The sequence below is a fragment of the Leifsonia lichenia genome, assembly GCF_054780215.1.
On record NZ_BAAGWT010000003.1, the window covers coordinates 114,959 to 172,629 of the forward strand.

Sequence of the window (57,671 nt, forward strand, 5' to 3'; positions counted from 1 at the left end):
CGGACTCGGCGTCGACCAGGCGGGTGATCGCCGCATCCACCCTGGTGAGCCCCTGCGCCGACATCTGCACCAGGATGCCGCGGCCGTCGTTGGGGTCGGTTCTGCGCTCCACCAGGCCGCGGGAGACCAGCCTGTCGATGCGGTTGGTCATCGTGCCGCTGGAGACGAGGGTCTGCTGCAGGAGCGACTTCGGACTGAGCTGGTACGGCGAGCCGGCGCGACGGAGGGCGGCGAGGACGTCGAACTCCCACGATTCGAGGTCGGAGCGGTCGAACGCGGTGCGCCGGGCCCTGTCGAGGTGGCGGGAGAGCCTGGCGACCCGGGAGAGCACCTGCAGGGGGGAGAAGTCGAGGTCGGGGCGTTCGCGCAGCCAGGAGTCCACGATGCGGTCGACTTCGTCGCGTGCGTCAGGCATCCCCCCATGCTATTTCGTCGGGCGTCCGCTCGATGGTCTGGCAAACTGTGTTGTGCGCCCGGCGCCGCATTGCACGGCACCGGATGCGGTCCGCCTTGGTGTAATGGCAGCACGACAGCCTTTGGAGCTGTTAGGTCTAGGTTCGAATCCTGGAGGCGGAGCGGAACCGATCGTCCGATCCCTGGAGTGATATGACCGACCAGAACCTCGCCATCGTCGTGCTCGCGGCTGGACAGGGCACGCGGATGAAGTCCGCCACCCCCAAGCTGCTGCATCCACTGGCCGGGATGCCCATCGTCGGGCACGTGCTCGCCACGGCCAAGCAGCTCGACGCGGCACACGTCATCTCCGTCGTGCGGCACGAGCGCGACCGTCTCGTCGAGGTCATCTCGGTCGATCTGCCGGAGAGCGTGATCGTCGACCAGGATGAGGTGCCGGGCACCGGCCGCGCCGTGGAGCTCGCCGTCGCCGCTCTGCCTGCCGGCTTCAGCGGCGAGGTGCTCGTCGTCAACGGCGACGTGCCGCTCCTCGACGCCGACACCCTGCGCGAGCTGATCGAGAAGCACCGTGCGGGGGGAGCGGCCGCGACCATCCTGTCGTCGTTCCCGGCGGACGCCACCGGCTACGGCCGCATCGTGCGCACGGAGAGCGGCCACCTCGACCGCATCGTGGAGCACAAGGACGCCACGGAGGCCGAGCGCGAGATCGGCGAGATCAACGCGGGCATTTACCTGTTCGGGCTGTCGCAGCTCCGCGACCAGCTCGCGGCGCTCACCACCGACAACGCGCAGGGCGAGAAGTACCTCACGGACGTGATCGGCCTGCTGCGCACCGCCGGCTTCGACGTGGATGCGCTGCCCGTCTCCGAATCGTGGCTGGTCGAGGGCATCAACGACCGCGCCCAGCTCAGCGAGGCCGCCGCCAAGCTGAACGCCCTGATCGTGCGCACCTGGCAGCTCGCCGGTGTGACCATCCAGGACCCGGCGACGACGTGGATCGATGTGAAGACCAGGCTCGCGCCCGACGTCACGATCCTCCCCGGCACGCAGTTGCGTGGCGCGACCGTGGTCGAGACCGGCGCCGTCGTCGGCCCGGACACGACCCTCCTCGACTGCGAGATCGGCGAGAACGCAACCGTCAAGCGCTCGGACGGCACGCTCGCCGTGATCGGAGCCGGAGCCACGGTCGGACCGTTCGCCTATCTCCGGCCGGGCACCATCCTCGGCGCCGACGGCAAGATCGGCACCTTCGTCGAGACCAAGAACGCGGTGATCGGCGCCGGCACCAAGCTCGCGCATTTCAACTACGTGGGGGATGCGCAGGTCGGCGAGAAGTCCAACCTCGGCGCCGGTGTCATCACCGCCAACTACGACGGGGTGAACAAGCACCGCACCGAGATCGGCTCGCACGTTCGTGCCAGCACGAACACGGTGTTCGTCGCGCCGGTTAGGATGGGTGACGGAGCGTACACGGGAGCGGGAACCATCGTCCGAAAGGACGTCCCAGCCGGAGCGCTCGCCCTCACGGTCGCTCCGCAACGCAACATCGAAGGTTGGGTCGCGCAGAAGCGGCCGGGCACCGACGCCGCCACTGCAGCGGAAGAGAGCGGAGAGTAAGTGTCAGGGATCACCACCACCGGCCAGAAGCGACTTGTTCTGATTTCTGGGCGGGCGCATCCCCGACTGGCAGAAGAGATCGCAGAGTGCCTGGGCAGCGACCTCATCCCCACGGATGCACGCACCTTCGCCAACGGCGAGATCTACGCGCGCTTCGATGAGAGCGTCCGCGGATCGGATGCGTTCGTCATCCAGTCGCACACCTCGCCGATCAACGAGTGGCTCATGGAGCAGTTGATCATGGTGGATGCGCTCAAGCGGGCCTCCGCCAAGCGCATCACCGTCGTCGCCCCGTTCTACCCGTACGCCCGCCAGGACAAGAAGGGCCGCGGTCGCGAGCCGATCTCGGCACGTCTCGTCGCCGACCTGTTCAAGGCGGCGGGAGCCGACCGCATCATGTCGGTCGATCTGCACGCCGCGCAGATCCAGGGCTTCTTCGACGGTCCCGTCGACCACCTCTTCGCCATGCCGGTGCTGCTGGAGCACATGAAGCGCGAGCTCGATCCGGCCGTCACGACCGTGGTCTCGCCCGACATGGGCCGGGTGCGCGTCGCCGACATCTGGAGCGACAAGCTCGGCGTGCCGCTCGCGATCATCCACAAGCGCCGCGACCCGCTGGTTCCCAACCAGGTCTCCGTGCACGAGATCGTCGGCGAGGTCAACGGCCGTGTCTGCCTGCTGGTCGACGACCTGATCGACACCGGCCGCACCATCGTCAAGGCGGCGGAAGCGCTCAAAGCGGCGGGCGCGATCGGCGTGGTCGTCGCGGCGACGCACGCCGTGTTCAGCGACCCCGCGGTCGAGCTGCTGCAGAGCGATGCGATCGACTCCGTCGTCGTCACCGACACGCTTCCGCTTCCGGAGCACAAGCGCTGGGACAAGCTGACCATCCTGCCGATCGCCCCGCTGCTCGCGAACGCGATCCAGCAGGTCTTCACAGACGGCTCCGTCACCTCGATGTTCGACGGGGCCGCGTAGCAGCAGTTCTCCGCCCTCCGCGAGTGTTTCCTAGGGGAGCGCGTGCGGGGTCGACGGGATCAGGCCGAGGGGCGCCACGAACGTGGCGTCACCCTCGGTGTTGAGCGCGTAGCACTGCCAGCCCGGCCCGGCAGGGGCGAACAGTTCGAAGCGCGCCGACGAGCCCTGCGCATCCGGTGAATAGCGGGTCACGTAGACCGAGCAGGTCTGCGTCGCCGTGGTCGACGCGATGCTGATCGTCACGAGCACGCCGGGCAGCACGAGCGCCACGAGGCCGACGATCACCACGATGCGCGTGGCGATCATCGTGCGACGCCCGCGCAGCGGTCGTTCGTCGCCCGGCTCGTATCCCACCAGCTCCGGATGTTCGTCAAAACTCACCCTCTGAGTCTCAGCCGAATGCTGTCTATCCGCAAGCTCGCCCGCCCGTCCCCAAGCAATCGAGCCGGGACTTGTGTACGCGACACGCCGGGGGCGAGCGTACACAAGTCCCGGCTCGATGGCGCGGGTGGGCGCTGGGGTCAGTGGCTGGAGCCCTCAGTCTCGATCTCGGTGCGGTCGCCGGACCAGAGGGTGTGGAAGGTGCCGTCCTTGTCGACGCGCTTGTAGGTGTGCGCGCCGAAGAAGTCGCGCTGACCCTGGACGAGCGCGGCGGGGAGACGCTTCACGGCGAGCGAGTCGTAGTACGACAGCGCCGCGCCGAAGCCGGGGATCGGGACGCCGGAGAGCGCTGCGGTCGCCACGACACGGCGCCAGGCGGCCTCGCCCTCCGCGACGGCGTCGGCGAAGTACGGCGCCTCCAGCAGCGTGGCGATGTCCGGGTTCTCGTCGTAGGCGTCGGCGATGCGGTTGAGGAACTGGGCGCGGATGATGCAGCCGCCGCGCCAGATCTTCGCGATCTTGTCCTTGTTGATGTTCCAGCCGTACTTCTCCGCGCCGGCGATGATCGCGTCGAAGCCCTGCGCGTACGCGACGACCTTGGATGCGTAGAGCGCCTTGGAGACGTCGTCCGCGAACGAGGAGTCCACCTTCTGAACGTCGGGGCGGCTCTTCACGACCGCCTGCACGGCCTCGCGCTGGGCGGGCTTGGACGACACGGCGCGCGCGAACACGGCCTCCGCGATGCCGCCGACGGGCACGCCGAGGTCGAGCGCGTTCTGCACTGTCCAGACGCCGGTGCCCTTGCTGCCGGCCTGGTCGAGGACGATGTCGACGAACGGGGTGCCGGTCTCCGCATCCACCTGGCGCAGCACCTCGGCGGTGATCTCGATCAGGTAGGACTCGAGGTAGCCCTTGTTCCACTCGGAGAACACGTCCGCGATCGCCGCGGGCTCCAGTCCGCCGACCGTGCGCAGCAGGTCGTACGCCTCGGCGATGAGCTGCATGTCGGCGTACTCGATGCCGTTGTGGATCATCTTCACGAAGTGTCCGGCACCGTCGGTGCCGACGTGGGTCACGCACGGCTCGCCCTCCGCGACAGCGGCGATGGAGGCGAGGATCGGCCCGAGCGTCTTGTACGACTCCTCGGAGCCGCCCGGCATGATCGACGGGCCCTTCAGCGCGCCCTCCTCGCCGCCGGAGATGCCGGTGCCGACGAAGTGGATGCCCGTCGGCGCGATCCGCTGCTCCCGCTCGATGGTGTCGTGGAAGTTGGCGTTGCCGCCGTCGACGATGATGTCGCCAGGCTCGAACCGCTCCACGAGCTGGTCGATCACGGCGTCCGTGCCCTTCCCGGCCTGGACCATTATGATCGCCGTGCGCGGCTTCGCCAGCGACGCCACGAACGCGTCGATGTCCTCCGACGCCACGAACCCGGCCTCGGGATGCGCGGAGATCAGCTCGTCCGTGCGGGCGTACGTGCGGTTGAACACGGCGACCGTGTTCCCCTCCCGCGACGCCAGGTTGCGGGCCAGGTTGGAGCCCATCACCGCCAGACCGACGACACCGATGTTGGCTGTTGCTTCGTTGGACACAGAACGCTCCTTCGGATGCGGCGGACGATCCGCCTGCGTAGAGATGAAGTGGGGACGCGAGATCGCGTGCGGGCCGAAACGTCCAGATCCGGACCGGAGACCATCGTTCGCGCTCCGACCCTCGCTGTTGGCGTGCGTCGAGCAGACTCCCTCAGCCTACCAAGCCATGGTGGCGGGGGAGTCAGTCGCACAGGTCGGAGGAGACGCGATCGTCTCCGCCGACCACGATGGCCGTGACGAATTCGTCTCCGTTGACCACGAAGTCGACGTAGCGGCCGTTTCCGTCACCGAGGGCGTAGGCCCGCTGTCCTCCGGAGACGCTGTTGCTGCGTTCGAGGTCGGGGTACGCCTTCCGCAGCGCATCCAGGGTCGAGCCGAGGCCGATGCCTGCGCTGGTCTTCGGCGTCGGGGACACGGCCTGGCCGAGATCGGAGGCGTCCGCCACCTGGATGCGCACCGCCGTCGTCGCGCTGCCATCCTTCGCGACGGCGGTGACCGTCGGCTGCGCGCCGTCCTGGGTGGTCCCGGTCTGCGCGATCGCGAGTTCGTGGCCGACGCAGCCGTCCTGGTCGATGGTCTTGGCGAATCCCGGGATCGCCGACGTCTGCGCCGTGACGTCCCCGCCGATGGTGAGCGGCCCCATCCCCGCCCAGGTGACGAGCCAGGCTGACACGTTCGCCGGGTCGACGGGAACGGCGCTCGCGGGTCTCTGCGGGGCAGGCCGGGTCGGCGAAGCAGTGGCGGAGGTCTTCGCGGTATCGGCGGAGGGGGTGCATCCGGTGAGCGAGGCGAGGGCGACGGTGGCGAGGGCGACGGCGGCCGCCGCCGTGCTGAGTCCTGTCGCGCGCATCCACATCCCCCTGGTCCCTGCCAAAGCATCAATATCGCATACGAGGGCCCTGTGCCGCCAGCACCGCCGCGATCGGTTAGACTTGCTGATTGAACTTCGGCGAGGGATGCACGCGGTCACGCGCGCAGTCCGTAATCGACGCGGTGGAGCAGGGCTTCGCAGTCTTTCCTCACACGTCTTTCATCAGATCGATGCGTTCGAGTCGAACACAACCAGACACTGCGAGCAGCGCTCGCCCGACAGCCGGGAACGCCCGGCAAGGAGACAATCATGGCTGACGAGTCCAACAAGGTCGTTACCGAGGCACGCGAGAGCTTCGGCAAGGGCGCTGCGCGCAAGATCCGCGCCGCTGGCAAGATCCCCGCCGTCATCTACGGTCACGGCACCGACCCCATCCACGTGACGCTTCCCGCTCACCAGGTCGGCCTCCTGCTCCGCAAGGCGAACGCGGTCCTCGACCTCGACATCGCAGGCAAGAGCCAGCTCGTCCTCGTCAAGGACGTGCAGAAGGACCCGGTGCTGCAGATCATCGAGCACCTCGACCTCATCGTGATCCGCAGCGGCGAGAAGGTCTCCGTGGAGGTTCCCGTGCACGTCGAGGGCGAGACGTACCCCGGCACCATCGCGATGCTCGACGTCCCGACCCTGCGCCTCGAGGTCGAAGCGACCCACATCCCGGAGCGCATCGTCCTCGATGTCACCGGCGCCGAGGAGGGCACCCAGTTCCACGCCAAGGACTTCGTCCTCCCGGCGGGCGCCGCCCTCGCGGAAGACCCCGAGCTGCTCATCCTCAACGTCATCGTGCCTGCCTCGTCGCGCGCGGACGAAGAGGCTGACGCCGCTGTCGCCGAGGCTGCTTCGGCCGCGTCGGCTGCTGCTGCCGCCGAGTCGGACACCGAGTAACCAGCTCGATGGATTCACCCTGGCTCGTAGTCGGGCTCGGTAACCCCGGGCCCGGCTACGCCGCCACGCGTCACAACGTGGGGCAGATGGTGCTCGACGAGCTCGCGGAGCGCGGCCGTCTCAGCTTCAAGACCCACAAGACGAACGCCACGGTCGCCGAGGGGCGCATCGCCCCCGGTGGGCCGCGGTACATCCTGGCCAAGCCGAACACGTTCATGAACGTCTCCGGCGGGCCTGTCGCGCAGTTGCTGCGCTTCTACTCGCTCGAACCGTCGCAGCTCATCGTCGTCCAGGACGAACTCGACATCCCGTTCGACACCCTCAAGCTCAAGTTCGGCGGAGGCCACGGCGGGCACAACGGCGTCCGCGACGTCATCTCCGCGATCGGCACGGGAGACTTCACGCGCGTGCGCGTCGGCGTCGGCCGACCCCCCGGTGCGCAGGGGGCAGCCGACCACGTGCTCAAGGGTTTCAGCAGCACCGAGCGGAAGACACTCCCCATCCTCGTCGCCGATGCGGCGGATGCGGTCGAGCAGATCGCAACAGAGGGCATCACCGCTGCGCAGTTGCGGTTCCACACCGCCCGCTGAAACTAAAATGCAATCATAGTAGTGATCGCGTTTCTCTTGTAACGTTCTGGATGCCGCACTGGGCGACCCAGGTCGACCAACCGCGGCGCCGTGTCGTCCTCCGTAGCGACACGGCTGCCAGAGCCGACACACGCGTCGGTCCTCGCGGTGCGAGCCGCAGGACGCGGCGCCAGCGAGAGACCCGTCATGCGTTCACATCGTCGTTTGCGTTCCGCGTCCCAGAGACACCTCGACGTCCGTACCGCGCGACGGACAGGGCGAGGGATGATCGCCGCCGTCCTCGCTGGAACCCTGGCGTTCTCCGGCCTCGGCGTGCTGATCGGTCCGCCGGCAGCCGCCGACGACACGGACAACGGCTACACGCACACCTTCCTGGTCGACGACGCACGCGATGTCGCGGACGCCGACCCTGGAGACGGCGCGTGCGCGACCCGCTTCACCGAGGGCACCCCCGCCGTGCCGACCTGCACCATGTACGCGGCCGTTCAGGAGGCCAACGCCCTGCCCGCCGGAGACAGCGTCCTCATCGCCGTCGCGCCGTCGATCAGGAACATCGACGGCAGCTTCACGTCCTCCGCCCTCATCCAGCTCAACTGGAACACGACGAACAATCCCGCGCCGCAGGTGCCGAACATGTCGACGAGCATGGCCGCCGACTCCGGAATCGCGGCGACCATCGACAGCGACACCGCCTCGCGGTACTGGGTCAAGCACGACGACGTGACGATCGACCTGCAGGGCAGGCTGGGGTGGACGATCACCACGGACGTCGGACCCAACGTGCTCCTCTTCACGGGCACGAACCAGACCTTGCGCAATTTCACCAACCTCGTCAGCGCGGAGAGCGGCGTGTACGTCGGTTCGACGGCGAAGAACTTCTCGCTCGTCAACGGCAGGCTCGCCAATCCCGCGTCGACCCCCGGGGTGCCGGCCGACCACGCCATCGAGCGCGGCATCGTCATCGTCGAGGGAGCGAAGAACACCACGATCACGAATGTGCACTTCCAGCGCGCGTACTGGGATTCCATCCTCCTCGCGCCCGCGTCGGACGCGTCGCTGATGATCGACGGGCTGACCGTCGATCGGAGCTCGTGGGATCAGCCGGTCAACGGCGGCGCGTATGATCCGGTCTACAACTACTTCGTCCGCAACTGGAGTTCCGCCGTCTCCGGCAGGGACATCGCGATCACCAATAGCGATGTCCGCAACTGGGGCAACGATGGCGGTGCGAGCAACGTGATCTACTTCTCTGGGGGCACCTGGCAGAACGTCTCCATCCTGGGCAACCGGTTCACCGGCACCTCGACGCAGGCGATCAACCCGATCGCGTTCAACGCTCTCGGCCAGACCAGCGTCGTCGTCAGGAACAACGACTTCATCCAGGCGACCGGGACGCGCGGGAGCGCCACCGGTTCGTCCTGGGTGCGCAACAACGGCTCCACTGTGGGCGTCCGCGTGTTCGACAACCGCGTCGAGGGTGGAAACAACAGGGTGCAGTTCGCGAACGTCGCGACGGCGCCGGCCACAGCCGTCCTTCCGGTCTTCCGCAACACGATGTCGGGAGTCGGTTCGACGGTGACCGCGGCGAACGAGAACGTCGTCGGCACCACGAACAACATCTACAACAGTGCCAACGGAACGATCAGGACGGCATACGCGCTTTCCGCCTCCGCGCCGCAGCAGAGTTGCGAGATCGACGTCGAGATCGCGAAGCCGTCGACCACCGGAGGCACGGCCATCCCGACCGACCCTGTCTTCGTGGACGTGTACATCGGCCGGAGCACGGCTGCCGGGGGAGACGGCGCCGGACTCGAGCAGTACCTCGGCAGGGTCGTGACGACGCAGTCCGCGCTCCCGGCGACGTTCCAGCTCCCGTACGCTGGCGCGGGCGACAACAGCGTCGTCCGACTGCAGACGACGGAGATCGCGACAGGGAAGACGTCGCAGTATTCGCGCTCCGTCCCCGCCGTCGGCCCGGACACCTGCGCGCCGCAATCGTGGATCAAGCAGGGCGGCTGGTACAACGACAACGGCACGATCTCGTCCACGCAGCAGGACCCGACGTCGTTCCGAGACGTCCGTTTCCAGATCAGGACGTCGGAACCGCTCGGTGGGGCAGGACTGACCGCCGCGGACATCGCATTCAGCGGGACGGCGCCCGGCCAGCAGGTCGTGTCGCTGACCGCGCTGAGCGACACGAGCTGGGAGCTCATCGCGAAGGCGAACGGCTCAGGGACGGTCGTTCCGAGCATCCCCCAGGGAGCGATCCAGGATGTGGTGGGTCAGCCGTCGCTCGGAGCGTCGAACAGCACGCGTGCGCCCATCGACTTCGCCGGGTCGGAGGACGCCGATCAGACACAGGGTATCGACGGCGCTGACATCGACCACTCCGTGCTCTACAACTCTCCGCTCGCGATCACCGCGCCAGACCCCCTCGCGCTCTCCGTCGGCGAGCCGGGCAGCGAGTCGGCCGGCCTCACGATCTCCAACACCCAGGTGGATGCGGACGGCCGCGTCACCAAGGTCCCGTCGTCGCCCGTCACCTTCACGCAGCAGTGGAGCGGTCTCGTTCCCGACCCCGCCCTGCCCGACCCAGGTCGGAGCGCGGCCGGGATCGCGGTCGCTCTGCCGACGCACACCACCATCGATGACGCGCAGCCGACGATGGACACCATCGACCGTTCCGTGAACGTCCCTGTGCGCGCCATCGACAACCAGGTCGTCGATGGCACCCGCCACGTCACGCTCGGCTTCGCGGTCAGCTCGGACGACCCGGAGTTCGACGGCCTCGAGCTGCCGACGATCCCGGTCACCGTCACCGACGACGATCACCCGTCCGCCGCGTCGTCCACGCTCGCCGTGACGGCGAACGGCGCCATCGCAGACGGCACGACCGCGAACACAGTCACCGTTACGGTGCGGAACGCCGCGGATCAGCCGGTCTCGAACGCGACGGTGCTTCTCGATGTGCCGGACGGCACGACCTGGGTCGGCCCGGACGGCGTGCAGGGAACCGCGGACGATCTCGTCGGCGGCGCCGGCACCACGATCTCCGTGCTGACCGACGATGCGGGGCAGGCGACGCTCGACATCGTCAGCTCCACGGTCGGCTCCTATCAGGTGGCCGCGCTGGTGAACGGCTCGGAGGAGATCTCCGGTTCGCCGCAGACGGTCGACTTCGTCCGGGTGACGGTCGATCCGTCCGCGCCAGGCACTGCGTTCACGGTTTCGCCGGGGGATGTGGTGGCCGACGGCTCGGCGACGCACACGATCACCGTGACCATCGACGACGTCTCTGGAAATCCGGCCACCGGTTGGGAATCCGCCATCGCCGCCACGGCGGCCCCGGCGAGCGGGGTCGTGATCGGCGCGTTCGCCCCGACGGGCACGGCGGGTGAGTACGCGGCGACGGTCACCGCGACCACTGCCGGAACCAAGACGATCGCGGTGACAGTGGACGACGGCGGCACGGCGCATCCACTTGCTGTCGCGACGGGAGGCAGGGCGGACGCCGTGTTCGTCGCCGGTCCTCCCGCGGTCGGTGCCGGGCACTCGACCGTGTCGATCGACGACGACAGCGACAGGGTCGCGGACGGAAGCGCGTTCCACCAGCTCACGGTCGTCCTGGTCGACGCCAACGGCAATCCGGTGACGGGAGCCGCAGCTCAGGTGCACTCGACTGTCGCGGGGGTCGCCACCGGCGCCGTGGCCGTGACCGGCTTCACGGAGAGTTCGACACCGGGAACGTACGAGGCCCTGGTTCGGTCGACAGCGGCGGGCGCGCACGATGTCACGGTGACGTTCGGTGCGGCGCAGGTCATCGGCACGGTCGCCGCGAACTTCGCGGCGGGCGGCGTCGACCTCGGCGACACCGGCAGCTCGTTCAGCGTGAGCAGCGGCGACGCGCTGGTCGGCAGCGGCCACCACACCGTCACCGTCACCCTGGCGGACACCAACGGAAACCCCGTGAGCGGCCAGGCCGCGGTGCTTTCGGCGACCACTCACGCGACGCTCGGCACGGGCTCGATCACCGGCTTCGCCGAGACCGCGACGCCGGGAACATACCAGGCGACCGTCACGTCCACCGTCGCGGGCGACCGGGCGATCGACGTGCGCCTCTCCGGTGACGCCGTCACGGTGGCGGGCAACGGCACGGCGTCGTTCGTCGCCGGGGATGTGGACCTTGCCGACTCCGGTTCGCGGTTCACGGTGTCCGAGGGCGAGGTGGCCGTCGGCACACGCTCACACGGCATCACGGTGACGCTCGCCGATCAGTACGGCAACCCTGTCTCCGGACGGGCCGGTCTGCTCCTCGCGTCCACGGCCGACGACATCGGCGGAGGGACCATCGGTGCGTTCGCCGAGACCGCGACCCCTGGCAGCTACCTCGCTTCGATCACGTCGACGGTGTCGGGTGGCAAGACGATCGCTGTGACGTTCGCCGGCGACGACGTCGCCCTCGACGGCAACGGCGTGGCGACCTTCGCCTCCGCTGGGGTCGACCCGGACAACGTCGGCACGCGCTTCGCTGTCTCGACCGGGGATGAGACCGTAGGCTCCGGCGCGCACACCGTCACGGTGACCCTCGCGGACGGAAACGGCAACCCGGTCTCCGGGCAGGCGGCGGGCATTGAGGCGTCGAGCGCAGACGACCTCGGAACAGGAACCATCGGGGCGTTCGCCGAAACGGCGACGCCCGGCACGTACACCGCGACCATCACCTCGACCGTCGCCGGCCGCAAGACCGTGTCGGCCGTGTTCGGCGCCGACCGGCTGACGGTGCTGCTCGTCGGCAACGACGTCGCGAGCTTCGTCGCGGCCGGCGTCGACCTCGGCGCGGGAGCGAGCGGATACTCCGTGACGGCAGGCAGCAGACCGGTCGGAACGGGCGAGCACACGATCACGGCGACGCTGGTCGACGGCTTCGGGAACCCGGTGCAGGGGCAGGCGGCGGAACTGACCGCATCCACGGTGGACACCATCGGCGCAGGAGCGGTCTCGGCCTTCACGGAGACGGCGACCGCTGGCACATACGCAGCGACCGTGTCCTCGACGGTCGCGGGCGCGAAGCACATCTCCGTCGCCCTGACAGGCGCTCCGGTGCCCGTGGACGGTAATGGGATCGCGCACTTCGCCGCGGGCGGCGTCGACCTGACCGCGGGCGGAACGGTGTTCAGCGTGTCGGAGGGCGACGTCTCGGTCGCAGGAGGAACGCACTCGGTGACCGTGACGCTCACGGACGCATACGGAAACCCGGTCGTCGGCCAGGCGCCGCCCCTGGCGGCCACCACGGCCGACGACCTGGGCAGCGGCGCCATCGGACCGTTCGTCGAGACGACGCCTGGCAGCTATGCGGCGGCCATCGCCTCGTCGGTAGCGGGGGAGAAGACCGTTTCGGCGACCTTCGACGGCCTTCCCGTGACGCTCGGCGGCACCGGGAACGACGTGGCGCGCTTCATCGCGGGCGGCGTGGACATCGGCAACGTCGGCACCGCATACAGCGTCTCCGGCGGCGACGAGGTCGTCGGCAGCGGAGCGCACACGATCACGGTCACCCTCGCGGATGCAGACGGCAATCCCGTCTCCGGGCAGGCGGCAGGAGTCGGTGCAGACGCCAGTGACATCGGCGCGGGGACGATCAGCGGCTTCACAGAGACGGCGACGCCGGGAACGTACACCGCGACCGTGTCCGCCACGGTCGCGGGCAGCGCACTCGTCACCGTGACCTTCGGCGGATCGGGCGTGCGGGCGAGCGGGAACATCCACGCGGTGTTCGTCGCCGGCCCGACCGATCCGGCCGCCGCCGGCAGCGGGTACACCGTCTCCGGAGGGGAGGTCTCCGTCGACGGCGGTGCGCACACGGTCACGGTCACGCTGACGGATTCCTTCGGCAACCCGGCCTCCGGCTCGGCCGCATCGCTTCTGTCCACTACGACGGCAGCGCTCGGCGGCGGCACGATCACCGGCTTCACGGAGACGGCGACGGCAGGGACGTACACGGCCACGATCACCTCCAGCGTCGCGGGCAGCAAGGCCGTGACGACGGAGCTCGGCGGAACGGCGCTCGCACTCCACGGGAACGGCGATGCCGTGTTCATCGCCGGTGGCGCGGACCCGGACAACGTGGGAACGGCCTTCTCCGTCTCGACGGGTGACCAGGTCGTCGGCTCCGGCTCGCACACCGTGACGGTGACGCTCGCCGATAGCGCGGGCAACCCGGTCTCCGGGCAGGCGGCCGGGCTCAGCGCGAGCAGCCTGCAGACGCTCGGCGCCGGTGCCGTGTCCGCCTTCGCGGAGACGGCGGCTCCCGGAACGTACACGGCGTCGATCACGTCGACGATCGCGCGTTCCAAGACGATCCTCGTCGCGTTCGGCGGGACGGCAGTCGCCGCGGACGGCAACCACCTCGCCTCGTTCGTCGCCGGCGACATCGACCTCACCGCGGGAACGACCGGCTACGCCGTGTCGACCGGTGAGGAGAGCGTCGACGGAGGAAGCCATCAGGTGCTCGTCTACCTCACCGACGCGTTCGGCAACGCCGTGTCCGGCGACGCCGCGCAACTCACTGCAACCACCGCGGACGACCTCGGCACGGGCGCCATCACCGGCTTCGTCGAAACCGCGATCGCGGGAGAGTACGCGGCCACGATCACGTCGAGCGTGGCGGGCGACAAGGCGGTCGACGCGGCCTTCGGCGGCTCGCCGCTCGCGGAGGTAGGAAACTCGATCGCGCAGTTCCGCGCGGGCGACGTGGACCTCGCCGCATCGGGAACCCGGTTCACCGTGAGCACCGGGGACCAGGCGGTGGGCGCGAGCGGCCACACCATCGCCGTGACCCTGACCGACGCGGCCGGCAACTCCGTCGCCGACCGGGCGGACCAGCTCACGGCGACGACGACCGCCGACCTCGGCGCAGGCGGGATCGGCGCGTTCACCGAGGTCGCACCCGGAAAGTACGAGGCGACCATCACGTCGACAGTGGCCGGTGACAAGCCGGTCGACGTCCACTACGGAATCGACGATGTGTCCGGACCGGTATCCCTCGCCGCGGACGGCAACGGCAGCGCACGATTCGCGGCCGGCGCCGTCGACCTGGGCGACGCGGCCAGCGCATACACGGTCAGCAGCGGGGATGCGGTCGTCGTGGACGGAACGCACACCGTCACGGTGACCCTCGCCGACCAGTACGGCAATCCCGTTCCCGGCCAGGCGGCGGCGCTCTCCGCATCCACGGCCGACGACCTCGGCACCGGCGGCATCGCGGCGTTCACCGAGACGGGCACCCCCGGCACGTACGCGGCGAGCATCACCTCCAGCGTCGCCGGAGCCAAGACCATCGCGGTCGCTCTCGACGGAGCGCCGGTGACGGCAGCGGGCAACACGGTCGCGACGTTCGTGGCCGGGGGCGCGGACACCGCGAACCCGGCGACGGTGTTCACGGTCAGCGCGGGCGACCAGCCGGTCGGCACGGGCGCGCACACGATCACCGTCACTCTCGCGGACGCCAACGGCAACCCGGTCTCCGGGCAGGCCGCCACGCTGGTCGGCGCGACGACCGACCCGCTCGGCAGCGGAGCCGTCTCCGGCTTCGCCGAGACGGCGACGCCGGGCAGGTACACCGCGACCGTGACCTCCACGAGTGCGGGAGCCAAGACGATCGCCGTCAGCATCGGCGGGTCGCCGATCACGTCGGGCGGCAACGCCGTCGCCTCGTTCGTGGCGGGCACCGCAGACCTGGACGACCCGGCCAGCGGCTACTCCGTGAGCACGGGGACCCAGCCGGTCGGGACCGGCGTCCACGCGATCACGGTGACGCTCGCCGACCAGCACGGCAACCCTGTCGCCGGGCGCGCGGGCGACCTGCTCGCGGCCACGACCGACGACCTCGGCTCCGGTGCAGTCTCCGCGTTCGCAGAGGCAGGAACGGCGGGGACGTACACGGCGACGGTCACCTCGTCGGTGGCCGGAGGCAAGGCGATCACCGTCACTCTCGGCGGTCTGGACGTGCACCTGTCCGGCAACGGAACAGCGACGTTCGCGTCTGGGGGCGTCGACCTGGGCAATGCGGGGAGCGGCTTCGCGGTCTCCACGGGCCCGGCGTCCGTCGACGGCGGCTCGCACACGGTCACGGTGGCGCTGGCCGACGCATTCGGCAACCCGGTCTCCGGGCAGGCGGCGGCGCTGACGGCGGCGGCGGCCGACCTCGGGTCGGGCGTGATCAGCGGCTTCGCAGAGACCGCGACGGCAGGCACGTACACGGCGACGATCACCTCGACCGTCGCGGGTGCGAAGGCCGTCGGCGTGACGCTCGACGGCAACGCTGTGACGGCGACGGGCAATGCAGAAGCGGTCTTCGCGGCCGCAGCGGTCGACCTCGGCAACGCGGGAAGCGCGTACACGGTCAGTTCGGGCGCGGTGTCGGTCGACGGCGGCTCGCACGCCGTCACCATCACGCTTGCCGACCGGTTCGGCAACCCGGTGACGGGGGAGGCGGGGCAGCTCACTGCATCCACTGAGGATGCGCTGGGGACCGGTGGCATCACGGACGTCGCCGAGACGGGCACGCCGGGGACGTACAGCGCAACGGCGACCTCCTCCGTCGCCGGAACCAAGGCGGTCGTCGTCCACTTCGGCGGCCAGACGGTGACCCTGGACGGCAACGGCACAGCGGAGTTCGTCTCCGGCGGCGTCGACCCTGCCAACCCGGGAAGCGGGTTCGCCGTGACGTCCGGCGACCAGCCTGTCGGCACGGGGCAGCACACGGTGACCGTGACCCTGGCGGATGCGAACGGCAATCCGGTCTCCGGACAGGCGGCCGGCCTCACGGCAGCGTCGACGGGAACGCTGGGCGGCGGTGGCATCGGCGCGTTCGCCGAGACCGCGACGCCGGGAACATACACGGCCGCGATCACGTCGACCGTGGCAGGGACGACGACCATGAGCGTCGCGTACGGCGGCTCGCCGCTGGCGCTCGCGCCCGCCCTCGGCGGCAACGGCACCGCGTCGTTCACCGCCGACGGGCCCGATCCGGCGGCGCCGGGAACGGCGTACACCGTCTCGATCGGCGACCAGCAGGTGGGCACGGGCGCGCACACCGTCACGGTCACGTTGAGCGACGCCTTCGGCAACCCCGTCCCCGGGCAGGCAGACGCCATCGTGGCGAGCACGGCGGCTCCGCTCGGCACAGGGACGATCTCCGCCGTCACGGAGACGGCGACCTCAGGGACGTACACCGCGACGGTGACCTCGACGGTCGCGGGAGCGAAGGCCGTAGCGGTCACGATCTCCGGCACATCCATCACGGCGACGGGGAACGACACGGCGACCTTCGTGGCCGGAGCTCCGGATGCGGGCGCAGCGGGCACACGGTTCACCGTCACCGGCGGCGACGTCCCCGTCGTCACCGGCAGCCACCTGGTGACGATCACCCTGGCCGATCAGCACGGCAACCCCGTGGGCGGCCAGGCGGCGAATCTGCTCGCCACGACCGACGATCCGCTCGGCTCCGGCGGCATCGCCGCCGTCGCCGAGACGGCGACTCCCGGCACATACACGGCCACCGTCTCCTCAAGCGTCGCGGGCCAGAAGACCGTCTCCGTGACGGTGAGCGGCCAGGCGGTCACGGCTGCGGGCAATGCGGTCGCCTCCTTCGTCGCGGGCGGGGTCGACGTCGGCAACGCAGGGACCGTCTACTCCGTTTCCCCGGGAGACCAGACCGTCGGGACGGGCACCCACACCGTGACGGTGGCGCTCGCCGACGCGGCGGGGAACCCGGTGTCCGGGCAGGCGGCGGCGATCACCGCTGCCTCGGCCGACGACCTCGGGATGGGAGGGATCGGCGCCTTCGCCGAGACCCCCACGGCGGGGGTGTACAGCGCGACCGTCGCATCCACTGTCGCGGGCGGCAAGGCGATCAGTGCGGCGTTCGGTGGTTCGGCGATCACGCTCTCCGGAAACGGGACGGCCGCCTTCGTGGCGGGCGCAGCCGACCCGGCAGCGCCGGGCACGGCGTTCTCGGTCTCGACGGGCGACCAGCCGGTGGGCACAGGAGGACACACCATCACGGCGACAGTGACAGACGGCTACGGCAACCCGGTCTCCGGACAGGCGGCCGAGCTGGCCGCGGTGACGTCCGCCGACCTCGGCTCTGGCGTGGTCAGCGGGTTCGCGGAGACGGCGCAGGCCGGCACATACACAGCGACGGTCACCTCGACGGTCGCCGGGGCCAAAGCGCTCGCGGTCACGCTCGGCGGGGCGGCCATCTCCGCTGACGGCAACGCGTCGGCGTCATTCGCCGCGGGCGCCGTCGACCTCGACGACGACGGCTCGGCGTTCTCCGTATCGGGCGGCTCCGTCACGGTCGGCACCGGGTCGGTGGGCTCCGGGTCGCACACGGTCACCGTGCGCCTCGCCGACGAGCACGGCAACCCGGTTTCCGGGCAGGCGGGGATGCTCGCCGCATCCACGACCGACGACCTCGGCACCGGCGTCATCGGTGCGTTCGCCCAGACGGCGCCAGGAGTGTACGAGGCGCACGTCACGTCGAGCGTGAGCGGCGACAAGACCGTGACCGTCGTGTTCGGCGGTGCGCCTGTGACCCTGGACGGCAACGGAACGGCGTCGTTCGTCTCCGGCGGCGTAGACGTGACCGACCCGGGCACCGGCTTCGCGGTGAGCGATGGCGCGGTGCCGGTCGACGGCGGCTCGCACACCGTGACGGTGACCCTCTCCGACAGCGAGGGGAACCCGGTCACCGGCATGGCCTCCGGCCTGTCGGCGTCCGCGGCGCCGAGCCTCGGATCGGGAACCGTCGGCGCGTTCGTGGAGACGGCCACGCCTGGCACGTACACCGCGATCGTCACCTCCTCGGTCGCGGGAGGAACGACGATCGCCGTCCGGTTCGGCGGCGACGACCTGCGGGCCACCGGCAACACGACCGCCGCGTTCACGGCAGGCGGCGTCGACCTCTCGTCTGCGGGCACCGGCTACCGGGTGAGCACGGGCGGCCTGCCGGTGGGAGGCGCGGCCCACACGGTCACGGTGACGCTGACCGACGCCAGCGGCAACCCGGTCTCCGGCGCTCAGGCGCAACTCGCCGCGGTTTCCGCCGCCGGTCTCGGCGGGGGAGCGATCACCGCGTTCGCCGAGAGTGCGCCGGGCGTCTACCTGGCGCAGGTCACCTCCACCAGTGCGGGCGCGAAGCCGATTGCGGTCGGCTACGGCGGAGCAGCCGTGACACTGCGTGGAAACGGCACGGCGACCTTCGTCGCCGGTGCCATCGACCCGGCCGCCACCACCATGACCGCGACGTCGCCGGTGCGCGCGGACGGCACGGACGCCAGCGTGGTCACCGTCTCGGTCTTCGACCGATACGGCAACCCGGTGACGACGCCCGTGCCGGTGACGGTCGCCAGCACCATCGGCGCCGTCGGCCAGGTGATCTCGACCGGGGACGGCCGGTACACCGCATCCATCACCTCGACGGTCGGCGGCACGGCCGGCGTGACCGCGACCGTCGGCGGCGCCGCGGCTGCAGCCACGGCCTCCGTGTTGTTCGTCGACGTGACCGGGCCGCTCGCTCCCGTTCTCGACCCGAGCGACGGCGCAACCGTCACCGGATGCGCGGAGCCCGGCTCGACCATCCAGGTGCGGGACGCGGACGGGACGGTCATCGGCGAGGTCGTGGCCGGTGCGGACTGCCGCTTCGAGATCGTGCTGCAGCCGCCGCTCGCCCCCGGCGACCGGATCACGGTGACGGCGACCGACCCGGACGGAAACGTCTCGTCCGGTGCGGCGCTGCGCGTCGGCCTGATCTCGATGGAGCTGGCGCACGCCACCCGCGAGCCAGGCCAGCAGCAGGTGGCGACGGGCCACGGCTTCCAGCCGGGCGAGCTGGTGCGCGGACGGATGCAGTCGACGCCGGTCGACCTCGGCACCCAGGTCGCGAACGCGCACGGAGACGTGACATTCACCTTCACCATCGCCAGCGACGCGGAGACCGGTGTCCACACCGTGACCCTCACCGGCGGCTTCAGCGGCAGCGTCAGCGAGCGGTTCACGGTGACCGCGCCGACAGGGCTCGCCGACACGGGGTCCGACCTGTCGGCGGCCGGCCTCTGGATCGCAGCGCTCGCCGTCGGCCTCGGGCTCGCGCTGCTCACCATCGTCTCCCGGCGCCGCCGGGACGCACAGAAAGGAAAACGATGAAACATCGGGTACGCGCAGCTCTTGTCGCGGGAGTCCTCGGAGTGGCCATCGCGCTCACCGGCTGCACCGGCGGCGACGCCGACCGCGGACTGCCCAAGGGTATGCCGGAGACGGTCAGCGTGACGGAGGGGACGGTCAGCAATGCCGTGTCCTCGAAGGGGAGCTGGTCGTTCGTGCTCACCGTCGCCGACGAGGCTGCGCAGAAGGCGGCAGTCACCACGCTCACGGGCGACGGCTTCACCCAGGTGGGCACGAGCTCGTCGGACGTCGCCCGCACCTACGCGCTCAAGAACAAGCGAGACGGAACGAACGTCACGCTCGTACTGACCATGCGGGACGGAAAGCCCGCCGTCGTGTTCAACATCGTCGCGACGAAGTGACGCTGGACGCCGTGCCGCGGCACCCGGTGACAGGGTGTGCACGGCCGGCGTACAGCATCCACAGCACGGGCGTTCAGCGCATCCCGATGCCATCCGCAGGATGGGCTCGTATGGTGCCGTCATGAAACTCTTCACGCGCGAGTGGGGCACCGGCGACCGCTACGCGGTGCTCGTGCACGGCGCGATGTCGGACTCGCGCAACTGGCGCAGGGTCGGCCCGGGGCTCGCCGAGCTCGGCTACCACGTGGTCGCGGTCGACCTGCGCGGGCACGGCAGAAGCCCGCGCGCCATCGAGTACACCGCTGAGCTGCTGGCCAGGGATGTGGTCGAGACCGTTCCCGCGCATCCCGAGCTGGTCATCGGGCACTCGCTGGGCGGGCTGGCGGTCAGTCTGGCCGTCGCGGAGCTGCAGCCGCAGCGCGCCGTCTACGTCGACCCGGCGTTCGGGCCGAACGTGCCATGGTGGCAGCGCAAGCTCGCCCCCGCCTTCTTCCGCGCCATCGCGAGCGCGAACGCGGAACGCATCGCCAAGCGCAACCCGCGCTGGGACCCGCTCGACGTCGCCATCGAGCTCGAGACCATGCGCGCCTTCGACCACGGCGTCGTGCCCGTGCTCGTCGGCCGCGGATCGCTGCGCGCGCCGGTGACCATGCAGGTGCCGTCGCTCGTCGTGCTCGCCGGACGCTCGCAGCTCGTGAGCCCGCGGGCGGCGGAGCGGCTGGGGGAGGCGGGCTTCGTGGTGCGGACCGTGCCGGGGGCAGGGCACACCGTCCACCGCGACGACTATGCGGGCTTCATGCGCGCGCTCGACGGCTGGCTCTGACCTGGCGCCATGGCGCCCGTTCGCGCTGCCCTCCTGCACCACTCCCGCTGGGCGGGATCCGCGCATCCCGCCTGCGAGTGTCGGTGGGAGTCCGTAGACTAACGCGAGTGATACTGCAGGGCTTGATCGCAGCGCTTTCGCGCGCCTCCACGTTCGATGACGCCCTGGCCTCCGCGGCCCGCGACGCCGACTTCTCGCTCACGGACGGCCTGCGGGCGCCCCTGATCGCCGGGCTGCTGCAGCGCAGAGCCGCGGCGGGCGACTCCCAGGCGCTGCTGGTGATCACCGCGACGGGACGCGAGTCCGAGTCGATCCGCGGCGCTCTCGGCTGCGTCATCCCGAACGCAGAGATCATCGAGTTCCCCGCCTGGGAGACGCTGCCGCACGAGCGGCTGAGCCCCAGCGCTGAGATCGTCGGCAAGCGCCTCACCGCCCTGCGCCGTCTGGCCGACTGGGATGCAGGAGACCAGTCGACGCCGATCATCCTGGTCGCGTCGGTGCGCGCCGCCCTGCAGCCGCTCGCCGACAACCTCACCGACTACGACGCCGTCGAGCTCGCCACCGGCGGGCGCGGGTTCGATCTCTCCGGCCTGTCGATGCAGCTCGTCGATCTGGCGTACGCCCGCGTCGACATGGTCACGCGCCGCGGCGAGTTCGCGGTGCGCGGCGGCATCCTCGACGTGTTCCCGCCGAACGGCGACCACCCGTACCGCGTCGACTTCTTCGGCGACGAGGTGGACCAGATCCGCGCATTCTCCGTGGCCGATCAGCGGTCGCTGCCCGACCCCATCCCGTCGGTGTCGCTCCCGCCGAGCCGCGAGCTGCTGCTCAGCGAGTCGGTGCGGCAGCGGGCGCGCGAGATGGAGCACGAGTTCCCCAGCATGTCGGCGATGCTCGCCAAGATCGGCGAAGGCATCCCGGTCGAGGGCATGGAGTCGCTCGCCCCCGCGCTGGTCGACAGGCTCGTGCCCCTCACGCACTACCTGCCGGATGGCGCTGCCGTCGCCGTGCTCTCGCCGGAGCGCGTCGCGAGCCGCGCCGTGAGCCTGGCCGAGACGAACCGCGAGTTCCTGTCCGCCGCCTGGAGCGCTGCGACGGTCGGCGCTGCCGCCCCGATCGACCTCGCGGCAGGCGACTTCCTCACCCTGCAGAAGCTGCGCGACTCCGTGACCTTCAGCAAGCCGGGCGAGAAGGCGCCGAACCACCCGTGGTGGACGATGAGCGGGTTCCAGGCGGACGCCGGCCTCGATCAACTACCTCTGCCAGAGGAGCGCGAGATCGAGGAGTACCTGCAGCTCCGCATCGCCGCGGAGGCCGTGCCCAGTTTCCAGGGCAACGTCACCGGAGCGATCGAGCACGTCGCATCCCGGTTGAAAGACGGCTGGAGCGTCGCCATCGTCGCGGAGGGCGCAGGCCTCGTGGAGCGCGCGGCAGACGTCCTCTCCGAGGCCGAACTGCCCGCCAGGCTGGTGGACGAGTACCCGGCCGATCCCGAGCCCGGAATCGCCTACCTGCTGCGCGCGACGGTCGAGCACGGATTCGAGCTCGGTGAGACCAAGCTGGCGCTGATCAGCGAGAGCGAGTTCTACGGCCGCACGGTCGGCTACGACTCCCGCCAGGTCAAGAAGCTCGCCACCAGGCGCAAGAACGTCGTCGACCCGCTGGCGCTCAAGCCAGGCGACTTCGTGGTGCACCAGACCCACGGCATCGGCAAGTTCGTGGAGCTGACCCAGCGCGAGGTGTCGAGCGGCGGCCGCAACGCGGTCAAGTCCAAGCGCGAGTACCTCGTGCTGGAATACGCGCCGTCGAAGCGCGGCTACCCGGGCGACAAGCTCTTCGTGCCCACCGACCAGCTCGACCTGCTGACCCGGTATGTGGGCGGAGAGGCTCCCGCGCTCAGCAAGATGGGCGGCAGCGACTGGTCGGCCGCGAAGGGTCGCGCCCGCAAGGCGGTGCGCGACATCGCGGTCGAGCTGGTGAAGCTCTACTCGGCGCGCATGGCGAGCAAGGGCCACGCGTTCGGGCCGGACACGCCATGGCAGCGAGAGCTGGAGGAGGCGTTCCCGTTCGCGGAGACGCACGACCAGTTGCAGACCATCGACGAGGTGAAGGCCGACATGGAGCGGCCCATTCCGATGGACAGGCTCATCTCGGGCGACGTCGGCTTCGGCAAGACCGAGATCGCGGTACGCGCCGCGTTCAAGGCGGTGCAGGACGGCAAGCAAGTCGTCATGCTCGTGCCGACCACGCTGCTGGTGAAGCAGCACTTCGAGACGTTCCAGGAGCGCTTCGCCGGGTTCCCCATCCACCTGCGGGCGCTCAGCCGGTTCCAGACCGACAAGGAGGCGAAGGAGACGATCGACGGCATGGCCGATGGCACCGTGGATGTGGTCATCGGCACCCACAGGCTCCTCGCCGACAACATCACGCTCAAAGACCTCGGCCTCGTCATCATCGACGAGGAGCAGCGGTTCGGCGTCGAGCACAAGGACGCGCTGAAGAAGCTCAAGACCAACGTCGACATCCTCGCGATGAGTGCCACGCCCATCCCGCGCACGCTGGAGATGGCGGTCACGGGAATCAGGGAGATGTCTACCCTCGCCACCCCGCCGGAGGACAGGCACCCGATCCTGACGTTCGTCGGGCCGTACTCGGACAAGCAGGTGGCCGCCGCCATCCGGCGCGAGCTGCTCCGCGAAGGCCAGGTGTTCTTCGTGCACAACCGGGTCGGCAGCATCACCAGCCAGGCGGCGAAACTGGCCGAGCTGGTTCCGGAGGCGCGCATCGCCGTCGCCCACGGCAAGATGAACGAGCGCGCCCTGGAACAGGTGGTGGTGGACTTCTGGGAGCGGAAATTCGACGTGCTGGTGTCGACCACCATCATCGAGACCGGGCTCGACATCGCCAACGCGAACACGATCATCATCGACAGGGCGGACAAGTACGGCCTGAGCCAGTTGCACCAGCTCCGCGGGCGCGTCGGCCGCGGCCGTGAGCGGGCGTACGCGTACTTCCTCTGGGACGAGAACAAGCCCCTGAGCGAGACGGCGCACGACCGGCTGTCGACCATCGCGGCCAACAACGACCTCGGCAGCGGGATGCAGGTGGCGCTGAAAGACCTGGAGATCCGCGGCGCGGGCAACCTGCTCGGCGGCGAACAGTCCGGCCACATCGCCGGGGTCGGCTTCGACCTCTATCTGCGGATGATCGGCGAGGCGGTGAGCACGTTCCGCGGCGAGGTCGCGGAGGGGCAGACCGAGCTGCGGCTGGAGCTGCCGGTGGATGCGCACATCCCCGAGGAGTACGTGGACAGCGAGCGGCTGCGCCTGGAGGCGTACCAGAAGCTGTCGACGGCGAGCTCGCCCGCCGCGAAGGACGACCAGATCGACCTCGTGATCGAGGAGCTGACGGACCGCTACGGGGAGCCGCCGCTCGCGGTCAGCAACCTGATCGCGGTGTCGCGGCTGCGCAGGGCGGCGCAGCGGGCCGGGCTCGGTGAGGTGGTTGCGATGGGCTCGAACCTGCGCCTGGCGCCGGCGATCCTGCCGGACTCGTTGCAGGTGCGGTTGCAGCGCATGTACCCGGGGTCGAAGTACCACGCCGCTCCCAAGGTGGTCACGGTGCCGATGCCGCGCGTCAACGGCGAACCGCTCGACGACGCCGACCTGATCGCGTGGGTGGCGACGCTGCTTGGCGCGCTGTTCCCTGTGCCGGAGCCCGTCGCCGAGGCGGCTTCGTAGCGCACGCCTCGTGCGTGACGGCGCGCGCCTCGTGCGAAACGTGCGGTGCGGAGGCGCGCGACCGCGCCTTTCGCACGCCTCGTGCCACGCGCGGCGGCGCACGAGTCGTGCCGCGCGCGGCGGCGCACGATTCGTGCCACGCGCGGCGGCGCACGAGTCGTGCGCGTCTACGCGCGCGGGTGCGGGTGCTGCGCGCGGTAGCGGCGCGCGAGGAGGGTGACGCAGATCGCGGCGCCGACGATCGAGACGGCGGAGCCGAGGAGCACGGCGAGCGTCCCCTCGGCGCGCACGAGCTCGTCCGTGGCGAACGCCAGCTCGTTCATCAGGAGCGACACCGTGAAACCGATGCCGCCGAGGATGCCGATGGTCACCAGACCGAACAGCGAGATCTTCCCCCGCTCCGCCTTGCTGCGGGTGAAGGAGCCGAGCCAGCCGCCGAGCGTGATGCCGACCACCTTGCCCACCGGCAGGGCGACCAGGATGCCCCAGAACGCGGGCTGCAACTGCGCCGGAGACACCTGCGGGATGGCGACCAGTGCGGCGGAGAACGCGAACAGCGGGAGGATGACACCGTTCGACCACGGCTCGAGTGCGTGCGTGACCCGTCCGGCCGGCCGGCGCGCCATCACGAGGCCGAGGGCGACGCCCGCAATGGTCGCGTGCACCCCGGAGTCCCAGACGAGCCACCAGGCCAGGCAGGCGACGAGGAGCATCAGCACGCCGATCGGCACGCGCATCCGGCCTTTCAGCATCCGGCTGAGAAGCCCGAAGACGGCGACGGCGACGGCGGCGAGCGCGAGTTCGCCGAGGTTGGGGTCCGTGGTGAAGAAGACAGCGATGATGAGGATCGCGATCAGGTCGTCGAGCACCGCGAGCGCCAGCAGGAACACGCGCAGCCGGTTGGGCAGCCCGCGCCCGAACACGGCGAGCACGCCAAGCGCGAAGGCGATGTCGGTGGCGGTCGGGATGGGCCAGCCCTGCTCCATCCCGCTGCCGGCGGTGAACGCGAGGTAGATGAGGGCGGGAACGATCACCCCCGCGACCGCCGCGATGGCGGGATGCACGGCCTTCTTCACGCTGTTCAGCTCGCCGGCCACCAGTTCGTGCTTGAGCTCGACGGCGACGATGAAGAAGAAGACCGCCAGCAGGCCGTCGCTGATCCAGTGCCCGACGCTCATCCGCAGGCCGCCGACGCCGACGTACGTGTGCTGCAGGTCGAGCAGGGCGGGCCCGGCTGCGGTGTTCGCGAGGAGGAGGCCGAGCGCGGCCGCCCCGAGGAGAAGCCCTGCGGCTGTGCGTTCTGATCGGATGATGCTCATGCGGTCTCGCCTATCTCACGCTTCGAGTGTCTCGTCGAACGCGCGGCCGGATGCGGGAGCGGCGCGTTCGCGCCACCCGCCGACCAGACTTCCCGGCACACCAGTCACCCACTCTACCGGGGAGGCAGGCGTCAGGCGGCGGCGGATGAGGGAGGATGGAGGAAGGGCAGGCAGGGTGCGGCCCGCGATCGAGGAAGGCGTCCACGATGTCCGAGCTGAGCTTCTCATCCGCTCCCGTGTCGGAACAGCCGACCAAGCTGGACGAGCTGGTGGCCGTCATGGAGCGGCTGCGCGGGCCGGGTGGGTGCCCGTGGGATGCGGACCAGACGCACGAGTCGCTCGTGCAGTACCTGATCGAGGAGACGTACGAGCTGGTCGAGGCGATCGAGACCGGCAACAGGGACGACCTGATCGAGGAGCTCGGCGATGTGCTCTACCAGGTGCTGTTCCACGCCGACATCGCGGCGCACACTCCCGGTGAGGATTTCGACATCCAGGATGTCGCCGCCCAGATGACCGCCAAGATGGTCGGCCGCCACCCGCACGTGTTCGGCGGCGACCGGACGGCCGAGACGGCCGACGACGTCGTCGAGTTCTGGGACGACCTCAAGAAGCGCGAGAAGCCGTCGCGGACGAGCGTGCTCGACGGCATCCCGCAGGCGATGCCGTCGCTCGCGCTCGCGGACAAGCTGCTCGGGCGCGCCGAGAAGGTGGGGCTTCTCGACCTGCACGAGACCGGGGGAGTGCAGGTGGACTCCGAGGGCGAGCTCGGCCCGCTGCTGCTGGCCATCGTCGCGTCGGCGAAGGCGCAGGGGCTGGATGCGGAGCGCGCCCTCCGTTCGACGCTGCGCGACCTGCAGTCGGAGATCCGCGAGCACGAGGCCGACGCCTCCGACGCCTCCGATGCCTCCGATGCCTCCGACGCCGGAATCATCGGCCTTCCGACCGCATCCACCTCCACCGACTGATCGTCGCAATCGAGCCCAGGGTTCTTCACGGTATTCGCGCGCCTTACGGTGAAAAAGCCTGGGCTCGATGGCGTCGGCTGGCGAGGCGCAGACGGTTAGGTTAGGCTTGCCTAAACCCCTCACCGTCTCGAAGGAGAAGCATGTTCGAGTCCGTTTCGCGCCGCCGGTCGCGCGTCGCCGTGATCGCGTCGGCGATCGTCGCGACCGCCGCCCTCATCCTCACCGGCTGCAGCGCCGGCACGCCAGGCGACGAGAGCAGCTCGAGCAGCGCATCCGGAGCGTTCCCTGTCACGATCACGAGCGCCCTCGGCTCCGTGACGATCGACAAGAAGCCGGAGCGCGTCGCGGTCTGGGGCTGGGGCGCGGCCGATGTCGCCCTCGCGCTCGGTGTCGTGCCGGTGGCCATGCCGAAGATGACCTACGGCGGCAACGCCGACGGCGTCCTGCCCTGGGTGGCGGACAAGCTCACCGAGCTGAAGGCGAAGACCCCGCAGCTCATCGCCGGCGTCGACACCGGCGAGGTGCCGTTCGAGGAGTACGTGAAGGCCAAGCCCGACGTCATCCTCGCTCCGCTCTCCGGCCTCACGCAGGCCGAGTACGACAAGCTCAGCAAGATCGCCCCGGTGGTCGCATACCCGAAGGTCCCGTGGGGCACGAGCTGGCAGGACCAGACCGACATCGTCGGTAAGGCGCTCGGACTCTCCGCAGAGGCCACCGCGCTGAAGAAGAAGACCGAGGACAATGTCGCAGCGCTCGCCGCGAAGTACCCGGTGCTGAAAGACAAGACCTTCGTCTACGCCGCCGCCAACGAGCCCGGCATGATCAACGTCTACAAGGCCACAGACTCCCGCGTCCTCCTGCTCAACGAGCTCGGCCTCAAGAACTCGCCCAGCATCGACACGCTCGACGCCAAGAAGGATGCGGACAGCTTCTTCTTCCAGGTCAGCTACGAGAACCTCTCCAAGATCGACACCGACCTGCTGGTGATGTACTTCGACAAGCAGTCCTCCGTCGACACCTTCAAGGCCGACCCGCTGGTCGCCGCCATGCCCACCATCAAAGAAGGCCGCTTCGCGCCGATCGTCGGCGAGTCGTTCGTCATGGCGTCGAGCGCGCCCAGCGTGCTGAGCATCCCGTGGATGCTCGACCGCTACGTCCCCGAGCTCGCGGCCGCGGCCGAGAAGGTCAAGTAACAGGGCGCATGACGACCAGCGCGGTGCCGCCGACGAGTGCGGCGGCGAACGGCGGCCGGGGGAGAGGCGCAGGCAGCGCATCCACCGGCCGCCGTCGGCGTCGGCTGTCGTACGGGTTCGTGGTTGCGGTCGTCGCGCTGCTGGTGGCCTGCATCCTGAGTCTGATGCTCGGCTCCAACCCGCTCGACCCCGCGACCGTGTTCCACGCGCTGCTCCACTACGACAGGAGCAGCGAGGCGTCGCTGATCGTGGTCGACAGCCGCCTGCCGCGCACCCTGCTCGGGCTGAGCGCCGGGCTCGCGCTTGGCCTCGCGGGGACGGTGATGCAGGGACTGTCCCGCAACCCGCTCGCAGACCCGGGGATCCTGGGCGTGAACTTCGGCGCGTCGCTCGCCGTGGTGATCGCCATCGCGGTGTTCGGCATCACCACGGCGGGAGGGTACGTCTGGTTCGCGTTCGCGGGAGCAGCGGTGGCCTCGGTGGTCGTGTACGCGGTGGCGTCCACCGGTCGCGAGGGCGCGACCCCGATCAAGCTCGCGATCGCCGGGGCGGCGGTCTCTGCCGCGCTCGGCTCGCTCATCACGGCCGTGCTGCTCACCAGCCGCGTTTCGCTCGACTCGCTGCGGTTCTGGCAGGTCGGGTCGCTCGCCGGTCGCAACCTCGGAGTGTTCTGGCAGGTGCTCCCCACCATCGTGATCGGGGCGATCGTCGCCCTCGCGCTCGGCAGGGCGCTCAACGGGCTGGCGCTCGGCGACGACGTGGCGCGCGGGCTCGGCCAGAAGGTCGGGGTGTCGAGGGCGTTCGCGGCGGTCGCCATCGTGCTGCTCTGCGGGTCGGCGACCGCCGCCGTGGGTCCGATCGCGTTCGTCGGGCTCGTGATCCCGCACGTCGCCCGCTGGGTGGTCGGCGCCGACTACCGCTGGATCCTCGCGTTCTCGGCGGTGATCGCGCCGACCATGCTGATCGTCTGCGACGTGATCGGCCGTCTGGTGGCGTGGCCGGGCGAACTGCAGGTCGGTGTCGTCACCGCCGTGGTCGGCGCTCCCGTGTTCATCGCGCTCGTGCGCAGGCGCAAGCTGGTGAGCCTGTGACGACGGATGCGCGGGCCGGGGCCGCGCAGGAACCGTCCGGGGGTGCCGCGGTCGCCGCCTCCCGCGCCTCCACGGCCGACCGGCGCTCGCGCGCATCCAGGGTCGTCCGGGTGTCGGTGGTGCTCGCCGTGCTCATCGTGCTCGTCTCGGCCGTGTCGCTGAGTCTCGGCGCAGCGGCCGTCGCGCCGGGCGACATCCTCGCTGCGCTGATCGGCAGGGCGGACAGGCTCACCCAGTTCGTGATCCTGGAGCTGCGTCTGCCGCGACTGCTCGCCGCCGTGCTGGTCGGCGGCTGCCTCGGGCTCTCCGGCGCGCTCATCCAGTCGATCGCCCGCAACCCGCTGGCGAGCCCGGACATCATCGGCATCACCGCGAGCGCGAGCGCGACCGGCGCGATCGCGCTGGTCTGGTTCGGGCTGACCGGGCTGGCGCTGTCCGGCGTCGTCGTGGCGGGGACCCTCGTCGCAGCGCTCGTCATCTACCTGCTGGCCTGGCGCGGCGGAATCAGCGGCTACCGGTTCGTGCTGATCGGAATCGGCTTCGCCGCCATCGCCGGGGCGCTCGTGTCCTACGTCCTCACCACCGCCGCTCTCACCGACGTGCAGCAGGCGCTCGTCTGGCTGACCGGCAGCATCAACAGCGTCGACCCGGTCGCGCTGACGGTGCTGGCGGTGAGCGCCGTCGTGCTCGTGCCGTGTGCGCTGGTGCTCGGCAGGCCGCTCGCAGCGCTCGGCCTCGGCGACGACACCGCTGCCGCGATCGGCGTGCGGGTCGAGCGGACTCGCTTGCTGGTGGTGCTCGTCGCCGTCGCGCTCGCGGCGGTCGCGGTTTCCGTGGCGGGGCCGATCGCGTTCGTCGCGTTCCTGTCGGCACCCATCGCCCGCAGGCTGGTCGGTCGCGGATCGCTCGCTCTCGTGCCGTCCGCGCTGGTCGGCGCGCTCGTGCTCGTCGTCTCCGACATCGTCGCCCAGTTCGCCGTGCCGGACGTGGCGTTCCCCGTCGGCGTCGTCACCGGCGTCGTCGGCGCCCCGTACCTGCTCTGGCTCCTGACCAGGACCAACCGAATCGGCCGGGGAGGCTGACCATGACCGTCACCCACGAACTCGCCGCACGCGACCTGACCCTCTCCTACGAGGGCAGGGTCGTCGTCGACGGCCTCGACCTGGAGGTGCCGCCCGGCACGGTCACCGCCATCGTCGGTCCGAACGCCTGCGGCAAGTCCACGCTGCTGCGCGGGCTGTCCCGGCTGCTCGCCCCCGCATCCGGCTCGGTGCTGCTGGACGGCGTGGACATCCACTCGCTGCCGACCAAGCAGGTGGCGACGAAACTCGGCCTGCTGCCGCAGACGCCGACGGCACCGGACGGCATCACGGTGGCCGACCTGGTCGGGCGCGGACGGTACCCGCACCAGGGCTGGTTCCGCCGCTGGACGGCGGAGGACGACGAGGCCGTCGCGTCCGCGATGGTGTCGACCGGTGTCGCCGACCTCGCCGACCGCGCCATCGACGAGCTGTCCGGCGGGCAACGGCAGCGGGTGTGGATCGCGATGGCGCTCGCCCAGCAGACCGACATCCTGCTGCTCGACGAGCCGACGACGTTCCTCGACATCAGCCACCAGATCGACGTGCTCGACCTGCTGCTCGACCTCAACGCCGCCCGCGGGACCACCGTGGTGATGGTGCTGCACGACCTCAACCTCGCCGCCCGCTATGCCGACCACCTCATCGCGATGCGCGCCGGAGGGATCGTCGCTGCGGGCGCCCCGGGTGAGGTGGTCACGGCGGAGCTGGTGCGCGACGTCTTCGGCGTGGAGTCGGTGATCGCCTCCGACCCGGTGACGGGGACGCCGCTCGTGGTGCCGCTCGGTCGCCACCACCGCCTCGGCGAGTAGCCCCCGCCCCCATCCCCGCCATCCCCGCCCCCCCAACAGCCCCATCGAGTGGTCCCGAATTGCCGTGGGCGCCGACGTGCGCACGGCAATTCGGGACCACTCGATGGGGATGATGGGAGGCAGCGCGCCGGGATGCGACCGGCAGCGCGCCCGCTAGGCGTTGTCAGCCCGCCATTCGGGTGAGAGGCGCGGATGCGCGACTCTCCTGGATGGCTGACGGGCACGTTGTCGGCCTTGTGTCTGACAGCGAGCATCTACCCGTGGTCGGACGGATGCGACTCATGTCAGGTCCATCGGGACACCACCGAAGCCGCAGGGCACGACCATGAGGGTGGCAACGCCCTCATCTTACGCCGCGACCGCAGCCGTCGAGCCGGGACTTTTGCACGAGACACGCCGGTGGATGCGGGGCACAAGTCCCGGCTCGATGGCGCGGGAAAGGGGGAGAGAAATCGACGGTGTGGGCTTACGACAGCGACGCGAAGAACGCGCGGATGCGGTCGGCGGCGAGGTCGGGCTGCTCCAGCCCGAGGAAGTGCCCGCCGCGCGGCGCTCGCTCGAACGCGCGCAGGTCGTCCGCCGCGCGTTCGGCGAGTGAGACCGGGAACCCGTCCATCACCGGCTCCCTGCTGAGCAGCACGCCCACCGGGGCCACGATCGGCGGCCGCGGTGGGTTCGCGTCGTAGTCGAAGTACTGCTGGAAGGACGTGCCGATGCTCCCAGTCGCCCAGTACAGCGTCGCGATGGTGAGCAGCGCATCCCGTGGCACGACGCTGTCGAGGTCGCCGTCGACCCAGTCGTGCCATTTGTCGGCGATCCAGGAGAGCAGCCCGGCGGGGGAGTCGCCGAGGGCCGCGGAGATGGTGTCCGGCCTGGTGCACATGATCTCGCTGTACCCGCCGTCTGCGGTGTCGTAGGCGTCGACGGCGGCGAGGTACGCCCGCTCCTCCTCGCTGTGCGGTTCGCTGTCCGCGGGGAACGGCGCGTGCAGGAGCTGCACTCCGATCACCCTGTCCGCGTGGTCGACGCCGAGCCAGGTCGCCGCCCCTCCGCCGATGTCCCCGCCGAACGCCGCGTAGCGGTCGTAGCCGAGCACGGTCGTCATCAGCTCGTGCAGGTCGTCGGCGATGGCCTGTCTGGTCAGCGGCCGGTCCGGCAGCTCGGAGAACACGAAACCGGGCAGCGACGGCACGATCACGTCGAAGGCGATCGGCGCATCCGACCCGGAGCCTGCCGGGTTCGCCAGGCGCTCGGCGAGCGGGAGGTACTCGGTGTATGCGCTCGGCCAGCCGTGCAGCAGCAGCAACGGGATGCGCGTCTGCGCCGACCCCGCCGCCGGCACCCGCACGAAGTGGATGCGGTGACCGCCGACATCCGCGAGGTACTGGTCGTAGGAGTTCAGCCGTTCCTCCTGCGCCCGCCAGTCGAACCGCAGCCAGGAGCCGACCAGGTCGCGCAGCACGGGCTCTCCTGCGCCGCCGTGCCACGGCGCCCGGCCGATCGGTGCGACGTAGCGGGTGGCGGCGAGGCGGTCCAGCAGATCGTCGATGGTGTCGTCTGACAGGTGGATGCGGAACGGTTCTATGCTCATCGCTGCCCACGCTACTCGTGCGCCGCAGGCCCCATCTGCCCCGTCGCGGCCGGGGTGGGCGCGGGGCAGCGGGGGACGTGCCGGATGCGTCGGCATGGAAGAATCGTTCGCATGGCTTCTCCGATCACTCCGCCCCGCGGTATGCGCGACTTCCTCCCGGCAGACAAGGCCCGCAGGGAGCACGCGCTCGGTGTGATCCGGCGCAGTTTCGCCTCTCACGGCTTCGACGAGATCGAGACGCCGGTGGTCGAGGACGTCGCGCGCCTGCACTCCGGCCTGGGCGGCGACAACGAGAAGCTGGCGTTCAGCGTGCTCAAGCGCGGCCTCGACGCCGAGGATCTGCGCGCGGCCATCGACTCCGGCGACGTCCTCAGCCTCACCGACCTCGGTCTGCGCTTCGACTTGACCGTGCCGCTCGCGCGGTTCTACGCCACGCACCGCGCGGAGCTGCCTCCGGTGTTCCGCTCCATCCAGATCGCCCCGGTGTGGCGTGCGGAGCGCCCGCAGAAGGGCCGATACCGCCAGTTCGTGCAGTGCGACATCGACATCATCGGCGAGGCGGGCCAGCTCGCCGAGGTGGAGCTGATCACGGCGACGGCGGCCGCACTGGACGCGCTCGGCCTGCAGAACTGCACGATCCGCATCAATGACAGGCGCATCCTGAACGGGCTGCTCGAGTTCTGCGGTTTCGCGGAGTCGCGCTGGCCGCAGGTGCTGATCTCGATCGACAAGCTCGACAAGATCGGCGCGGAGGGTGTCGTGAAGGAGCTGAGCGCGGACGGTGCAGACTCGGCCGCCGTGCTCGGCGGCATTCTGAAGAACCTGGAGCCGCACCTGGCGGACGGCGGCGTCGCGCTGACCGTCGAGGCGATCACAGACATCCTGCCGGACGGGGTCGACACCGACGCGATCGCCGCGCTGGAGTCGCTGGCGCACGCGCTCGACACGCTGCCGAGCGGCGTGACTCTGCGGTTCGACCCGACCCTCGTGCGCGGCATGGGCTACTACACCGGCACCATCTTCGAGATCGCGCACCCCGGCTCCGGCAGCTCGGTGGGCGGCGGGGGGCGCTACGACGGCATGATCGGCCGCTTCCTGGGCACGGATGTTCCTGCCTGCGGGTTCTCCATCGGCTTCGAGCGTGTCGTGGACCTCATCGAGGTGCCGACGGATGCGTCCGCCGACTCGATCGTGCTGGTCTACGACCCTGCGGTGCCGCTCGACCGGCTGCTCGCGGTGAAGTCGGAGCTGATCGCCGCCGGGCGCAGAGTGCGCCTCGACCGCAGGGCCAAAAACCTCAAGGCCGTGCTCGACCGCGCGGAGGCGTCCGGCTTCCGGTCGTTCGCGTTCGTGACCGCCGACACGACGGATGCGGCGTCGCTCGAGGTCAAGTCTCTGGGCTGACCGCTGCGCGCTGGCCGCTGGCCGCTGGCCGCTGTGCGCTGGCCGGTGCGCGCTGGGCGCTGGCCGGTGTGCGCTGGCCGCTGCGCGCTGGCCGCTGTACACTGGCCGGTCGGCGCAGGTCGCCCGAGCGGCGTACTCTGCAGGAGTTTTCGCCACGATTCGCCGCCTTCTCCGTCTGAACGGAGTCTCGAACGGCGTGTCACCTGAAATCTCCGTCCAGAAGGAGATCGCCGCTGGCAGGCGGCCTCTCCGTTCGGACGGAGACCCGGGCGGGATGCGGCGTCTCTGTCCGTTCGGAAGGAGATTCCGGCGGTGGGGTGGCGTGTCTTTCCGTTCGGAAGGAGTTTTGGGTGGTGGGGCGGCGTGTCTTTCCGTTCGGAAGGAGTTTCGGCGGTGGGGCGGCGCGTCTCGCCGTTTGGAAGGAGACTCGGGTGGTGGGGCGGCGTGTCTCTCCGTTCGGAAGGAGATTCGGGCGGTGAGGGGCGTGCCTCTCCGTTCGGAAGGAGACTCGGGTGGCGAGGTGGCGAGGTGGCGAGGTGGCGAGGTGGCGGGGCGGCGGGGCGCAGCCCGGTCGCCCACGTTAGCCGGCCGGGGCCGGGGCCGGGGCCGGCGCTGCGTCGCGCTGCGCGCGGCGCGAGCGGGCGACGCCCCAGCCGACGAGCGCGGCGGCCGCCGCGGTGAGCGTCACGCCCGCGATGGTCACGGCGTCCCCGAATTCCGAGGCCTGGGCGGCGGACCAGTGCGCTGAGGCGACGTCGCCGGTGAACAGGGCGGCGAGGATCGTGCCGGTGACCGCGATGCCGACTCCGGAAGCCACCTCGGTCGACGTGTCGGTGAGCGCGGCGCCGATGGTGGTGCGGTTCTCCGGCAGGCCGCGCATCACGTTGGTTCCCGCGATGACGCCGACCACGCGCATCCCCGCTGCGACCAGGACGAGCGCGAGCGCCACCCAGACGTAGCCGTACCGACTCAGCAGTGCGTAGACCGCGAGCCCGGCCACCACGGTGACCGCGCCCATCCACCCTGCGCGTTCGAGGCCGATCTTGCGCACCAGTGGTGTGATGACCGCCCCACCGGCGATGAGCACGACGACCTGAGGCAGCATCCCGATCGCGGCCAGGGCGGGCGGCCAACCCCAGGCGAGCTGCAACTGCAGCGTCACCAGGTAGCCGAGACCGGCGGTCGCGATGCCGGTCGCCGCTTTGAACGCCAGCCCGCTCGACACCAGGGGATGCGCGACCAGCCTGAGGTCGAGCAGCGGGTGCGCCGCGGAACGCTCGCGCAGCACGAACAGGATCGCGCCGGCGACGGCTGCCGCTGCGACCGCCCACGGCTGCCAGGCGCCGACACCCAGATCGACGAACAGCGTTGGCGCGACGAGCGCGAGCACGATCGTGAGCGTGCCGACGACCGCCCCGGCGATGTCCAGGGGGTCGCGGTGCAGGTCGGCTGCCGCATCCGTCGCCACGCCGAACCGGATGCTCAGGAACGCGAGCGCGGCGATCGGCACGTTGACCAGCAGTAGCAACTGCCAAGGCGCGACGGCGAGGACGAGGCCGCCGACGGTCGGCCCGATCGCGAGCCCGACGAGCCCCACCGTGGAGATGAGGGTGATCGCGCGCACCCGGAGCCCGTCGTCCGCGAACAGACGGAAAGCGAGCGCCATCGAGCCGGGGGTGGTCATCGCGGCGGCGACGCCCATCGCGACGCGCACGGCGATCAACTGCTCCTGGCTGGTGACGAACGCCGTGGCGAGGCTCGCCAGCCCGAGCAGGACGAGGCCGACGAGCATCACGCGGCGTCGGCCGAACCGGTCGGAGACGGCGCCGAATGCCAGCATCAGACCGCCGAACACGACCGCGTACGCGCCCGTCACCCATTGCAGCCCGGTGGTGGATGCGTGGAGCTCGCGCCCGATGGTCGGCAGCGCGACGTTGAGGATCGAGTTGTCGAGCATCTCGAACAGGAAGACGGCAGAAAGGCCGGTGAGAGCGAGCCACGCCTCGCGGAGGGAGCGGGGCGGACGGGGCGCCTCGCGGATAATGACAGGAGCCGGAGTGGAGGACATGCCACTAGGTTATGTCACTAAAGTTAGTCACACAAGAGAGTGAGGGTGAATGCCCAGGAACAGCGAGCGCGGCGGGCCGCAGACGCGCGCCAGGATCGCGGAGGTCGCGTCCGGGCTCTTCCTCGAGCGCGGCTTCGACGCCGTGACGGTCGCCGAGGTCGCTCGTGCTGCCGGGGTGTCAAGTGTCACGGTGTTCAATCACTTCCCACGCAAGGAAGACCTCTTCCTCGACAGGGCGGCCGACGCGGTCGACCTGCTCCGGTCGGCTGTGCGCGACCGGGCCGACGGGACCGACGTGCTGGCGTCGCTGCGGCAGGCGACGCTCCTGCTGGTCGACGAGCGCAGCCCGCTGTCCGGGGTGGACGGCAGGTCCATCCCGTTCTTCCGCACGGTCGCCGGGTCGCCGGCGCTGATCGCCCGCGCCAGGGAGATCTCCTCGGAACTGCAGCGCACCCTCGCCGACGAGCTCGACGCCGACGACGCGTACAGGGGCGACGCCGGGCTGTTCTCGGCGTTCTTCATCGCCGGATACGGCACGGTGCTGGTGGACACCGCGCTGCGGCTCATCACCGGGGAGGCGGAGGACGCCGTGCTGCAGGAGCACCGCGCGCGGCTCGAAGCGCTGTTCGACGCGCTGCGCGGTGGCGTGGAGGACTGAGCCCGCCGCATCCACGGGTCGAGGCCGAGCGTCCTCGGGTCGGCGCCGCCCGCATCCAGCCCCACCCACCCACACACTCCGGTCGGATGCGTTCTCCCGACCTCAGTAGACTGGCGAGCGGATCACCGCTGATTTACCCACCCCCACACACATGTGAAACAAGGAGACTGTTGTGGCTCAGATCGAAGCTGTAGGCGCTCGCGAGATTCTCGACTCGCGCGGAAACCCGACCGTCGAGGTCGAGGTGCTTCTCGAAGACGGCACGGTCAGCCGTGCCGCCGTCCCGTCCGGTGCGTCGACCGGCGCGTTCGAGGCCTACGAGCTTCGCGACGGCGACAAGGACCGCTACCTCGGCAAGGGCGTGCAGAAGGCCGTCGACGCTGTGCTCGACGAGATCGGCCCGGCCATCGAGGGCTTCGAAGCCGCAGACCAGCGCCTCGTCGACTCCGCCATGATCGAGCTCGACGGCACCGACAACAAGAAGCGCCTCGGCGCGAACGCCATCCTCGGCGTCTCGCTCGCCGTCGCCAAGGCTGCCGCGGACTCCGCCGACCTGCCCCTGTTCCGCTATATCGGCGGCCCGAACGCGCACACCCTGCCCGTACCGATGATGAACATCATCAACGGCGGCGCGCACGCGGACACCGGCGTGGACATCCAGGAGTTCATGGTCCTGCCGATCGGCGCGGAGACCTTCTCCGAGGCCCTTCGCTGGGGTGTCGAGACCTACCACTCGCTCAAGTCGCTGCTCAAGCAGAAGGGCCTCAACACCGGCCTCGGCGACGAGGGCGGCTTCGCCCCTGAGCTGGAGCACAACCGTGCGGCGCTCGACCTCATCTCCGAGGCCATCCAGAACGCCGGATTCACCGTCGGCCGCGACATCGCGCTCGGCCTCGACGTCGCATCCACCGAGTTCTTCGAGAACGGCGTCTACCGCTTCGAGGGTCAGCAGCGCAGCGCAGCCGAGATGTCCGCGTACTACGCGGAGCTCGCCGCGAACTACCCGCTGGTCTCCATCGAGGACCCGCTGGCCGAGGACGACTGGGAGGGCTGGGCCCACCTCAACGCCGAGCTCGGCAGCAAGCTGCAGCTCGTCGGCGACGACCTGTTCGTCACCAACCCGAAGCGTCTCGCCAAGGGCATCGAGGTCAAGGCCGCGAACAGCATCCTGGTCAAGGTCAACCAGATCGGCACCCTGACCGAGACCCTGGATGCGGTCTCCCTCGCCCAGCGCAACGGCATGACCGCCGTGCTCTCGCACCGCTCCGGCGAGACCGAGGACACCACGATCGCCGACCTCGCCGTCGCCACCGACGCCGGCCAGATCAAGACCGGTGCTCCGGCCCGCTCCGAGCGCGTCGCCAAGTACAACCAGCTCCTCCGCATCGAGGAAGAGCTCGGCGAAGCCGCCGTCTACGCGGGCCGCAGCGCGTTCCCGCGCTTCACCGCGTAGCGCTCCGCGCTTCTCCGTCGCAATCGAGCCCGGCTATTTTCACCGCAAAACGCGCGAAAGCGGTGAAAAAGGCTGGGCTCGATTGCGACGACCGCACGGAGCCGGAGGGCGAGCGGGCGTTCCCGGCCGACACGCCGGTGCGCATCAGCGAATGGCTGACCTTCCCGCTCCTCTACATCGGTATGGCCGTCGCGATCGTGATCGGCTGGTCGCGTTCGGGCTGGTCGCCGTCCGGGCGTCTGCCTGTCCTGGCACTCGCGTCGGTGCTCGTCGTCTCGGCAATCGCTCTCATCGTGACGGGGTATCGGGCGTACAGCACACTCTCCGCCCGGGCGCTTGCCAATCTCCGGTTCGCGCAAGCGTGCACCTTGGGCGCGTGCGGCCTCGTGCTGTCGTTCACAGCGTCGCCGGTCGCCGCCGTCGTCCTCGCGGGTGCAGGACTGAGGCTCGTCGGGTCGAGCGGAGACGTCGGAGCGGTCCGGCGTGCGCGGCTGGCGCTCGTCGGGGGTGCATCGGAGCGGGTTGCGATCCTCGCTGCTGTCGTCGCGTTCGTCGCCCAGGTGTGCGTGCCCCTGGCCTCCGGGCTCGGTTTCCTGCCGCTGTCGATCCTCGTGCAGCTCATCCTCGTGGCGGCCTCCGTCGTCGCCGGGTTCGCCTTCGCATCCCGACCCTGATCCCCAGCAATCGAGCCGGGACTTGTGCACGCCTCCACCCGGCGTGTCGCGTGCATAAGTCCCGGCTCGATTGCGACGGCGCGCCGGGGGACGCGCCGCGGCGGGGGAGCGCAGGGGGTGCGCAGGCGGGTGGCTTACGATTGTGGGCGGGGCCAGGCCGGTCCCGTTCCGTCGTGTTGGGAGGGCTTGTGGCTGCGCCTCGCACCCGCCGTGTTCCCGTCGCCATGGCGTCCGACACCGCTACCGGACGGTGGCTGCGCGGGCTGCACTTCTCCGGGTTCTCGCTGGTGATGATGGGTCTGCTCATCCTCGCCGTCGTCGTGCTCGCGCCCACCGCGCAGAGCCTGATCTCGCAACGTCAGCAGATCGCCGACCAGCAGAAGGCAGTGGATGCGCTGTCCGGCCAGGTCGCCGATCTCAAGGAGCAGCGCGCCCGCTGGAACGACCCCAGCTACATCCGCGCGCAGGCCCGCGACCGGCTGTACTACGTGATGCCGGGCGAGGTCAGCTACCTCGTGATCGACGACAGGCCGCCGGCGGCGCAGACCACGGATGCGCCCGTCAGCTCGAAGCTGCAGAAGACAGAGACCGACTGGCTCGGCTCGCTGTTCGGCTCGTTCATGGGCGCCGGCCTGAGCGACGCGACACCGGCGCAGCTCGGCGGTACGAATCCGGCCCCCACTCCGACTCCCACCTCGACCCCTGGCGGCAAGTGATGACCACCCCACCCTTCGATGCTGTGACCGAACAGGACATCGCGACCGTGTCCGCTCAACTCGGGCGACCGGCGCGCAACGTCGTCGGCATCGCGGCGCGCTGCGTCTGCGGCAACCCCACCGTCGTCTCGACCGCCCCGCGCCTGGACGACGGCACGCCGTTCCCCACGTTCTACTACCTCACGCATCCCGCAGCCACAGCCGCCCTGTCGCAGTTGGAGGCCGTTCAGGTGATGAACGAGTACAACGAGCTCTTGGAGCAGGACGAGGCGGTGCGCGACCAGTACGCGGCCGCACACCGTGCATACCTCGCCGACCGGGAGAGCATCGCGTTCGTCGAGGAGATCGCCGGGATCTCGGCCGGCGGGATGCCCGTGCGCGTCAAATGCCTGCACGCTCTCGGCGCGCACGCCCTCGCGGCCGGTGCTGGCGTGAACCCGATCGGCGACCTCGCCCTTGCGCGCGCCGACTGGTCGCCCGAGGTGTGCGAGTGCCAGGACTACACCGCGGAATGACGCGGCTCGGCCGCGCAGCGACCGCCGCCGCCCTGGCAGGGGTGCTGGGGCTGGCCGCCGCTGTCGCGCCGTCGACCGTCGCGCACGCCGACCAGGTGCGCGACCTCGAGTACTGGCTGAACGACTACGGCTTCGCCCAGGCGTGGCAGACCACCAAAGGCGCCGGAGTGAAGGTCGCCGTCATCGACACCGGCGTCGACGGCAGCGTCCCCGACCTCGCGGGCGCGGTCGTCGGAGGGACGGACGCGTCCGGCGTCGGCGCGGCGAACGGCCAGAAACCGCTCGGAGACGCCGGTTCAGCGGACCACGGCACCTGGGTGGCCTCCCTGCTCGCCGGCCGCGGCACAGGGCCGGACAGCGGCGTGCTCGGCGCGGCTCCGGAGGCGAGCATCCTGACCGCCTCCGTCGCCCTCGGGTCCGCTGCAGGCGCCATCGGCAGCGACGAGCAGATCGCGAGCGCCGTGCGCTGGGCCGTCGACAGCGGCGCGAAAGTCATCAACATGTCCCTCACCAGGAACACGCTCGACTGGCCGACGAGCTGGGACGACGCGTTCCAGTACGCGTTCGACCACGACGTGGTGGTGGTCGCGGCGGCGGGCAACCGGGGAAGCGGCACCACCGAGGTCGGCGCACCGGCGACCATCCCCGGCGTCGTCGCCGTCGCGGGCGTGGACCGGCAGGGACAGGCGAGTTTCGACGCGTCGTCGCAGGGCATCACCATCGCCGTCTCCGCGCCGAGCGAGCAGTTGGTCGGCGTGAGTCCTGGCGGAGGCTACGTGCAGTGGGCGGGCACCAGCGGGGCGACCCCGTTGGTGGCGGGAGCCGTCGCGCTGATCAGGGCCGCGCATCCCGAGCTGAAAGCACCGGATGTGATCGAGCGGCTGATCAAGACCGCCCGCGCAGCGCCGGGCACCGTCCCCAGCCCGATCTACGGCTACGGGCTGCTGGATGCGGCGGCCGCCGTGACCGCGAAGGTGCCGCACGTCTCCGCCAACCCGATGGGCGACCTCACCGAGTGGATCCGCATCCACCGTCGCGCCGACGTCCCCACCACCCCGTCGCCCGGCACAGCACCGGTGCCGACCTCCACCCCTCGGGCACTGCCGGCGGAGCCGTCCGCCCGGGTGGATCAGCTCCTGTGGCCGCAGTGGACAGCCCTCACCGGCTTCTGGCTGCCGTTCAGTCTGATCACCGGATTCGTCGCATTAGTGGCCCTTGGCGGGGTCGGCGCGTTCCGGCATTTCAGAGGGACGGGCAGCAGGGAGTAGATTAACTGCATACTTTCGTGTTGAGGAGACCCACCACTGTGCCCAAAATCCTGATCGTCGGCGGCGGATACGCCGGTTTCTACACTGCGTGGAAGCTCGAGAAGCAGCTGCGCAAGGGGGAGGCAGAGGTCACAATTGTCGACCCGCTGCCGTACATGACCTACCAGCCCTTCCTCCCTGAGGTCGCCGCGGGTTCCATCGAGCCTCGTCACGCTGTGGTCGCCCACCGCCGCCACCTCACCAAGACCAACGTGGTCACCGCCAAGGTCACCTACGTCGACCACGCGAAGAAGACGGCGACCATCCAGCCGCCGATCGGCGACGCGTACGAGTTCGAGTACGACATCGTCGTGGTCACCGCCGGCGCCGTGTCGCGCACGTTCCCCATCCCGGGCGTCGCAGACCAGGCGATCGGCCTCAAGACCATCGAGGAGGCCGTCGCGATCCGCGACCGCGTGCTCACCAACTTCGACAAGGCGGCCAACCTGCCCGCCGGTCCGGAGCGCGACCGCCTGCTGACGTTCGTCGTCGTCGGCGGCGGGTTCGCGGGCATCGAGGTGTTCGCCGAGCTGCGTTCGTTCGCGAGCGCACTGCTCAAGAACTACCCGCAGATCGCCTTCGAGGACACGCACTTCCACCTGATCGAAGCCATGGGCAGGATCATGCCGGAGGTGTCACTTCCGACCAGCCACTGGGTCATCAAGAACCTCGCCCAGCGCGGTGCGGAGATCCACCTGGACACGCAGCTCGCGAGCGCTGTCGACGGCGTCATCGAGCTGTCGACCGGTGAGAAGTTCGAGACCGACCTCATCGTCTGGACCGCCGGTGTCATGGCGAACCCGACGATCGTGCGTCACACCGACCTCCCGATCGAGGAGCGCGGCCGTCTCCGCGTCCGCGCCGACCTCCGCGTCGGCTCCGAGGACGAGATCATCAAGGACGCCTGGGGCGCCGGCGATGTCTCAGCCGTCCCCGATCTCACCGGTGGCGGCGTCGGCGGGTTCTGCGTGCCGAACGCGCAGCACGCCGTCCGTCAGGGCAAGCTGCTCGCCAAGAACATCATCGCGGACCTCCGCGGCGAGCTTCCGCGCCAGTACTTCCACAAGAACCTGGGCGCCGTCGCGGGCCTCGGCCTCGGAACCGGCGTGTTCCAGTCCGGCAAGCTCGCGATCAAGGGCCTCCCTGCCTGGTTCGCGCACCGTGGATACCACGGTCTGGCCATGCCGAGCTGGGAGCGCAAGTGGCGCGTGCTGTGGGGCTGGTGGAACAACTTCTGGCTCGGCCGCGACATCGTGTCGCTCGCAGCCACCCAGCACCCGCGTGCCGTCTTCGAGGAGTTCGCGGCCCGCCCGAAGCCCCCGGCGGCCGAGGCGACTCCGGCCGTCGAGGCTCCGAAGAAGGCTCCGGCCAAGAAGGCCGCTCCGAAGGAGCCGGTCGAGGTCGCAGCCAAATAGCGCGAGCGTGTGAACGAGAGGGCCCGGTGCGAGGAATCGCGCCGGGCCCTTTTGTGCGCCTGGGCGGTTGATGTGGCTGCCGGTGGATGCGGCTGCCGGTGGATGCGGCTGCCGGTGGATGCGGCGCTGTCACCCCTCCACGACGGCGCGTCCCTGGGTGAGGTCGCGGACCGCATCCCGTGCTGCCGCCGCCTGCGTCGTCGGCAGCCGCAGTGTGAACCGCACCGCTTCGCCGTACTCCGTGTCGCCCGTCTCGTGTCCTTCGCCGTGCGCCCAGCGCCGGATGCGTTCCGCATCGGCGTACTCCGCCAGCACGGTGAGAACAGTCTCCGGCACGCGCTCGATCAGGGGCGCATCCAGGAGGGCGGCGGCGATCGCGTCGGTGTACGCGCGCACCAGCCCGCCAGCGCCCAGCTTGACGCCGCCGAAGTAGCGGACGACGGCGCCGAGCACCCCGTCGAGGTCGTGGTGCCGCAGCACCTCCAGGATGGGGCGACCCGCCGTGCCGGACGGCTCGCCGTCGTCCGACATGCCGGAGTGACCCCCGGCGAGCAGCGCCCAGCACACGTGGTTCGCATCCGGATGCTCGGCGCGGAGCCGCGCGACCTCGGCGAGCGCCGCCTCACGATCGGCGACGGGTGTCGCGAGCGCGATGAAGCGGCTGCGGCGCACCTCGACCTCGGCAGTGACCGGGGAGGGGAGGGTGAACGGGCTCATCCCTCCGCGATCTCCCACAGCACCCGTGCCGCCTCGGCGAGCGCGGCACGTTCCTCTGGCGTGCGGGTGGCGAGCTGGGCGTTCAGCCACTCGTGTCGCCGTGCCCGTGCCTCTCCGGCGATCCGGTGTCCTTCGGAGGTCGGCGTGAAGAGCACGCGGCGGCCGTCCGTGGGATCGGCCGCCCTGATCGCGCACCCCAGAGACACCAGGCGGTTGACGGTCTGGCTCATCGAGGCCGCGGTGACGCGCTCGTGCTCGCTGAGCGCTGTGAGGGTGGCGGGGCCGTAGCGGTGCAGGTGGCCGAGCACGCTCATCGCCGCGTCGCCCAGTTCGCCGGTGGAGCGTTCGGCGCGGAAACGGCGGTAGATCCTGGCAACCGAGCGGGTGATGCGTTCGCCGAGGTCGTCGGCGGGAGGGCCGGGTTCGTCCGCGGGAAGGCTGGGTTCGTCGACGGGAGGGCTGGCGCTTGCGTGTGCATCCACGATTGATTAGTATACCTAAAGAAGTAATTTACACGCGTAAAGCATTTCGGGAGGAACGAGACGGACACTGCTACCGAGAGCACCGAGACCGTGAGCGCGCACAAGCCGTTCGGGTGGCGTTTCACCGCCCCGCTGCTGCTCGGATCGACGCTCAACCCGATCAACAGCTCGATGATCGCGACCGGCCTGCTCGGCATCGGCCTCGACTTCCACCTCGGGCCGGGCCAGACCGCGAGCCTCATCTCGGTGCTCTACCTCTGCAGTGCGGTCAGCCAACCCACCATGGGCAAGCTCGCCACCCTGTTCGGGCCGCGCCGCGTGTTCATGGCCGGCGCGATCATCCTGCTGGCCGCCGGCGTCGTGGGAGCGGCAGCGCCGGGCTTCGGGTTCCTGCTGGTGTCCCGTGCGCTGATCGGCATCGGCACGTCCGCGGCGTACCCGACCGCGATGGCCCTCGTGCGACGCCGCGCGGACGAGAACGGCATCGGCGTCCCTGCCCGCGTGCTCGGCAACTTCTCCATCGCCGCCCAGATCACCACGGTGTTCGGGCTGCCGCTCGGCGGGGTGCTCGCCGGCACGTTCGGCTGGCGTGCCCTGTTCTTCGTGAACATCCCGCTGGCGATCGTCACGTTCGTGTTCACGCTGCTGGGCGTGGAGAAGGATGCGCCGCGCGAGCGCCAGGGCAGCAGGGCGCTCATCGCATCCATCGACATCCCGGGCATCGTGCTCTTCGCCGCCACGATCGTGAGCCTGCTGGTGTTCCTGTCCGAACTCGCCTCGCCGCTCTGGTGGCTGCTTCCGGTGGTCGTCGTCTTCGGCGCCGGCCTCATCCTGTGGGAGCGGCGGGTCGCCAGGCCGCTCATCGACGTGCGGATGCTCGCCCGCAACCGGCCGCTGCAGCGCACTTACCTGCGCCAGACACTCTCCGCCCTCGTGGTCTATTCGGTGCTCTACGGCACGAGCCAGTGGATGGAGCAGGCTGCCGGATACAGCGCAACGGCGGTCGGCCTCATCCTGCTGCCGCTGTCCGGCCTCAGCATCGTGATCGCTCGCGTCGCGTCCACCCGCGGCTGGGTGCGTTGGCCGCTCGTCATCGGCGCCGTCTCCGTGGTGCTGAGCGCGCTGGTGATGCAGTTCATGAACGGCGGATCGAGCCTGTGGGTGCTGATCGGGATGTCCCTGCTGCTCGGCTGCGCCAACGGGTTCACCGGCTTCGCCAACCAGGCCACCCTCTACGTGCAGGCGCCTGCTGAGGAGATAGCGGTGGCGTCCGGCCTCTACCGGACGTTCGCCTACCTGGGTGCGATCTTCTCCTCCAGCCTCATCGGCATCACGTTCGGGCGGCAGGCCACCGATGCCGGACTGCACGTCCTCGGCTGGGTGCTCGGCGGCATCGGGATCCTGCTGCTCGTCATCACGGTGCTGGACCGCCGCATCCCCGTCACCACCGCCGCTGCGCGGGGCAGTGCGGCGTGAGCGGTGGGGGTGTGGCCGCTGGCGGTTCTCCTTCCGAACGGAGTCCCGAGTCGGCGCGCCGCTGAAGTCTCCTTCCGAACGGAGTTCCAGGCCGCTCGCCGCAGCTTCTCCTGCACACCGGCCCCGGACAGAAGCGCGGCTGGTTCTCCTTCCGAACGGAGGTTCGGGTCGGCTCGCCCCGAGACTCCGTCCGGACGGAGGTTCGGCGCGGCGTGTCGCTGAGACTTCCTTCCGAACGGGGCACGCGAAACGGAGACCCGGTCCTGTCCGCTATTCTCGGGAGCACCGTCGACGGGAGACTGCTGTGATCCGATTCCTCATCCGCGCCGCGATCTTCCTGGTGACCGCGGCCATCGGGCTGCTCGTCGCCGGATGGCTGGTGCCGGGGGTGCGGCTGGAATGGGGCGGGTTCATCGTCGCCGCCATCGTGTTCGCCATCGCGCAGAGCATCCTGTCGCCGTTCGTGTTCAACATCGCCCGCAAGTATGCGTCGGCGCTGCTGGGCGGCATCGGACTGGTGTCCACGTTCCTCGCGCTGCTGGTGGCGAGCCTGTTCCCTGGCGGCATCACGATCGACGGTGCGACAGCCTGGATCCTGGCCACCCTGGTCGTGTGGATCGTCACGGCGCTCGGCGGCTGGCTGCTGCCGATCCTGTTCCTGAAGAAGCGCGTCGTCACCGCGCGCTGACCGGCCTGGCCGCGCTGGCCGCTTGCCCGCGCTGGCCGCGCTGGCCGCGCTGGCCCGCCTGGCCGCGCTGGCCTGCCTGGCGGCGGTGAGCCGCGCTGGCCCGGCTGGCCGCGTTGGCCCGCCTGGCTCCGCTGGTCGCGCTGACCGGCCTGGCGGCGCTGAGCCGCGCTGACCGGCCTGGCCGCGTTGGCCCGCCTGGCTGCGCTGGTCGCGCTGACCGGCCTGGCTGCGCTGGTCGCGCTGACCGGCCTGGTCGCGCTGACCCGCGCTGACCGGCCCGGCCGCGCTGACCGCCCTGGCAGCGCGCTGGCCGCGCTGGCCGCGAGCGCCGGTCTTTCGCGCTATCGTCGTCGAATGTCGTCGATCGCCGCGAACCTGGAATGGCTGTTCACCGAGGCGGGGGACGATCCCGCCGACCGCATCCGGGCGGCTGCGGCCCACGGGCTGACTGCGGTCGAGATCTGGGGCTGGCGCGACAAGGACATCGCCGCCATCGACGCCGCCCTCACCGAGACGGGCGTGGAACTGCTGTCGCTCATCGTCGACCCGCAGCTCCCGCTCACCGACTCACGGATGCGCGCCCCCTTCCTCCAGGCCGTGGCCGACTCGCTCGTGGTCGCCCAACGGCTGCGCGCGCCGAACCTCGTGGTGGTGAGCGGTGACGACCGGCCTGGCGTCCCGCGCGCGGAGCAGCGGGCGACACTGGTGTCGACGCTCGCGGCAGGCGCAGCGCTGCTCGACGGTACGGAGGTGACCCTGTTGCTGGAGCCCCTGAACACCCGCGTCGACCATGTCGGTGCGTTCCTGTCGTCTACCAGGGAGGGCCTCGACATCGTCCATCAGGTCGGTTCGCCGCACCTGCGGCTGCTGCTGGATGCGTACCACGCGCTCATGATGGATGAGGACATCGCGGCCGAGGTCGGCCCCGACATCGCTCTGGTCGGCCACGTGCAGGTCGCCGACCTGCCCGGCCGCCACGAGCCGGGCACGGGCGTCGCCGACTGGGGCCATCAGTTCGGGGTGCTGCGGGAGCTGGGCTACCGGGGACGGTTCGGAATGGAATACCAGCCGACGGTGGAGACGGCTCGCTCGCTGGTGGCGGTCGAGGGGTTGGCTGACGCGGAGGGGTGAGCGTCCGGCCGGTTGGCTGACGCGGTGGGGTGAGCGTCCGGCCGGTTGGCTGACGCGGTGGGGTGAGCGTCCGGCCGGTTGGCTGACGCGGTGGGGTGAGCGTCCGGCCGGTTGGCTGGCGCGGACCTGTGGGAGTCCAGTCGGCTCAGGCCGGCGCCCCCGCGAGCTCGTCGGCGCTCACCAGAGTGGCGAAGCTGTCCGACAGCGCCGCCATGAACGCCGTGTGCACCGCATCCCCTGGCACCGTCGTCCCGCCGAACTCGAGGTCGGGCGCCGCACACGCGTCGTGCACGACGGTCACGTCGAACCCGAGCTCGGACGCCGCCCGCACCGTGGAGTCGACGCACATGCTCGACATCATCCCGAGCACCACGAGCTGGTCGGGGGCTATGCCGCGCAGCGTCTCCTCCAGGAACGTTCCGACGAACGCGTTCGGCTCCGCCTTCCGCAGCACGGGCTCGTCGCCGACCGGCGCCACCAGCGGGTGGATCTCGACCCCCGCGCTGCCCGGACGCATGAATGACGCATCCGGTGCATTCCACACGTGCTGGATGTGCACCACAGGATCTCCGGCGACCCGGAACGCGGCCAGCACGCTCGCGGCGCGCTCTGCGGCGGCAACCGACCCCACAAGCGGATATGCGCCGCCCGGGAAATAGTCGTTCTGGATGTCGATGATGACGAGCGCGCGAGTCATGGATGCCCTTCGGGTGCGCGGACACCGCGCGAACGAGGCTGCGGACGAGAGGACGGCCCGGGCGCCGTACCCGAAACGACGGCCGGGCCGCCGAGCGGGGACGTGGCCCGACACTGCCGATGGTACACCGGTGGGTGGCGGGGTCGAGGGAACGCTGCGTACCCCCAGTGGGACTCGAACCCACACTGAAGCGATTTTAAGTCGCCTGCCTCTGCCGATTGGGCTATGGGGGCCCGGCAACCATCGTACCGGCGCGGTTGCGGCGTTCTCGGAGGGGGACAGGGCAGAGTGAGCGCGTGGGCACAGAACGCGCGGGGGAGCGGCACGAGCGGCACGAGCAGCACGAGCAGCATGAGCGGCATGAGGGGCGGGAACGGCACGAGCACCGGGCACCGAGCGGGCACGGGACGCCGCTGGAACCCCGGGATGTGCACGAACACCCAGGGCGGCACGAGCATCGAGCTCAGCCGGAGCCTGTGAAGGGTTCGTCCGACGATGAGCGCCCGGCAGCCAGGGCGCGGTTCACGCTGGCCGTCGTGCTTTCCACCGTGGCCGGGCTCGTCGCGTGGATGTGGTTCGCGATCGTCGTCGAGGACACCTGGGGCGACGAGTGCAAAGCGCGCGCCGCCGGGCAGAGCGGGGTGACGTTCCTGATCGCGTTCGGCGTCGTTCCTCTCGTGCTCGTCACCGTCGGCGCTGTGGCCGCGTTGATCGGCTTCGCGCCTGGCGCAGGCGGCGGCAGGGTGTGGCGGGGGCTTGTCGCGGCGGTGGCCATCACGGCGGGCGGGGTGCTCCTGGCCTGGTGGGCGACCGACGGGATGCTCGTCGCCCACCTCGCGCTCGGCTCCGGCTGCCTGGCGTAGCGCGGCTCCGTCCACAGAACCCGCCCCTGCACGCCGCACGCAGCGGCGGCGCACACGGTATCCCGTGAACGCCGCCGCCCGCACGCACCAGACCTCAGTGCATCCCCACCGGCCCTGCCGAACCCCCGGAAACCCCGTCCGTCGCCGGGATGCGCCGCCCCCAGATCGCGAACAGCACAAGGGCCGCCGCGGGGAACGCCGCGCCGAGCAGCAGCGAGGTCGAGATTCCGTGCGCCTCGCCGGAGGTCGCCGTGACCGAGATGAACACCGTTGTCAGCACAGCGACTCCGACGCTGCCGCCGAGCTGCTGCATCCCCTGCACGAGACTGGATGCGGCGCTCACCTCGTTCGAGGGAGCCTGCGCCATCGCGATCGACGTCAGCGGCGCGAACGTCAGGCCGCCGCTGATCCCGAGGACGATCGCCGGCCCGAGGATGCCGCTGAGGAACGTGCTGGATGCGCTCATCTGGCCGAGCCAGACCAGCCCGACGACCATGCCGCTGAGCCCGATGACGCCGACCACCTTCTCGCCGACGCGGGGGAGCAGGTAGCGCGGTGCCAGCTCGTTGGTGATGAGCATCGCTCCCACGAACGGCAGGAGCGCGAGGCCCGTGCCGAGCGGGTCGAAGCCGAGGACCTTCTGGGTGAACAGCGTCACGAAGTAGAAGAAGCCGAACATGCCGGCGGGGACCAGGAGCATGCCGAGCAGCGGGGCGGCGGTGCGCATCCGGGAGAAGAAGTGGAGCTGCACGACGGGGCTCGAGTGCCTGCGCTCGATGAACACCAAGCCGACGAGGGAGGCGGCCGCGATCACGAAGGACGCGATCGACTGCACGTCCGACCAGCCGTGGCTCGCCGCGCGGGTGAACGCGTAGACCAGGGCGACCATCCCGATCGTGGAGACGGCAGCGCCGCCCAGGTCGAGCTTCGCGGGGACGCGCTCCGTCTCGGTGAGGAACAGCGCGGCGCCGAGGATGATCAGGATGCCGATCGGCACGTTCACGAACATGACCCACTCCCAGCCGAAGCTGGTGGTGAGGACGCCGCCGAGGATCAGTCCGATCGCGCCTCCGCTTCCCGCGGCGAGCACGAACAGCGACATCGCCCTGGCGCGGTTGGCGCCCTCCGTGGTGTTGGCGACGAGCAGCACGAGCGTGCTCGGCGCGGCGATGGCTGCTCCGACGCCCTGCAGGATGCGGGCGGCGACCAGGATCTCGGGGGACGGGGCGAATCCGCCGAGCGCCGAGGCGACGATGAACACCCCGACGCCGACCATGAGCGCCAGACGCGCGCCGACGATCGAGCCGATCTTGCCGCTCAGCAGGATGAGGCCGCCGAACGCCAGCGCGTACGCAGTGACCACCCACGACAGGTCGGTGGGGGAGAAGTGCAGTTCGTTCTGGATGTCGGGGAGGGCGACGTTCACGATGCTCGCGTCGACCACGAGCATGAGCTGCGTGATGAAGACGACGACGAGGCCGAGCGCCGGTCCGCGCAGGGAGGACCGGGATGCGCGGGGAGACCGGGATGCGCCGGGCGCGCGGGATGCGGCAGGGGTGGACGTGACGGCGGGGAGCGGGGAAGTTGGGGGATCGTTGAGTTCGGTGGTCGACATATGGTGCGTTCCGTTCCGCGGGGTTTAGACTGCTATCCGGAGAGACTCTCCTCTTGAGTGATCAACAATATGGAGACAGTCTCCGCTTTGTCAATGGCGACGAAGTGAACAGTTCAGAAAAGGAGCTCGAGTGGGCGGCGACACCATCACCCAGCCCAAGCCGTTGCGCGCAGACGCGCAGCGCAACTACGACAAGATCGTCAGCGTCGCCTGCGAGGCGTTCGCCGAGCGCGGCGTTCAGACCTCGCTCGACGACATCGCCAAGAAGGCGGGCGTCGGGGCAGGAACGCTGTACCGCCACTTCCCGAGCAGGGAGTGTCTGCTCGCCGCCGCGCTCGTCGAGAGCAGGCAGGGACTCGACGCGAAGGCCACGGAGCTCCTGGCCAGGCCGGACGCGGGCGAGGCGCTGAACGAGTGGCTGATCGAGCTGGCCAGGCACCTCTCCAGCTTCGACGGACTCCCCGACTCGGTGGCCGAGGCCGTCTGCGATCCGGAGTCTCCGCTGACGGCGCCGTGCAGCTCGATGAAGACGTCGACAGCGCTGCTGCTCCGGCGCGCTCAGGACGCCGCGGAGGTGCGCGACGATGTCAAGGCCGACGACCTGTTCGTGTTCGCAAGCTCGCTCGCCTGGGCGGCCAACAAGAGCGGATACACCCGCGACGATCTGCGCCGGGTGCTGAACCTCTTCATCGCCGGGCTGCGGTGAACTGCGTACAGCGCTGACGCGCGCCGGCGACCAGGGTTACCGCTGGATCAGCGGTTGCGGTACGGCGACTTCGCCATCTGCACGAGGGCGGCCAGCGACAGGCCTCCGCCGACGATGACGACGAGCCAAATGAATCCGATGAGCAAACCAGCCATGCGATTACGGTACACCGTCGAACGCTGGCGGTCGCACCGCGGCGGGCGGATACTGAGGCCATGATGCGCATCGGTTCGATCGTGTGGGGCGTGCGGGATGTGCCGCGGGCCATCGAATTCTGGACGGCGGCGCTCGGCTATCGCCCGCTGCGGGAGCCGGATGTCGACTGGGCGATCCTCGTCCCGATGGAGGGGCAGGGGCCGCAGCTCGCCATCACCGAGGTGACCAGCCCGTCCGCAGACCACCAGCGGCACCACCTCGATCTATACGCCTTCGATCAGGATGCGGAGGTCGAACGCCTGCTCGTGCTCGGCGCATCCAGGGTCGACTGGGACTACGAGGACGGAGCCGACTACGTGGTGCTCTCCGACCCGGACGGCAATCGGTTCTGCGTCGTGGCCGCGGGCGAGGCGGCGAGAAGCCTGTAGCGGGCGTCGGAACGGCGCGGCGTCGCACCTCCCGGCGGGGCGTCGCTGTGAGGACTTTCAGCGGGCGGAAAGGGCGCACTCACCTGACGGTCGCACACTGGATGCAGACGCCGAACTGGTGTGGTGTCTCCGACCCGGTCGTGACCTCGATTCCCCCGAAACCGTCACGGCCGGGTCCTTCGTGGTCGGGCGCGAGACGCGAGACCGCCGGTAGGCTCATCCGGTGTCCTCCTCCCGGTGCCCCTGCCTGAGTGGCCAGCCATACGACGAGTGCTGCGGTCCGCTGCACCGCGGTGAGCAGGCCGCCCCGACCGCCGAGCGCCTGATGCGGTCGCGGTTCTCGGCGTTCGCGTTCGGCGACGCGGCGTACCTGCTGCGCAGTTGGCACCCGTCGACACGACCGGAGACGCTGGAGCTCGACACCGGGCTGAGTTGGTACCGGCTCGACATCGAACGCACCGAGCGCGGCGGCCCGTTCGACCGCGACGGTGTCGTCGAGTTCTCCGCCTTTTTCAAGGGCGAGCAGCGCGGCGTGCAGCACGAGGAATCCCGGTTCGTGCGCGACGGCGCGGACTGGTTCTACGTGGATGCGGCCTAGTTCTGCGTGGCTGCGCCTTAGCGCGCCGGTTCCACGTACTTCTCCCACAACCACACGCACACGCTGAGCGCGGCGAACGCGAACACGGCGATCGCGACCACCAGCGTTCCCTGCCCGGTCTCGACCAGCGAGGCGACCGGCAGGAGGAGCGCGAACAGCAGCGTGTAGACCACGAGGCCGAGGCCGAGCCAGACCCCGCGGGACCACTGGAAGATGGCGCGTCCGGCGAGGCCGCCGATGGGCAGCAGCGCGATAGCCGCCGAGCCGAGTCCGAGCAGCGAGACGCCGTTGGCGAGCTCGCGCACGAAGGCGGAGACGACGCCGGTCGGCTGCGGAAGCGCGCCGACCGTCAGCCAGGCGATCACGCCGAGCAGGGCGACGCCCGCGACCTGCACGGCGGCGACGCGTCCGCGCGCGACCCGGCCCGCGGCGCCCGAGAACGCCACCCCGAGGATCAGCCCGAAGAGGAGGGCGGGCTGCAACCCGAGCAGCCGGGATGCGACGGCGGCGACGCCGACCACGACGAGCATCCACGGCCGGAAGGTGAGCGTGACCAGACCGCCGCCGAAGTGCGGGGAGACCCAGCGGGCCACGGCGACCCAGACCGCGTTCACCGCGCCGAGCGCGACAGCGAGGGCGAGGATCACCCGCAGGTAGGCTCCGGCGTCGTCGACAGGGCTCGACAGGGTCACCACGGCCGCCGCGGCGACGAACGCTGTCGGGATCAACCAGGGGCTGCGCGGGGCCGCCCCTCGGTCTCCCGACGCCACGACTCCCGCAGCCCCGACTCCGGTTGCCCCGACTCCGGAGGCCCCGACCCCGGATGCTCCGACTCCGCCGGCGCCCCCGAACTGCGCGTCCGCATCCCGCAGTTCGGCCCTGCTGCGGTTGCGTCCGAAGATGCTCGCTCTGCTCCGCTTCTCCCGTCCGTCGCGCTCCCGCGCCACCGTCACGGCGAGCAGCCGGGCGGGGAGGGCGAGCAGCAGCAGCGCGGCGGCGGCGAGCAGCAGCGAGCGCAGCCAGCCGGGGAACGCTTCGACGGAGACGACGGGAGCGGTCGCGCTCGTGAACGGCGTGTCCATCCAGCCGGGCGTGCCGCCGGGGGATCCATTGCCGTTGTACGGGTCGAACGGCGTCGGACTCGGCGTCGTCCCCGGCGGGACAACGGGGGCCGCGGGGTTCGGGGTGCTGTGCGGCGATGGCGTCGCGGACGGCGACTCCGGCGACGTCGAGGGGGAGGGCGCCGCAGTGAGGACGGTGATCGCGACGGCGTTCGATCCGCCGCTGACGTTGCCTGCCGCATCCCGCTGCAGGGCGGAGACCGTGAAGCGTCCGGCGCCGAGCGTGCCGGTGCAGCTCCAGGACGTGCCGCGCACGACCGCCGAGCAGACGACGGTGCTCCCGTTGTCGTCGCTGCCGTACACCGTGACCTTGGCTCCGTTCTCTCCGGCCCCGGAGAACGCGAGCGGCGTCCCGGCCTGCGCCTCGGCGCCCGGAGCGGGCGAGCCGATGGTCGGCGCGGCGGGCGGCGTGGTGTCGACCGTGATCGCAACGGGCGCGCTCTTCGCGGAGGACTGGCTGGAGAACGGCGCCCGCTGGGTGGCGGTGATCGTGTGCTTCCCGCTCGGCAGCGGCTTGCTCAGCACGCAGCCCCAGGTTCCGGCCGAGTCGGCGGGGAACGAGCAGGCGGAGCCGTTCTCGGCGCGCACCGTCACGGTCGCTCCCGGATACGCGGTGCCGTGCACGCCGCCGCCGGAGACGAGTGCTCCGTTCTGCGCGGCGATGACCGGCGGCGAGAGCACGTCCACCCTGGTGGATGCGCTGAGGCCGCTGTTCCGCGACTCCGCGCGCACGGTGACGCCGGGGCCGTCCGGTGGGGTGGCAAGCGAGCAGGTCCAGTCGCCCTGCGCGTCGACGGGGGCGTCGCAGCGGGCGCCGGCGGTGCTGGCCGCGCCGGCGGAGACGTGGATGAGGTCGCCCGGCGTCCCGGAGCCGGAGACGGCGAGCGGGAACGTGGTGACGAGACCGGAGGGGAGCTGGTCGATCGTCGGAGGGCCGGAGGTCGGAGGAGGAGAGGTCGGCGTCGTGGTGTCGGAGGGCGACGAGGACGGTGTCGCCTGGGGGAGTGCGGATTGCGGACGCTGCTGCGAATCGGGGGCCGGGGATTCGGACGGAGCCGATGGGGCGGACGGTGTCGAGGTGGCGGCTGTCGCCGGTGCCGCCGTGCCGATCGCGCCGAGGATGGCTGCGCTCGCGACGCCCACCAGGATCAGGGCAGACAGAAGCAGCCCGGACGACCCCCTCGACCGGACTGGTGGCGAAACATCTGACGAAAACACCCGCATTCCACCCCATTTCAGGTGGCGCGGCGCGTTCTGTCAAACTCCCTGGCCGGATTTACGGCATACTGACAACTGGGTCAACCGTCCCACTTCTCGCGCGAGGATGCGCGGGGAGCCCCCGTCGAGGAGTCCGCCGTGACACGCATCCCCGCTGTGGAACGCCGCACCGCACTGGTGCAGGCCGCCCTCTCGGTGGTCGCGCGCGACGGGGTCGCCGCTGCCACCACCCGCAGGATCGTCGCGGAGGCCGGGATGTCCCTCGCCAGCTTCCACTACGCGTTCACCTCCCGCGACGAGCTGATGGCCGAGCTCGTCAATACCGTCGTCGACGGCGAGCAGTCCGCGTTCGCCCCCGTGTTCGAGGCTCCGGACGCCCTGCCGGACGCTCCGACCATGCGGGATGCGGTGCGCGCCGGTCTCCAGCACTACTTCGCCGCCGTCCGCGCCGATCCCGACCGCGAGAAAGCGATGTTCGAGCTGACCCAGTGGGCGCTGCGCGAACCCGGCTTCGCGCCGCTGGCCAGACGCCAGTATGAACGCTACTTCGCCGTCGCAGAGCACGCCGTCGTGCAGGCGGCGGCCATCACGGGATGCACGTGGACGCTTCCGACGCACGAGGTCGCCAAGCTGCTCGTCGTGCTCACCGACGGCCTCACCGTCGCCTGGCTGGTCACCCGCGACGACGCGGCGGCCCAGGCGACCATCGACTTCGCCGCCGACGCGGTGGCGACGCTGGCAACACCCGTTCCTGTTCCTTCCGCCCTCGACCCGAACGCAGGACTCCGATGACAGAAACCTCAGCTCCGGCGGTCTTCGCCGAGCCGACCAGACGCGTGCCGGGCCGCTGGATCGCGTTCTTCGCGATCGCGTGGCTCGGCGTGTGGATGGCGCAACTGGCCCCCATCCAGAAGCTGCTGCCTGACCAGGTGCAGAAGCAGCTCGACACCACGTACTGGGTCGACAACGTGGTGGTGTTCGGCATCATCTCCGGTATCTCCGGCGTCTGCGCAATAATCGCGTACCCGCTCACCGGCGCCCTCTCCGACCGCACGACCAGCCGGTTCGGCCGCAGGCGGCCGTGGATCGCCGCCGGCGCCGTCGTGTTCGCCGTGTCGCTCATCCTGCTCGGGCTGCAGACCAGCATCGTGGGCATCGGCGTGTTCTGGTCACTCGCGCTCACCGGGTTCTGCATCCTCACCGCCGCTCTCACCGCGACGATCAGCGACCAGGTGCCGGTGGGGCAGCGCGGCTACGTGTCCGGCTGGATCAGCGCGCCGCAGGCGGTCGGGATCATCCTGGGCGTCTCGCTGGTGACCTACGTGTTCGTCGGCGCCCTGTTCGGGTACACCGCGATGGCGGTGCTGCTGCTCGTGCTCGTGCTGCCGTTCCTCTTTCTCCCCGACGCCGTGCTTCCCCCGCATCTGCGGCAGAGGATGACGTTCCGCGGGATCGTCGAGAGCCTGTGGATCTCGCCGCGCGAGCATCCCGATTTCGGCTGGACCCTGCTCAGCCGGGTGCTGGTCAACTTCGGCAACGCGTTCGGCACCTCCCTGCTCCTCTACTTCCTGGAGTTCGGGCTGCACGACAAGAACGCCGACGACGACCTGCTCGTGCTGATCCTCATCTACATGGTGTTCGTGATCGTCGCGTCCCTGGTGATGGGCAGGTGGTCGGACAGGATCGGGCGGCGCAAGGCGTTCGTGTTCCTCTCCTCGGCCATCCAGGGTGTCGCCGCGTTGCTGCTGGCGTTCGTGCCGGAGCTCTCGGTCGCGATGATCGCCGCCGGCCTGCTCGGACTCGGCTACGGCTGCTTCCTCTCGGTGGACCAGGCGCTCGCCACCCAGGTGCTTCCCGACCCGGAGAACCGCGGGAAAGACCTCGGCATCATGAACATCGCCACCGCCGTCCCCCAGGCGATGGCCCCGCTGATCGGCGCGGGCATCGTGGCCGCGCTCGGCGGCTTCGTCGGATTGTTCGTCCTCTCCGGTCTGTTCGCGTTCGCGGGTGCTCTCGCGGTCGCACGAGTGAAAGCGGTGCGCTGATGACATACGACCTCGACCTCAGCACGAGACCGGCGCCGTCCGAGCGCACCTGGACAACACCGGATGCGTTCTGGCCGTCGCTCTCGGCCGCGACCGCCAGGCTCGACCCGGCCCTCGCCGTGCTGCACGTCCCCGCGCTCCGGCACAACACCCACGACATGCTGCGGAGGGCGGCGGGCAAGCCGATCAGGGTCGCCTCCAAGTCGGTGCGGGTGCGGTCGGTCCTGGATGCGGTGCTCGCGCTCCCCGGCTATGCCGGCGTGCTCGCCTACACGCTGCCGGAGGCACTGTGGCTCGCGGAGGGGACGGACGGGCACGCGCCGATCGACGACGTGGTCGTCGGCTATCCGACCGCCGACCGGGTCGCCGTCGCGCGTCTGGCGTTCTCGCCGGAGCTCGCAGCCAGGGTGACCCTGATGGTCGACTCCGTCGCTCATCTGGACTTCATCGACGCGGTCGTCCCGCCGTCGCAGCGTGCGAGCATCCGGTTGTGCATCGAGCTGGATGCGTCCTGGCTGAGCCCCGTGCTCGGCCACATCGGCGTGTACCGGTCGCCGTTGCACACGCCGGCGGCGGCGCGGGAGCTCGCCGAGGCGATCGTGCGCAGGCCGGGGTTCACCCTCGTGGGCATGATGGCGTACGAGGCGCAGATCGCAGGCCAGGGGAACAACCCTCCCGGAAAGCCGGCGTGGGGCGCCACAGTGCGCTGGATGCAGAAGAACTCCGCCGCCGAACTGCTCGACCGGCGGGCGCAGGCGGTGAACGCCGTGCGCGAGGTCGCCGATCTCGAGTTCGTGAACGGGGGAGGGACGGGGTCGCTCGAGTTCACCTCCTCCGATGAGTCGGTCACGGAGATCGCGGCGGGGAGCGGCCTGTTCGGCGGCTACCTGTTCGACGGGTATGCAGGGTTCCGCCCGGCTCCGGCCGCGTCCTTCGCGCTGTCGGTGGTGCGGAGGCCCGGGCCGGACATCGCGACGCTGCTCGGCGGCGGC

The 57,671-nt window shown here is 70.3% G+C and carries 44 protein-coding genes and 2 tRNA genes (2 of these 46 running past the window's edge); 33 read left to right on the forward strand and 13 right to left on the reverse strand.

Annotated features, from left to right (window positions below; genetic code table 11):
• A protein-coding gene (locus ACYVGI_RS10290) for a MarR family winged helix-turn-helix transcriptional regulator (RefSeq protein ID WP_460632527.1) crosses the window boundary here: on the reverse strand, nt 1-415 show its 5' portion. 89 nt of this gene lie to the left of the window's left edge; the window shows 415 of its 504 coding nt (coding positions 1-415); its start codon is at nt 413-415; its stop codon lies beyond the left edge, outside the window.
• A gap of 89 nt (nt 416-504) precedes the next feature.
• Between ACYVGI_RS10290 and ACYVGI_RS10295 the strand changes: the two genes are divergently transcribed.
• From ACYVGI_RS10295 to ACYVGI_RS10305, 3 genes are all read left to right on the forward strand, one after another.
• Nucleotides 505-576, forward strand: a tRNA-Gln gene (locus ACYVGI_RS10295).
• A gap of 30 nt (nt 577-606) precedes the next feature.
• Nucleotides 607-2,031 (forward strand): bifunctional UDP-N-acetylglucosamine diphosphorylase/glucosamine-1-phosphate N-acetyltransferase GlmU, encoded by a 1,425-nt coding sequence (gene glmU / locus ACYVGI_RS10300; RefSeq protein ID WP_460632528.1) that lies wholly within the window; start codon nt 607-609, stop codon nt 2,029-2,031.
• Nucleotides 2,032-3,009, forward strand: coding sequence for a ribose-phosphate diphosphokinase (locus ACYVGI_RS10305; protein WP_460632529.1), 978 nt, complete (start codon nt 2,032-2,034; stop codon nt 3,007-3,009).
• A gap of 30 nt (nt 3,010-3,039) precedes the next feature.
• Here ACYVGI_RS10305 and ACYVGI_RS10310 read toward each other — a convergent pair whose 3' ends face one another.
• The 3 genes from ACYVGI_RS10310 to ACYVGI_RS10320 all read right to left on the reverse strand — a co-directional run bounded on the left by ACYVGI_RS10310 (nt 3,040) and on the right by ACYVGI_RS10320 (nt 5,856).
• A complete protein-coding gene (locus tag ACYVGI_RS10310; RefSeq protein WP_460632530.1) occupies nt 3,040-3,390 on the reverse strand; it encodes a hypothetical protein in 351 nt (116 codons plus the stop codon).
• Between the two features lie 140 nt (nt 3,391-3,530).
• Nucleotides 3,531-4,982 (reverse strand): NADP-dependent phosphogluconate dehydrogenase, encoded by a 1,452-nt coding sequence (gene gndA / locus ACYVGI_RS10315; protein ID WP_460632531.1) that lies wholly within the window; start codon nt 4,980-4,982, stop codon nt 3,531-3,533.
• Between the two features lie 181 nt (nt 4,983-5,163).
• Nucleotides 5,164-5,856, reverse strand: coding sequence for a hypothetical protein (locus ACYVGI_RS10320; RefSeq protein ID WP_460632532.1), 693 nt, complete (start codon nt 5,854-5,856; stop codon nt 5,164-5,166).
• 246 nt (nt 5,857-6,102) lie between these two features.
• Here ACYVGI_RS10320 and ACYVGI_RS10325 point away from each other — a divergent pair, with 246 nt between their 5' ends.
• The 6 genes from ACYVGI_RS10325 to mfd all read left to right on the forward strand — a co-directional run bounded on the left by ACYVGI_RS10325 (nt 6,103) and on the right by mfd (nt 24,475).
• Nucleotides 6,103-6,735, forward strand: coding sequence for a 50S ribosomal protein L25/general stress protein Ctc (locus ACYVGI_RS10325; protein ID WP_460632533.1), 633 nt, complete (start codon nt 6,103-6,105; stop codon nt 6,733-6,735).
• Between the two features lie 8 nt (nt 6,736-6,743).
• Nucleotides 6,744-7,325, forward strand: coding sequence for an aminoacyl-tRNA hydrolase (gene pth, locus ACYVGI_RS10330; protein WP_460632534.1), 582 nt, complete (start codon nt 6,744-6,746; stop codon nt 7,323-7,325).
• 264 nt (nt 7,326-7,589) lie between these two features.
• A complete protein-coding gene (locus ACYVGI_RS10335; RefSeq protein WP_460632535.1) occupies nt 7,590-19,532 on the forward strand; it encodes an invasin domain 3-containing protein in 11,943 nt (3,980 codons plus the stop codon).
• On the forward strand, nt 19,529-19,912 hold the full coding sequence (locus tag ACYVGI_RS10340; protein WP_460632536.1) for a hypothetical protein: 384 nt from the start codon (nt 19,529-19,531) through the stop codon (nt 19,910-19,912). Before ACYVGI_RS10335 ends, ACYVGI_RS10340 begins: the two co-directional genes overlap by 4 nt.
• A 121-nt stretch (nt 19,913-20,033) precedes the next feature.
• The gene (locus tag ACYVGI_RS10345; protein ID WP_460632537.1) at nt 20,034-20,735 is read left to right on the forward strand and encodes an alpha/beta fold hydrolase; all 702 of its coding nucleotides are present in this window, start codon (nt 20,034-20,036) and stop codon (nt 20,733-20,735) included.
• A 107-nt stretch (nt 20,736-20,842) separates the two neighbouring features.
• Nucleotides 20,843-24,475 (forward strand): transcription-repair coupling factor, encoded by a 3,633-nt coding sequence (gene mfd / locus ACYVGI_RS10350; RefSeq protein WP_460632538.1) that lies wholly within the window; start codon nt 20,843-20,845, stop codon nt 24,473-24,475.
• A gap of 167 nt (nt 24,476-24,642) precedes the next feature.
• Here mfd and nhaA read toward each other — a convergent pair whose 3' ends face one another.
• Nucleotides 24,643-25,794, reverse strand: coding sequence for a Na+/H+ antiporter NhaA (gene nhaA, locus ACYVGI_RS10355; RefSeq protein WP_460632539.1), 1,152 nt, complete (start codon nt 25,792-25,794; stop codon nt 24,643-24,645).
• Between the two features lie 206 nt (nt 25,795-26,000).
• On the opposite strand from nhaA, the gene ACYVGI_RS10360 reads away from it, so the two are divergent.
• From ACYVGI_RS10360 to ACYVGI_RS10380, 5 genes are all read left to right on the forward strand, one after another.
• Nucleotides 26,001-26,762 (forward strand): nucleoside triphosphate pyrophosphohydrolase, encoded by a 762-nt coding sequence (locus ACYVGI_RS10360; protein ID WP_460632540.1) that lies wholly within the window; start codon nt 26,001-26,003, stop codon nt 26,760-26,762.
• A gap of 140 nt (nt 26,763-26,902) precedes the next feature.
• The gene (locus tag ACYVGI_RS10365) at nt 26,903-27,955 is read left to right on the forward strand and encodes an iron-siderophore ABC transporter substrate-binding protein (RefSeq protein ID WP_460632541.1); all 1,053 of its coding nucleotides are present in this window, start codon (nt 26,903-26,905) and stop codon (nt 27,953-27,955) included.
• A gap of 8 nt (nt 27,956-27,963) precedes the next feature.
• Nucleotides 27,964-29,046, forward strand: a complete 1,083-nt coding sequence (locus ACYVGI_RS10370) for a FecCD family ABC transporter permease (RefSeq protein ID WP_460632542.1) — start codon at nt 27,964-27,966, stop codon at nt 29,044-29,046.
• Nucleotides 29,043-30,128 carry a FecCD family ABC transporter permease gene (locus tag ACYVGI_RS10375; RefSeq protein WP_460632543.1) on the forward strand — a complete coding sequence of 362 codons (1,086 nt, stop codon included), beginning with the start codon at nt 29,043-29,045 and terminating at the stop codon, nt 30,126-30,128. The genes ACYVGI_RS10370 and ACYVGI_RS10375 overlap by 4 nt, the downstream gene beginning before the upstream one ends.
• A gap of 2 nt (nt 30,129-30,130) precedes the next feature.
• A complete protein-coding gene (locus ACYVGI_RS10380; protein WP_460632544.1) occupies nt 30,131-30,937 on the forward strand; it encodes an ABC transporter ATP-binding protein in 807 nt (268 codons plus the stop codon).
• A gap of 466 nt (nt 30,938-31,403) precedes the next feature.
• Here the strand turns inward: ACYVGI_RS10380 and ACYVGI_RS10385 are convergent, their stop codons facing one another.
• Nucleotides 31,404-32,528: an epoxide hydrolase family protein gene (locus ACYVGI_RS10385; RefSeq protein ID WP_460632545.1), complete on the reverse strand. Its 1,125-nt coding sequence runs from the start codon at nt 32,526-32,528 to the stop codon at nt 31,404-31,406.
• A gap of 111 nt (nt 32,529-32,639) precedes the next feature.
• Between ACYVGI_RS10385 and hisS the strand changes: the two genes are divergently transcribed.
• Nucleotides 32,640-33,932: a histidine--tRNA ligase gene (gene hisS, locus ACYVGI_RS10390; protein ID WP_460632546.1), complete on the forward strand. Its 1,293-nt coding sequence runs from the start codon at nt 32,640-32,642 to the stop codon at nt 33,930-33,932.
• A gap of 580 nt (nt 33,933-34,512) precedes the next feature.
• On the opposite strand, the gene ACYVGI_RS10395 is transcribed toward hisS, so the two are convergent.
• Entirely contained in the window at nt 34,513-36,000 is a 1,488-nt protein-coding gene (locus ACYVGI_RS10395) for an MFS transporter (protein WP_460632547.1), read from the reverse strand.
• 49 nt (nt 36,001-36,049) lie between these two features.
• Between ACYVGI_RS10395 and ACYVGI_RS10400 the strand changes: the two genes are divergently transcribed.
• The 7 genes from ACYVGI_RS10400 (at nt 36,050) to ACYVGI_RS10430 (ending at nt 42,738) form a co-directional block, all read left to right on the forward strand.
• Nucleotides 36,050-36,658 carry a TetR/AcrR family transcriptional regulator gene (locus ACYVGI_RS10400; protein ID WP_460632548.1) on the forward strand — a complete coding sequence of 203 codons (609 nt, stop codon included), beginning with the start codon at nt 36,050-36,052 and terminating at the stop codon, nt 36,656-36,658.
• 172 nt (nt 36,659-36,830) lie between these two features.
• Entirely contained in the window at nt 36,831-38,111 is a 1,281-nt protein-coding gene (gene eno / locus ACYVGI_RS10405; protein ID WP_460632549.1) for a phosphopyruvate hydratase, read from the forward strand.
• A 62-nt stretch (nt 38,112-38,173) separates the two neighbouring features.
• A complete protein-coding gene (locus tag ACYVGI_RS10410; RefSeq protein WP_460632550.1) occupies nt 38,174-38,785 on the forward strand; it encodes a hypothetical protein in 612 nt (203 codons plus the stop codon).
• A gap of 188 nt (nt 38,786-38,973) precedes the next feature.
• Complete coding sequence (locus tag ACYVGI_RS10415) at nt 38,974-39,501, forward strand: FtsB family cell division protein (protein WP_460632551.1); 528 nt, start codon at nt 38,974-38,976, stop codon at nt 39,499-39,501.
• Nucleotides 39,501-40,016, forward strand: coding sequence for a DUF501 domain-containing protein (locus tag ACYVGI_RS10420; RefSeq protein WP_460632552.1), 516 nt, complete (start codon nt 39,501-39,503; stop codon nt 40,014-40,016). The genes ACYVGI_RS10415 and ACYVGI_RS10420 overlap by 1 nt, the downstream gene beginning before the upstream one ends.
• The gene (locus ACYVGI_RS10425; protein WP_460632553.1) at nt 40,013-41,284 is read left to right on the forward strand and encodes a S8 family serine peptidase; all 1,272 of its coding nucleotides are present in this window, start codon (nt 40,013-40,015) and stop codon (nt 41,282-41,284) included. Before ACYVGI_RS10420 ends, ACYVGI_RS10425 begins: the two co-directional genes overlap by 4 nt.
• A gap of 38 nt (nt 41,285-41,322) precedes the next feature.
• Nucleotides 41,323-42,738 carry an NAD(P)/FAD-dependent oxidoreductase gene (locus ACYVGI_RS10430; protein WP_460632554.1) on the forward strand — a complete coding sequence of 472 codons (1,416 nt, stop codon included), beginning with the start codon at nt 41,323-41,325 and terminating at the stop codon, nt 42,736-42,738.
• A gap of 129 nt (nt 42,739-42,867) precedes the next feature.
• Here ACYVGI_RS10430 and ACYVGI_RS10435 read toward each other — a convergent pair whose 3' ends face one another.
• Nucleotides 42,868-43,455, reverse strand: coding sequence for an IMPACT family protein (locus ACYVGI_RS10435; RefSeq protein WP_460632555.1), 588 nt, complete (start codon nt 43,453-43,455; stop codon nt 42,868-42,870).
• Complete coding sequence (locus ACYVGI_RS10440) at nt 43,452-43,937, reverse strand: MarR family winged helix-turn-helix transcriptional regulator (protein WP_460632556.1); 486 nt, start codon at nt 43,935-43,937, stop codon at nt 43,452-43,454. The genes ACYVGI_RS10435 and ACYVGI_RS10440 overlap by 4 nt, the downstream gene beginning before the upstream one ends.
• A 90-nt stretch (nt 43,938-44,027) precedes the next feature.
• Here ACYVGI_RS10440 and ACYVGI_RS10445 point away from each other — a divergent pair, with 90 nt between their 5' ends.
• The 3 genes from ACYVGI_RS10445 (at nt 44,028) to ACYVGI_RS10455 (ending at nt 47,232) form a co-directional block, all read left to right on the forward strand.
• The gene (locus ACYVGI_RS10445) at nt 44,028-45,413 is read left to right on the forward strand and encodes an MFS transporter (protein WP_460632557.1); all 1,386 of its coding nucleotides are present in this window, start codon (nt 44,028-44,030) and stop codon (nt 45,411-45,413) included.
• A 304-nt stretch (nt 45,414-45,717) separates the two neighbouring features.
• A complete protein-coding gene (locus ACYVGI_RS10450; protein WP_460632558.1) occupies nt 45,718-46,101 on the forward strand; it encodes a phage holin family protein in 384 nt (127 codons plus the stop codon).
• 186 nt (nt 46,102-46,287) lie between these two features.
• Nucleotides 46,288-47,232 carry a TIM barrel protein gene (locus tag ACYVGI_RS10455; RefSeq protein ID WP_460632559.1) on the forward strand — a complete coding sequence of 315 codons (945 nt, stop codon included), beginning with the start codon at nt 46,288-46,290 and terminating at the stop codon, nt 47,230-47,232.
• A 145-nt stretch (nt 47,233-47,377) separates the two neighbouring features.
• On the opposite strand, the gene ACYVGI_RS10460 is transcribed toward ACYVGI_RS10455, so the two are convergent.
• Nucleotides 47,378-47,929 (reverse strand): cysteine hydrolase family protein, encoded by a 552-nt coding sequence (locus tag ACYVGI_RS10460; RefSeq protein ID WP_460632560.1) that lies wholly within the window; start codon nt 47,927-47,929, stop codon nt 47,378-47,380.
• A gap of 159 nt (nt 47,930-48,088) precedes the next feature.
• Nucleotides 48,089-48,162, reverse strand: a tRNA-Leu gene (locus tag ACYVGI_RS10465).
• 118 nt (nt 48,163-48,280) lie between these two features.
• Here ACYVGI_RS10465 and ACYVGI_RS10470 point away from each other — a divergent pair.
• Both ACYVGI_RS10470 and ACYVGI_RS10475 read left to right on the forward strand, forming a co-directional pair.
• Nucleotides 48,281-48,409 (forward strand): hypothetical protein, encoded by a 129-nt coding sequence (locus ACYVGI_RS10470; RefSeq protein ID WP_460632561.1) that lies wholly within the window; start codon nt 48,281-48,283, stop codon nt 48,407-48,409.
• Nucleotides 48,406-48,792 (forward strand): hypothetical protein, encoded by a 387-nt coding sequence (locus tag ACYVGI_RS10475; protein WP_460632562.1) that lies wholly within the window; start codon nt 48,406-48,408, stop codon nt 48,790-48,792. Before ACYVGI_RS10470 ends, ACYVGI_RS10475 begins: the two co-directional genes overlap by 4 nt.
• Nucleotides 48,793-48,886: 94 nt before the next feature.
• Here ACYVGI_RS10475 and ACYVGI_RS10480 read toward each other — a convergent pair whose 3' ends face one another.
• Nucleotides 48,887-50,407, reverse strand: a complete 1,521-nt coding sequence (locus tag ACYVGI_RS10480) for an MFS transporter (protein WP_460632563.1) — start codon at nt 50,405-50,407, stop codon at nt 48,887-48,889.
• 130 nt (nt 50,408-50,537) lie between these two features.
• On the opposite strand from ACYVGI_RS10480, the gene ACYVGI_RS10485 reads away from it, so the two are divergent.
• The 3 genes from ACYVGI_RS10485 to ACYVGI_RS10495 all read left to right on the forward strand — a co-directional run bounded on the left by ACYVGI_RS10485 (nt 50,538) and on the right by ACYVGI_RS10495 (nt 52,295).
• Complete coding sequence (locus tag ACYVGI_RS10485; RefSeq protein WP_460632564.1) at nt 50,538-51,113, forward strand: TetR/AcrR family transcriptional regulator; 576 nt, start codon at nt 50,538-50,540, stop codon at nt 51,111-51,113.
• A 215-nt stretch (nt 51,114-51,328) separates the two neighbouring features.
• Nucleotides 51,329-51,697 carry a VOC family protein gene (locus ACYVGI_RS10490; protein ID WP_460632565.1) on the forward strand — a complete coding sequence of 123 codons (369 nt, stop codon included), beginning with the start codon at nt 51,329-51,331 and terminating at the stop codon, nt 51,695-51,697.
• Nucleotides 51,698-51,920: 223 nt separating this feature from the next.
• On the forward strand, nt 51,921-52,295 hold the full coding sequence (locus ACYVGI_RS10495) for a YchJ family protein (RefSeq protein WP_460632566.1): 375 nt from the start codon (nt 51,921-51,923) through the stop codon (nt 52,293-52,295).
• Nucleotides 52,296-52,312: 17 nt separating this feature from the next.
• Here ACYVGI_RS10495 and ACYVGI_RS10500 read toward each other — a convergent pair whose 3' ends face one another.
• Nucleotides 52,313-54,559 (reverse strand): Ig-like domain-containing protein, encoded by a 2,247-nt coding sequence (locus ACYVGI_RS10500; protein WP_460632567.1) that lies wholly within the window; start codon nt 54,557-54,559, stop codon nt 52,313-52,315.
• Nucleotides 54,560-54,772: 213 nt separating this feature from the next.
• On the opposite strand from ACYVGI_RS10500, the gene ACYVGI_RS10505 reads away from it, so the two are divergent.
• The 3 genes in view from ACYVGI_RS10505 to ACYVGI_RS10515 are tightly spaced (each overlapping or abutting the next) and all read left to right on the forward strand, a layout consistent with a single transcriptional unit that may run on beyond the window.
• A complete protein-coding gene (locus ACYVGI_RS10505) occupies nt 54,773-55,426 on the forward strand; it encodes a TetR/AcrR family transcriptional regulator (protein ID WP_460632568.1) in 654 nt (217 codons plus the stop codon).
• A complete protein-coding gene (locus ACYVGI_RS10510) occupies nt 55,423-56,679 on the forward strand; it encodes an MFS transporter (RefSeq protein WP_460632569.1) in 1,257 nt (418 codons plus the stop codon). Before ACYVGI_RS10505 ends, ACYVGI_RS10510 begins: the two co-directional genes overlap by 4 nt.
• On the forward strand, nt 56,679-57,671 hold the 5' portion of the coding sequence (locus tag ACYVGI_RS10515; protein WP_460632570.1) for an amino acid deaminase/aldolase. 285 nt of this gene lie beyond the right edge of the window; 993 of the gene's 1,278 nt are visible here — the first part of the coding sequence; the start codon lies at nt 56,679-56,681; its stop codon lies off the right edge, out of view. The genes ACYVGI_RS10510 and ACYVGI_RS10515 overlap by 1 nt, the downstream gene beginning before the upstream one ends.

What these genes read in the sequence shown, in the direction of transcription:
- glmU (WP_460632528.1), top strand. Translation starts at nt 607, where the DNA reads ATGACCGACCAGAACCTCGCCATCGTCGTGCTCGCGGCTGGACAGGGC.
- ACYVGI_RS10325 (WP_460632533.1), top strand. Translation starts at nt 6,103, where the DNA reads ATGGCTGACGAGTCCAACAAGGTCGTTACCGAGGCACGCGAGAGCTTC.
- pth (WP_460632534.1), top strand. Translation starts at nt 6,744, where the DNA reads ATGGATTCACCCTGGCTCGTAGTCGGGCTCGGTAACCCCGGGCCCGGC.
- ACYVGI_RS10335 (WP_460632535.1), top strand. Translation starts at nt 7,590, where the DNA reads ATGATCGCCGCCGTCCTCGCTGGAACCCTGGCGTTCTCCGGCCTCGGC.
- ACYVGI_RS10340 (WP_460632536.1), top strand. Translation starts at nt 19,529, where the DNA reads ATGAAACATCGGGTACGCGCAGCTCTTGTCGCGGGAGTCCTCGGAGTG.
- ACYVGI_RS10345 (WP_460632537.1), top strand. Translation starts at nt 20,034, where the DNA reads ATGAAACTCTTCACGCGCGAGTGGGGCACCGGCGACCGCTACGCGGTG.
- nhaA (WP_460632539.1), bottom strand. Translation starts at nt 25,794, where the DNA reads ATGAGCATCATCCGATCAGAACGCACAGCCGCAGGGCTTCTCCTCGGG.
- ACYVGI_RS10360 (WP_460632540.1), top strand. Translation starts at nt 26,001, where the DNA reads ATGTCCGAGCTGAGCTTCTCATCCGCTCCCGTGTCGGAACAGCCGACC.
- ACYVGI_RS10365 (WP_460632541.1), top strand. Translation starts at nt 26,903, where the DNA reads ATGTTCGAGTCCGTTTCGCGCCGCCGGTCGCGCGTCGCCGTGATCGCG.
- ACYVGI_RS10370 (WP_460632542.1), top strand. Translation starts at nt 27,964, where the DNA reads ATGACGACCAGCGCGGTGCCGCCGACGAGTGCGGCGGCGAACGGCGGC.
- ACYVGI_RS10380 (WP_460632544.1), top strand. Translation starts at nt 30,131, where the DNA reads ATGACCGTCACCCACGAACTCGCCGCACGCGACCTGACCCTCTCCTAC.
- ACYVGI_RS10385 (WP_460632545.1), bottom strand. Translation starts at nt 32,528, where the DNA reads ATGAGCATAGAACCGTTCCGCATCCACCTGTCAGACGACACCATCGAC.
- hisS (WP_460632546.1), top strand. Translation starts at nt 32,640, where the DNA reads ATGGCTTCTCCGATCACTCCGCCCCGCGGTATGCGCGACTTCCTCCCG.
- ACYVGI_RS10395 (WP_460632547.1), bottom strand. Translation starts at nt 36,000, where the DNA reads ATGTCCTCCACTCCGGCTCCTGTCATTATCCGCGAGGCGCCCCGTCCG.
- ACYVGI_RS10400 (WP_460632548.1), top strand. Translation starts at nt 36,050, where the DNA reads ATGCCCAGGAACAGCGAGCGCGGCGGGCCGCAGACGCGCGCCAGGATC.
- ACYVGI_RS10420 (WP_460632552.1), top strand. Translation starts at nt 39,501, where the DNA reads ATGACCACCCCACCCTTCGATGCTGTGACCGAACAGGACATCGCGACC.
- ACYVGI_RS10425 (WP_460632553.1), top strand. Translation starts at nt 40,013, where the DNA reads ATGACGCGGCTCGGCCGCGCAGCGACCGCCGCCGCCCTGGCAGGGGTG.
- ACYVGI_RS10435 (WP_460632555.1), bottom strand. Translation starts at nt 43,455, where the DNA reads ATGAGCCCGTTCACCCTCCCCTCCCCGGTCACTGCCGAGGTCGAGGTG.
- ACYVGI_RS10460 (WP_460632560.1), bottom strand. Translation starts at nt 47,929, where the DNA reads ATGACTCGCGCGCTCGTCATCATCGACATCCAGAACGACTATTTCCCG.
- ACYVGI_RS10470 (WP_460632561.1), top strand. Translation starts at nt 48,281, where the DNA reads ATGAGCGGCATGAGGGGCGGGAACGGCACGAGCACCGGGCACCGAGCG.
- ACYVGI_RS10480 (WP_460632563.1), bottom strand. Translation starts at nt 50,407, where the DNA reads ATGTCGACCACCGAACTCAACGATCCCCCAACTTCCCCGCTCCCCGCC.
- ACYVGI_RS10490 (WP_460632565.1), top strand. Translation starts at nt 51,329, where the DNA reads ATGATGCGCATCGGTTCGATCGTGTGGGGCGTGCGGGATGTGCCGCGG.
- ACYVGI_RS10510 (WP_460632569.1), top strand. Translation starts at nt 55,423, where the DNA reads ATGACAGAAACCTCAGCTCCGGCGGTCTTCGCCGAGCCGACCAGACGC.